Source organism: Cohnella kolymensis (assembly GCF_000829465.1).
Taxonomy (GTDB): Bacteria; Bacillota; Bacilli; order Paenibacillales; family Paenibacillaceae; genus Cohnella; species Cohnella kolymensis.
This window is the reverse complement of sequence record NZ_JXAL01000006.1, coordinates 115,343-173,013: the sequence shown is the minus strand read 5'-3', so window position 1 is coordinate 173,013 and position 57,671 is coordinate 115,343. Positions and strand designations below refer to the sequence as shown.

Sequence of the window (57,671 nt, the reverse complement as noted above, 5' to 3'; positions counted from 1 at the left end):
CACGCAGCGGATCGTTACCGCCGTATGCGCGTAAGTGGATACCTTGGCGCAGATGATCCATCGCATCGATGTGATCCATCCACTTGCTGTCGACGGCGCGCAGAACGACGACTTTCTCGAACTCGCGCATCGTTTCGCTGCCGAGGCCCTCTTCGCGCTCGTCGTAGTACTTTTCAATGCGCTCCATCAGCATTTCGATCATTTCTTCTTTTTCCTTGCCCCACAAGTCGTCTTTACTCAAGCGCTCTTCAGGCAAGAAATTCGTATGAGCGTAAGTCAGGAGGCCCTCGAAATCCCAATCCTCCGGCACATCGCTGTCCGAGCAATGGCTGTCGACGGCACGATTCACAACCGAACGAACCATGCCGAGCACGATTTCGCGGATGTTGTCGGAGGCCAGTATTTCGCGGCGATCTCCGTATATTTTCTCCCGCTGCAGGTTGATGACATCATCGTACTGCAAAACGATACGGCGAGTATCGAAGTTGCTGCCCTCGACACGCTTCTGGGCGGATTCGATCGCGCGGGTAATCATGCGGCTCTCGATCGGAGAATCCTCGTCGAAACCGAGACGCTCCATCATGCCCATGATATTGTCCGCGCCGAATCTGCGCATCAGTTCATCCTGCATGGACAGATAGAACTGCGAAGAACCCGGATCGCCTTGACGTCCGGAACGGCCGCGCAGCTGGTTATCGATACGCCGCGATTCATGGCGCTCGGTACCCATGATATGCAGCCCGCCGACATCGGCTACACCTTCGCCCAGAACGATATCGGTACCTCGGCCCGCCATATTGGTGGCGATCGTAACGGTTCCTTTTTGTCCTGCGTTGGCGATGATCGCCGCTTCTTCGGCATGATACTTCGCATTCAGAACCTGGTGCGGTACGCCTTTTTTCTTCAGCATATCCGCAACGCGCTCCGAATTCTCGATCGACACCGTACCGACAAGAACGGGCTGTCCGGTTTTGTGACGTTCTACAATCTCGTCCACAACGGCGCGATATTTGCCATTCTCGGATTTATAGACGACATCCGCCTTATCTTCACGAATCATCGGACGGTTGGTCGGCACCTGCACGACTTCCAATCCATAAATCCGCTTGAATTCTTCTTCCTCCGTCTTCGCCGTACCGGTCATGCCGGCCAGCTTGCGGTACATCCGGAAGTAGTTCTGGAACGTGATAGTGGCGAGCGTCATGCTCTCGTTCTGAACCTCGAGCTGCTCCTTCGCTTCGATCGCCTGATGCAGACCGTCGCTGTAACGGCGTCCTGCCATCAGCCGGCCGGTGAATTCGTCGACGATGAGGACTTCATCATCTTGAACCACATAATCTACGTCCCGTCTCATGATAAAGCGGGCACGAAGCGCTTGCTGCACATGGTGGTTAAGCGTAACATGCTCATGGGAGAACAAGTTGTCGATATTGAACGCACGCTCCGCCTTGGTGACCCCTTGCTCGGTCAAGGCAACGGTGCGCATTTTCACATCTATTGTAAAGTCTTCGGTATCCTTTAATTTGCTGACAAAACGGTCTGCAGCATAGTACAGCTCCGTCGATTTCTGCGCTTGGCCGGAAATGATCAGCGGTGTCCGCGCCTCGTCGATCAGGATGGAATCCACTTCATCGATGAGGGCATAGTTCAGCGACCGTTGTACCATTTGTTCCTTATAAAGGACCATGTTGTCGCGCAAGTAGTCGAAACCGAACTCGTTGTTGGTTCCATAAGTGATGTCGCACGCGTACGCCTGTTGTTTTTCCTCATGGGAAAGTCCATTCAGGTTACGGCCGACAGTCATGCCCAGGAACTCGTAAATTTGACCCATCTCGGCGCTGTCGCGTGTGACGAGGTAATCGTTGACCGTAACCACGTGTACGCCTTTGCCCTGCAAGGCATTCAGGTATACAGCGAGCGTTCCGACAAGCGTCTTCCCTTCCCCGGTCTTCATCTCGGGAATTTTGCCGTTATGAAGAACCATACCTCCGATTAGCTGCACGTCAAAATGACGCTTATTGAGCGTGCGCTTGGACGCTTCCCGTACGACGGCAAAAGCCTCAGGCAAAATATCATCCAAATCTTCGCCTTGATCCAGACGGGAACGGAACTCATCCGTCTTGGCACGAAGCTGTTCATCTGTTAATTGGGAGATCTTTGGCTCCAACGCGTTGATCTCTTCCACGGTTTTAGACAGCCGCTTGATTTCACGTTCGTTGGCATCCCCGAATATTTTTTTGACCAGACCTAACATATCGGTAGTACCCCTCTCTCCTGCGGGTATGACAGTATTCTTTCATTTTATCAGTTTGGGGAAAATGGGGCAAGGAAGGGGTATCGACGGACGCGCATGCTTGAACAAATCGCCAAAAAAAGCCCCGGCAATGAATGCCGAGGCTTTGCATATGTTATGTTCACACAGATTCTATCAACCCGTACTTTCCATCATTCCGGCGGTAAACGACGTTCATTTCCTTCGTGTCCGTGTTGGCAAATACATAAAAGTTGTGTCCGACCATATTCATTTGAAGAATCGCTTCTTCAACATCCATCGGCTTCATATTAAAACGCTTCGTCCGGACAAGTTCCAACTCGTCTTCTTCATCGTGGGTTAATGTACTGACGCTGTTGCCGTTGATGGCTTCTTCCTTAAATAATATGGATGTACCGGTCTGACGGAATTTGCGGTTCATTTTCGTCTTGTGTTTGCGAATTTGGCGTTCCAGTTTGTCCACCACAAAGTCGATGGATGCGTACATGTCGTCCCTTTTCTCCTCAGCTCGTAGTAGAGCCCCAGGAAGCGGGATCGTGACTTCGACGGCTTGTTGACCTTTTGTTACGCTTAGTGTGACGTGTACTTCTGATTCGGGAGGGGCTTCAAAATATCGTTCCAATCGACTTAACTTCTTCTCTACGTAATCACGAAGAGCTTCTGTTACTTCCATACGTTGGCCACGAATGGTGTATCTCATGGGCATTCCTCCTTTGCTGATTCCATGATACCACACCCGTGATGACGGTTTCAAAACATTCGGCTAATTATTTTGAATTTTTAGATAACTTGGCTCATAATGTGCAAAACATAAAAAAACCCCGGAATATCCGGGGTGGCGTGGCAGGCAAATCAAGCGTTGTTTTACTGTTCTCTGTATTATATTTCGACGCTAAAAGCGCCGGAATGATTACACTCTGTTAACGTTAGCTGCTTGCGGGCCTCTTGCGCCTTGAACGATGTCAAACTCTACAGTTTGGCCTTCTTCAAGAGCCTTGTAGCCGTCCATTTGAATTGCGGAGAAGTGAACGAACACATCGCCGCCTTCCTCAGTCTCGATGAATCCGTATCCTTTTTCCGCGTTGAACCATTTTACTTTACCTTGCATCTGTTAAACATTCCCTTCATATTCAAATGACGTAAGACATAGGCGATTTGGCCTGACCCACATCCCGAATATAACATTAGGGAAATAATGGTGTCAATGGTTTTTTGTAAGCGGATTCAGTAAGTGTCACTATATAAAAAAACTCGGATTTTTCCGAGGTTTTTCAAGTTCATTGATGCGTAATGAGTTTTTGTACGTACATTGGCTTTTCTTAATGTAATACCTTCCTAAAAATTTTCGTTAGATTGAGATTGTCTTATTGGCTTCTATCCACGAAAATTCCATCTGATTGTTGAAAGTTCGTATAAACCCTTCTTAGCTGGTTGGCTTGCTGAAGGTTGCTAAGCGGTTGGCGATATCTTTCACGCGCATCTACAAGGTGCATCTGAAACTGACGTTCCAAGTCCAGGCATTCTTGAACCAAGTCTACATGGAGAGAAACATTCGCTTCTGATTTAATATTATCAATTTGCTCCCTTAACTCCACTTGGCGTTGTTGTCCGATAATCAAAATTTCGGCAGATTGATCTTCGTTAAGATCCAATTCTGCCAACCGCCGCGTTACCGAGATCAATTCTTGCCATAACCCACGCAGTGATTCCGTTACAGAGGGAGTTGTTATACCTGCTTCTGCTTTGCCAGCTTGATTGCTTGCGCCCATGTATCCCGCAGCTCCTTCACCTGACCAATACAAAACTCAATATTTTCCGCCTTGTTTTTGATGTTGGCTTCCACCAAATGGCTTTTCATGAACAGGTAAAGAGATCCAAGCTGTTGGGCAACTTCGTAGCTTTGATCCAGGGACATTAACAATTCGTCCAATATGTCCAAGCTGCGAATAATATGATTATTTTTGCCCTCATAGTTCCCATGTTTCGTCTCTTCCAGAGATTGTCCGAGAAATTTGATAAGCCCGTTATACAACAGTAAGGTAAGCTCCTGCGGCGAAGCGGTATTCACCTGCATTTGCAAATAGACTTCTTGGGGTTTTACGCTCATATATTCCAGCCTACCTTTTCTCGTCAATTATAGCGCCAGCGGAACGATTGATTTCTTGAAACTTGGCGAGCATGTCCAAAATCTTCTCAGGTGGGATCTCCTTCAATACCTCTTTGGTTTCCGAGTTGATGATTTTGATCACCACTTGTCCGTCCTGCCTGTGAAAGTTGTATTCCACTTCTCTTGGAATGCCCGCCAGTTGACGGTTAATTTTCTCTAAAACATGTACCACCGCTTCGTCGGCAATGGATAACTCAAATTTCTGCTTTTTCATTAGCTCTACTGGGGGTGCTTTTGAGGAAAACGTACCAAGCTCCGCAATGGGGGCAGCGGGTGAATGATATGAAACTGTGCCCACAGACATCTGCTGGGTTGGCAGAAACGGATTTGAATTAGTTATCATTTAGTTGTTCCTCCCTAACCGAGTTGGGATGACAGCCATGACATTTGAGAGTTGCCCTTCTGGATAGCCTGGTCCATGGCTGTAAACTGATTATAATAGTAATTTTCTTTCCTGATTAACCTATCATTCATCTGCAAAATCTGGTCTTCCATTTTTTTTAACTGATTACCGATGCTTGTGGATGGATCGAGATATCCTCCGCCGGAACGTCCGGCAACCTTAGACAAATTCGTTATGCCGGTATCCAATTTTTCGAATAGAACTTGTGCCAAACCTTTCTGAGGCTCGGCCGTGGCGGCAGGCAGGGTGGGATCAGGTTGATTAGAGAAAAGTTTAATGACTCCAGTCGAGTCGTCCGAAAGCGCTTTGCGCAGTTTACCTTCGTCTATAACAAGCTTGCCGGCCTCATTTTGTTGTCCAGCCGAATACGGTGCTGTTGTAATTCCGATTTGGTACAGAGCATTGTAGCTGCTCTGGGTATTCTGGACTTGGCGCGTGGTCAATGATCGCAAGTCGGAACGTATAGCAGCCAACTGACTATCTCTGGACAACAACCCGCTTTGCGCCTTCGCTTGCCAATTCGCGATATCGTTGTCCTTCATCGCCGATTTCTGCTCATCAGTCAAAGGAGCGAAGTCGCGATATTTTTGCTCGTTGTATCGGGTATTCATCAGCCCAACCAAGTCATTATATTTAGTGACAAAATCCTTAATCTTCGCTACGGTCGCATCTATATCTGTCGTAATACCAATGGAGATCGGGCCGGTCGTAGTCCCATTTAAAGTATAGGTAACGCCATCCAATGTAAACTGATTGGTATTACGATAGGTGGTGACCCCATCAATGGTTACTTTCGCATCGGTACCCGGTGTTACAGAGCCGGATACATTAAAAATGGTGCTAAAATTACCGCCCGTTTCGTCAGTTACAATCACTTGGGATGTAGAGCCCGTAGATTTACTGGTGACAACAAGCTTGTCCGCCAAAGGATCATAGCTCATGTTAACACCTGCCGCAGAGCTGTTTACTCTGTTGATAATGCTTTGCAAACTATCCGTTGCATTGTAAGTGATGGTCACTCCGTTGACTGTAAAAGACGTTCCGGTTAGTGTGGCAGAGAGTTTATTCGATTGGGTATCTAGTCCTTGATTCGGATCGAATTTATACGTTTGCTGATCCTGAAAACCAAGAGCGACCAATCCGCCATTTGCGGCTACCGCAGTGACTTTTACCTGTGATAATGAGCCTTCAACGCCGTTGGGAGTAATAGACAATTGATTACCCGCGTCTAACCCGACTGTTAACCTTCCGTTTCCAAACGTCTGATTCAGTTGGGTTTGGAGCTCGGCTTGAAGGGATGCTTCATTATATGTTTGTAAAGCTAGTGTTATTGTCCGAGACGTGCCGTCAAAGGTCACGTTAAGCTGGTTATTGCTCGCATCGATAACGGTTGATGTGCTCAATGCTGTTCCCGCCATCAATCCATACTGGGCTGTCGGAGTGATCTGTCCTCCGACTAAACGGGCAGCAGATGCCAAAGAATCGACGATCATGCTGTGATTGACCGGATTGGCCGTGCCGGAAGCCGATACTGCTACTTTAGCCGGATCTGCTGAGGTGGCTTTCATCAGCGAGAATAGGGAGCCGTACCGGAAATCGTTCATCGCCGATCGAAGGGCAGCCATCTTCGCGTTAATCTCCCGATACTGATCAGTTTTCCAAGTCAGAAGTTGCTTCTTCTGATTGATCCTGTCCAGCGGAATCCGCTCAGCGTTCATCAAACCTTTGACCATACTTTCAATGTCCATCCCTGAACCCAGACCGGGTATACGCATCACCATATGATGACCTCCTTAGCCTATCACCGATATTCCTATATCCCTGTATATCGGAAGACAGTATCGATTTGTTTAATTTTTTTAAAATAAACTTCGCCCCTGAGAACAGAAAAAAGCCCACAGGAAAATCCTGTGAGCTTTTTCTTCAAACGGTAGCAAATAATTAACGAAGCAATTGCAGAACGCCTTGAGGAGCTTGGTTCGCTTGTGCCAACATAGCTGTAGCAGCTTGCTGCAGGATGTTGAATTTCGTGTAGCTCATCATTTCCTTGGCCATGTCGGTGTCGCGGATGCGCGATTCGGAAGCTTGCAAGTTTTCCGTTGTTGCACCCAAGTTATTGGAGATGTGCTCTAGTTGATTTTGAGTTGCCCCAAGCTCAGAACGTGCAGTGTTTACCGCTTTAATAGCTGTATCAACTGCAGTCATTTCTGCTCCCGCAGTAGCCGCAGTTAGAGCGGCACCCAACGTCCCTGCTATCGTGTCCAAATCAATCGTATCCAGGGCAACATTGACTTGCACAGCAGCAGCATCACCCGTTTGAATTTTTACAGCGGTAGCAGTGGTATCAAGCAAGGCAATTCCGTTAAACGTGGTGTTAGTAGCAATGTCAGTAATTGAGGCTTTCAACTTTTGATACTCATTGTCCATAGCTGTAATGTCGTCAGCGTTGTAAGTGCCACTATTAGCTTGGGTAGCCAATTCCTTCATACGAGTCAGCATGTCGGAAGCTTCATTCATTGCGCCTTCAGCGGTTTGAACCATTGAAACACCGTCTTGAGTATTGCGTTGTGCCTGGCTCAATGACTTGATTTGTGCACGCATTTTCTCGGAGATCGAGAGGCCTGCTGCATCGTCGGCTGCACGGTTGATGCGGAAGCCTGACGAAAGTTTTTCACTGGATTTACCTTGCTGGACATTGTTGAACGACAGGTTGCGGTGAGCGTTCATGGCGTTCAGGTTGTGGTTGATAATCATTGCTTAACTCCTCCTTGGATGTGTGACGGCTCACTTCCGTGTGAGCTCTCGATATATATATCGGCAGTGTTTTCCATTTTGTTATAGCTTGTCGAAATTATTTCGAATTATTAGAAGGTGCATCCATACCTTTGATCAGATCTTTTAAAGCTCCCAATTGAGTTGGGGTTGCTAGTGACTCTCTATTATTTTCGCGAATTGCATCCAACACTTCTTTTCGGTAAATCTTAATCTCCGAGGGTGCACGAATCCCGATTTTAACTTGTTCACCTTCGATCTCAGAAATAAATAATTCTATCTCATCATCGATGACGATGGATTGTCCCTTTTTACGTGTTAGTATGAGCATCCGGATTGCCACCTTTCTCATACTTTGCGGCGAAAATCGGAGTCTTTGTCTGGTAAGGAGTATCTGGAGGCAAGACGAGCTGACGTCCTGTAAATTTGCTTACATTAATTAAAAGCGGGGCCATGAGATTTACCGTTGAGCTCTCAAAAGGACGTGCAATTGACACGATTCCAAGTACAGCAACCTCTTGAGAATCTGCAACCTCCAGTTCCGACTTATCCCGATCCGACAATTCAAGTTCATAGTGCGGGAAGAACGTAAATGGATCGACCACCAAAAAACCTATTTCCTGTTGTTCTTGGCTTTGCAGGTAAGCAAATGGTGACTGATCATTCGAATCATCCACCGGCTGTATTCCAAAGACATTTAGTTCGGGAAAGCCGAGGATCGAGCCATTCATATTAATTGTTTTACCAATCAAAGACTGCCACATGCGATGTCCCCCCATAATCTGGCACAGATAAAAGAAAAATGAGCTATCGACGCGATCCCGCGTTGGTAGCTCTATGCGTAAAGATCGTAACTGCTAACCCACATTCGAATACTGTTCATTTGGTCCACATAGATTTTTACGTTACCGGGAGTGTAGTTAATCTCCGGCCTGGACGGTGTGTACTCTATACTTGGATGCTGAGCAGTAATCTCGATTTCCGCCGCATGAGGTATGTAGTTCAAGCTTATATTCATATAAGAAGCCGGCCCCGTCACCCGAAGACCCTCTGCATCATCTTCCATGGCATTCATTGCTAAATCCGCCACCGCATCATTCTTGTTAGTGATTTGAGCCATTCGGTCGCCTTTTTGTGCGATGCGTGCTATAGCTTGCATAGCCCGTTCATTTGCTTGCTCCGTGAGCATTTCACCTGTCTCTATCGGACCACCAAGCGCTAGTGCTTTTAATGCGGCAGATGAGTCAATTTGCAGTTCGCCTTTAGGCTGCCGAATTTGCAGATGTGCAGATGGCGAAGTGATATCCAATTGACCTGACGGCGATCGGATTTCCGATTGTCCCGGCCTGCTTTCCATCCCGATCCGCCCCATTGTTTGGTGAATCGACAAGCGGAGAAATTCCATTCTTCCACCGCTCTTTCGTCTGCTTAGTTTATTTTAAATAATCGACAAGGCTTGGCTGAATAATTCGGGCACCGACCGATAATGAAGCTTGATAGACGTTTTCATCTCGCTTCAGACGAATGGTGGCGTCAGCAATATCGGCGTCTTCCGTTTTTCCACTCAAGTTGTTTAATGTGATGTCGAGATCTTTGTTTCTGTTATCTAACATATCAATCCGGTTAGCACGTGCTCCCACTTCAGAACGGATTGATAAAAGTGCGTTATAACGGGAATCTACTTTGCTTAATAGTGCAGCAGCGGCAGCGCCGTCGTTCAAGTTGAACGCAGCTCGGATTTGCTTTACCACTGTAAACAGATTGTCGGTGTCCGTGCTCTTACCGAATACCTGGTTACCGGTCATGTTCGTACCGATCTCGATGCCGGGTGCCACCGGCAACTTAATCTGTTGGTCGTCGGTGTCGATGGTACCTGCCGTAACAGCATCATAAGGTGCGGTTTGTGTCAGTTGGCCATTAAAAGTGTATTTGCCGTTGATTTGATCATTACCAATAGTAATAAGGTGATCATATATCACGTCCAATTCACTTTTAATAGCTTGACGCGCCTCTGCAGGATTCGTACCATTTGCGCCTTGAATAGTTAATTCTTTGACCCGCTGCATCAAATCATTTACTTGACCTAGGACATTATCCACATGTTCCACCGATGATTGAGCAGCCGTTAAGTTACGTTGGTACTGATCGTTCATCGACAATTCGCTTCGATATCGAAGCGCATAAGTGATGCCAATGGGGTCGTCCGACGGCTTGTTGATTCTGCGGCCGGTGGTCAGTTCCGTTTGCGCTCCGCTCATCCGGTGCAAATTTTTGTTTAAGTTACGTACCATTTGATCGTGTATCATGCCCGGCGTAACACGAAGCGGCATGGACAATCACCTCACATCGTCTTTTTCAGATTAAACATTAACGACCTACATGTCCCATACCATTAATTACTCTATCTAATAAATCATCAAAAGTCGTCATCGCCCGAGCTGCGGCATTGTATGCATGTTGAAACTTAATCAAATTGGACATCTCTTCATCCAGTGAGACACCGCTCACCGACTGGCGCCGGCCATCGATATTGCTCAGCAGAGAGTTTTGATTACTGGCCTGACGCTGAGCATCCTCGGACTGAACCCCAAGTTGACCGATGATCGAGTTATAATAATCCGAAATCAACCCATTAGAAATCCCCGGAGTCGATCCATCAGGTGTGACAAATTGGATCTTAGTGTCCCTAAGTTTTGCCATTAGCATTGCCAATGTGTTATTGCCGGGCACTACCTGTTCCGGAGTTCCCGCCGTACGCATCGATGTCGCTATTGCGTCGGGAGAATTCTGTATAACAGGATTTAATTTAAACGTACTTGCTGTAATGGGGCCGCCATCCGAGGAGACGAAGAAATTATCCCCTGCTGTAGGTGGATTTTGAAGCGTATATCCCATCTTGTGTAGCTCATTCATGCCATTAACTTTAACTGTAAGCGGTGATGTCAGTGTTCGGTTAGCACCCGTATAGGTGACGCCATCAAGTGTCGTGCCTTCCGGCAAAACAGTTCCTTGCGGCAATGTAACTGTAAATGTACCGTTCGCAATACTGTTAGCTAGCGTGTCTAACTGCTGCTGGTAGCTTTTTACATAAACATCGCGGGACTTTAACATGCCATAAACTTCCCCGCTGGTTAAGTCTCCGCCGCTGCCTCCTGAGAAAGCCGACTCTAGAGCGGCCGCATCCACTGCTGTATACGTATCGTTATTTACAAGCTGAGTACCGCCCATGGATATATTGTAGCCTTGAGGCGTATTCGTCACGGAAATATTAATAATCTTGGATAATTGATCTGTCAACAAATCCCTTTGATCCATCAAATCGTTGGGAGAGTCGCCATAGCCGGAAATTCGAGCAATATCATGGTTTAAGTTAGCGATGCTGCTCAGATAAGAATTAATTTGGCCGGCTTTGACTCCAATGTTTGTATTCAGGTCATTGCTCATATCCGTCAGCTGTTTGCTGGTTAAGTTAAAAGTATCAGCGAGCGCAATGGCGTTTTCCCGCACTATCTTACGGCCTGTTACGTTTTCGGGATCTTTGGCCAAATCAGACCAAGAAGTCCAAAGCTTATCCATTACCGTACGAATACCGGTGTCACTCGGTTCATTAAAAATAGCTTCAAGTTTATCTAAAGTGTCCGCTTGAATGTTCCATTTGCCGGCATCTTGACTCTGATTACGGTATTGACTATCAAGGAATTGCTCGCGAACACGCGTTATCGATGTGAACTCCACTCCTGTGCCCAATTGTCCAGGAGCCGCTGAGTGACTCATTCCTACCGCTTCAATCGGACGGGTTGCTTGCATATTTACCAACTGTCGGGAATATCCCGGACTGTTGGCGTTGGAGATATTGTGACCTGTCGTTTGAATTGCTGCTTGTTGCGTGAATAAAGCTCTCTTTGCAGTTTCAAGCGAGTGGAAAGTAGACCTCAAAAAAACACATCCCCTTGTTTCAGTTGGTTAAGCCCGTGAATCGAACGTGCGACGGGGTGTTCCGGCTTTTGCTTTATGGATCGGCGAGTATGTAACATCGTCGTGCGGAGCAGTTAATAATTCAATTTGAAAGCCGATATAGTCTAGTGACTGCCGCACTAGCAGCTGATTTCTTTCATTCAATTCTTTCAATTGGCGTACTTGATCTCTCAAGCGCTCGGCGACGTCTAGCATCTCGGCCTTCAAATCCGCTCGGTACATGGCTTGAATAACGTCAACCAAAGTGGCTCCGGCTTTGGAGCTTAATCCCAACTCCGCCAGGCTTTCAGTTGTATATTTAGAAACATCTTTATTCAATCGTTCCAAAGTTCCGATCGCTTTTGTTTCCTTGCCGGTCACTGCGATCAGCTGCTCTACGCGATTCTCAATGACCAACTGCTGCTTCTCCTGGGCAAGCTGGAGCAATTCCTCATGTATATCAGATAAGCTTCTTAATGTATTCAGCAAATTCTGGATGCTCAAGCTTGCTCACCTCATTCCTTACTTGAACCCGGACCGAAGAAAGGCAGCAGCTTCTCAGCCAATTTACCCGCATCCACTTTATATGTTCCCGAAGCGACTTCTTTCTTCAATTGATCAATACGCTCCGCCCTATTAGGGTCTTCCGTGCGAGCAGCACCCAGAAGCTCCATCGCCTCTGCGGAAAATTGAACTTCGTCCTTGCGGCGTTTCGGGGAAGCCTGGTTGGTGCGGGGCTCCGAATGCTGTTGTTGTGTGCGATATGCTCCGATGCGCCCGGTATCATTTATCTTCACGTTATTCACCTCAATGGGAATTACCCGAATAAAAAACCGACAATCCTAATGAAAGTATTATCGGTTACAAAATGTATTTTGTTTATAGAACCTGAAATTCCAATTATTAGATTCGTTTAATCTGATAGGTTCCGGCAGGCTTGTTGTCATCCAACGAGGATTGCAGTTTCTCGGAATGCTCGGCGTTCTTGATGTCACGGGTGAGTCGGCCACGGCAAGGATCACACAAATTCCCGTCACGGATCAGGACGATTCCGCAAGATTCACAAGGATACGACATGTTAGGCGCGTTGGTGATCGTGATACGGCCTTCTCTGATCCATCGTGTGATCTGTTTCACCGAACTGCCAGTGTCATCCGACAGCTGCTGTATGGTTATGCCCCTATTCTTTCTTAAATGATCCGCACATTTCTGATACTCTTTCTCTATTTCTTGATAGCAATTGCCGCAGACGTCGCGAAAATTTTTAGCGAACAGCTTCCCGCAGCGGGGACAGTTCCCTAAATTCATCGACTTTCCCCCGTTCCAACAATAGTCCAGCTAATAACTATTATTGTACTAAAATTTTCCTAAACTTGCATGACAAATTTTCTGCCCGTCTCAAGCCGGAACGGAAGGTGCCGCAGGAAGCGGCGTATCCGAACGGACGCGTTGTGAGGCCTGCAATTGTAAGGGGACACTACCGAACACAAGCCACGCCCAACGGTTCGAGCGGCTAATGACGGTAACGACAATCCAGGAAATAACCAGCGCACTAACAAAACCGCCTGCGTACCACAAATGATGCACCCAAGTATCACCGTTTGCCGGCGGGAATTGACGATATACAAGCAGGATAAACGGATGAAGTAAATATACACCGAACGAAATGACACCCAGGTGACGCAAACCGCCAATCCACGTATTTTTCATCATTTTGCTCAAAAGGAAGGCGACCTGAATCAACACCAAAGGCGTGATCATCGTGTAAATATCCCAGAAAAGATCGTATACCGCGTTATGAAACAAAGTTTTGTCAGCCCGGGCTCTATAGTAAATCGTGACATAAGAAACTCCCGCAGCCAGCCATACGAGCCACATCGTCATCCACACGAGCACCCGGGAGGCCCTGATGTTTTCTTTTGCGATGATTAACCAAGACTTGATCCGATCAAAGTACATCCCGAGCCACGCGCCCAGAAAATACTGCCCCAGATAGGTCGGAGCCCAGCTGCCCCGATCGTAAACGATAAACTGAGTTTCTCTATTCCACAGAAAAAATCCCCACTGAAGCAAGACGCCTACAACAATAGCGGAAGCCGCCAACCATTTGAAACGCTGAAATAGATACAGGAGAACGGGAAACAGCACGTACAGTTGAATGTTGATGAACACGAAATACAGATGCTCATGGCCGGTTCCTGTTAGAAGCTTGTACTTAAGGGCGGACAGCATTGCCGGCCAATCCCAAACTTGCCCTTTGCTCCACCATCCCAATAGAAAATAGAAAGCAGTAAACAGCAAATACGGCACGATCACATACATCAACCGATTGCGGTAAAACTTCTTGAATTGCTTCATAGTCAAAGGCTGCGGATAATAATTATAAAATAAAACGAAGCTGCTCAGAAAAATGAAGGTTGTCGTCCCGATCTTGAAAAAGATATTAAAGAAGTTGTACAGACTAAAAAGATCAGAATTCAACATCTGAATTGTGGCATCGGAAGTAGAATGTACTAACAACACTCCGATGATGGCAAAACCCCGCACAAGATCAATTTCCGATAGTTTCGCGCGTTTTTCCATGATGCCTCCCCGCAAATGATAGACAAAATTCTAAGAACGCGCCCACAAGAGTCCATAGATTTCAGCAGGAGAATCAGGCGCCGAGGATTCTTTCAACACTCTGGCACATTCATTGATCGTGCTCCCTGTTGTGTAAACGTCGTCGATCAGAATGATTCTATGAACCGAATTGGGCAGATTGTCGGTAGAATCCACTGCGGATGTTGCCGCAAAATTGCCCATCATGTCATTTACCCGGCTTTGGCGGGTTTTTAAACTCTGTTTCTCGGTATGGCGTAATCTGGCAAGAAGCGGTCGGCAGCGGATACCGTACCATTGGGATAATTGAACGGCGAGGCGTTCCGCTTGATTAAACCCTCTTTCCTGCAGGCGTTCGGGGGCTAAAGGGACAGAGGTGATGGTGTGGAAAAAGGGGTATGTGTTGCGGGATCCGAGTTCGTCATTGAGGCGCTCATACGCGAAGGCGAGCATAGCAGCAAGAACGGGTTCCAGCTTCTCGTGCCCACGATATTTGTACAGCGCCAGCCAGTCTTTCATGAGGGAGTCATAACGCACGGAGCACCGGCTGCGATTGTAATACCGCACCTTTCTTCGGACGCAGTCTTGGCAGTCTTCCGCACGGCCGCACACTCGGCAAATGGGTGCAACGATCCATGGAATACCAACCAGACAAGACGCGCAAAGGGTTGACAGTACCCGCCTTGCTGCGGGATGGCGAACGGGAATGGGCGGTTTGCTCGAGGTTTGCGCGCTGCTGCGTCCACAAAGGGGACAAGGCACCGGAGTTGCAGAAAACCATTTACTGATTTGCGTTAGCATTGTTGGTGTTCACCCTTTTGGAGATCTAGAGTAAATAACCTTGTTTTCTAGCCAGTCGGTTCATGCTGCGGATTTGGCGGATCGCACCGCGCTGCGAGATCGTGAGGGAGTTTGAGGCAAAATACACGCGGCCATGCGGATCTTCGGCGGATCTACCCGCCCGGCCTGCCATCTGGACAAGCGAGGCGGAGTCGAACAGCGGGTTGTCGGCATCGAGGACGAACACATCGCTTTTAGGCACAGTGACGCCTCGTTCCAGTATCGTTGTAGTGACGAGCAACTGAATGGTTCTATTGCGAAAAAAGGTTACTTTGTCTGCGCGCTGCAGATCTTTGGATGAGGTCCCGTCTATGTGCTGTGGCTCTATGCCTAGCTGCGGGGAGCAATCGCGTAGCAAGTTTACCAGCGGCGCCACTTGGCGAACGTACGGTACGAACAAGAAGATTTGAGCCCCGCGCCGGATAGATTCTGTGATCGGTTTGGCGACGTGTGATGGCAGCTTGCGTTTGCTTAGCCAGCGGGTTGCAGGCGGCATAGCCATTCGCTTCGGTACGGGAAGAGGATGCTGATGGAACCTTACGGGAACCCTGGCGCAAGGCAGGCGGCCGCGCGCTGCTGCACGCTGCATAGCTGCCGGCGGGGTGGCGCTTAGAAATAAGGTGGACCCGAATTTTTTGCAGCATTTGTTCGCGGCGAATTGAAGCATGGGATCATTGTGGTAAGGAAAAGCGTCGAGCTCGTCAATAATGACAAGGTCGAATGCCTCTTGGAATCTGAGCAATTGGTGGGTTGTAGCGACTGTAAGGTCGCCACTCTCCCATCGCTCTTTGCTGCCGCCGTACAAGGTCGTCATTGTGCGGTTTGGAAAAGCTTTTGCCAGCCGCGGTGCCAATTCAAGCACAACGTCCCGGCGAGGCGTAGCCACGAGGGCTCGTCCTCCCTTGGATAAAACAGCGTCTAGCAACGGGAAAATCATCTCTGTCTTGCCGGCACCGGTGACGGCCCAGAGCAGGAAGTTTTGCGGTGTGGCAGATTCTGCGTGAGGGCGTGAGATAAACTGCAGTGCGGCTCCAGCTGCTGCACTCTGTGCGGGACTTAAGCCCCATCGCTGAATGAGGTCAGGAGTAGCGGCGGGGCCGGGTAAGCCCACTTGGGAGTGATCAGGCGCTCCGATTACGAGCAGTTCGCACTCGCGGCTGCGGCCCAAGGTAAGGCAAGCTTCACAATAGGCGCACATGTTTCCGCAAGCGGCGCAATATGTTCGCCGCATTTTGTCTTCATGGCTGCCGCAGCGCCGGCAGTGCAGCCGCTGTTTCGAGCGGCGGAGCAATCGCCACGGTTTTTGTGGTGCGGGTGCGACCGCAGTAGTGAGTTGAACTTTACCCTGTAGGGCTGCTAGCTGCAGCACTTCTAAACCATTGGTAGAATCAGGTAAATGCTGAGAGAGTAATTGCACAGCCTCTTCACGAAGCAGAGCACGACCGGCGAGATGCTGGCAAGCCAAGTCTACGGCCGCGGAGAGCTCCCTCCCCCTTTTATCCTCGACGACTGTTCCGCGTATACGCACGAAAACTCTATTTTCCCCGCTTCCTTCGTTGCGGAATGAACTGCAGCTTTAAGCTCCACGCTGACAGCTGACCCATCCCAATCTCTCTTCTCATTCAATCGGGTTCTCAATCTCGCACACGCAGACTCTGCGATTCCTAATGGCAACTGGTCACTTACACGAATCATCTCTTTCGCTGTGCCTGTCGGACTTGGCCAAAACTGTTTGTCCACCTCCCAAGCGATCGAGAAGAATGGCAGCCAACTTGTCCCTATTTTCACCGCGTAAAGCACTGCTCTCATCCCATCATCCTTCCAAACAAAAAACACACCCCTCAATCGCCGGTCCGGCGATCAAAGAGTGTGCTTCACTCACATTTAATTTGATTAACTATTAACCTGATTGTATGACAATTCCTGCCAGATGACAATGCTTTTTTACCCACCTTAAGCTCCACGCCTGCAGCGCGGTAACTTCGCCAAATCTTCCGCACACGCTAGTTGCACCCAAACCACTTGATCCCATACCGTTGTACGCCCACCCGCCGTGTTTAAATAGTGCTCCCAATGCTCCATGGATGAATCCGATGCATCCGCTTGTTTTGTCATGTAACCGATACCTGTATCCTCTCGTGCAAACCTTTTCAATATTTCCGCTGTTTCATCCGAGGAATTTTCTAATAACACCGTAATGCCGATTTCCGTCCCCGAACATCTGGAAAATTGCTGCAAAGCCCTGACATACCCTTCAATCTGCAACTGGTGGTTGCCTGCGACCAGCACATAGTGGCGGGGACGGTGAGCGCCGGTTGTTGCGCGTCGTACTGCCCAATGCACCAAAGCCGCGGCCGCTGTGTAAAAGCCGATTACCCAGAAAAACTCGGGAATCACGGCGGCCACCTCCTTTACCTTCCCGATGAGTGACGACTACGCGTGATGCAGGCATCCCTGGCGATCAGTCGCACTTGTGCTCACAATATATGCCGCGCAGGAGGCGGGAGTTCCGGCCAGAAGCCGTCCGGCATTCGTACACGCCTGCGGTTGACAATATATAGGCGATCCTAATATAATTAACGCAATTAGATATCGGTTGTGAAGCACACACCGCTCTTTCGCTTGGCCATGCGCCGGGTGATGGGCGGTTTTTGCTATTTTATCGGGAGGTGTCGGGGTATGGACTTTGAGACTGCATATGCCGCGTTTATTGAGAAACATGCGAAACTGCGTCGCGGAGAGAGGCTGCGGAGGTTGCTGAAAGGTCATGGTCACGGTGAAAAAATGGTGCTCGAAAAGATTTGGTGGCCGGCATTCCGTAACTTTGATAACTTACATCCGGAATACGAGGTGTATGATTTCAAGGATGGCCATCGCTATCTGGATCATGCTTTTATCTCCGGTAATGTGATGTTGGATCTGGAAGTAGACGGTTACGGCAGCCACCAGCAGAAAATGAGCCGGTCCGAGTTCTCCGATCACTTGATGAGGCAGAATCACCTGATACTCGACGGATGGAAGGTGATCCGCTTTTCCTATGACGATCTCCGCGAGCGCCCGCGCATGTGCCAGCAGATCCTGCAGCAATTCATGGGCCGGTGGGTGAACGATAAGAAAAACGGTGAAGTCTCCATACTCAGTTCGGAAGAACGAGATATTTTGCGGTTAGCGTTACGGCACAGAGGACTCGTTTATCCGCTTGAGGTTGCCACACAACTCGGGATAAGCGACAAGAAAGCGCGGCGCTTGTTGCATGGACTGCGGGAGAAAAGTTTGTTGGAGCCAGCCGGAGTGGGTACGCGTCGAATTAACTTTTACCGGTTGAGTGCCAATGTGAATGCCGAGTTGCTGGGCCTTTAGATTGTTACGCCCAAAATGTCCGTATCCTCTCTACTTTCTCTCGTGGCGCCCACGGATGCGGACAAAACGTCCGTATCACCGAGCTGTCTAAGGCTTTTGAGTAAAATTTACTCTCTGATACGCCCAAAATGTCCGTATCCGCTGTATTTCATCACACGATGGTGTCTGATACGGACAAATTGGGCGTTAGGAATAGCGGCGGATCCCCGTAAAGCCAAAAAATCGCGGCCCCGGAGGCTTGCAGGCCTCGGAACCGCGAATAATGATGTCATCCTATGTAGTTAGGCGTTACACAGTTACCCAGCCGAATTTGATAGAGTGGATTACCGCTTGGGTGCGGTCGTCGACTTCCATCTTCTGCAGGATGCTGCTGACGTGGTTTTTGACCGTTTTCTCGCTGATGAAGAGGTTCTCGCCGATGCTCTTGTTGCTCTTCCCTTCCGCCATCAGGCGAAGCACTTCGGCTTCCCGGCGCGTAAGCGGATTGTTGCCGCGCGGAATAAACTTGGTGACCGTCTCCTTGCTGGCAGCGGCACCGGAAGTGGCACCGATCTCGTCGAGATAAGTCATGCGCCTCAGCTGATTGATCAGCTTGCCCGTTACTTTAGGATGAATATAGGCATATCCCTCCGCAACCGTGCGAATGGCGTTGATCAGCGATTCCGCTTCCATATCCTTCAGCAGGTAGCCCGTTGCACCCTTGCGAAGCGTCTCGAAAACATAGCTTTCATCGTCGTGAATGGAGAGAATAATAATCTTGATATCCGGAAAAATATCGCGCAGCTTCTCGGTCGCCACCACACCGTTCTCGATCGGCATGTTGATGTCCAGAAGAACGACGTCCGGCTTATAGCGGTTGCAGAATTCCAGGACCTGAATGCCATCGCTGCACTCGCCGATGACTTCAAGATCCTTCTCCATATTAAGAATCCGCTTCAGCCCTTCACGAAAAAGCTGATGATCGTCGGCAAGGAGGACTTTAACTGGCCGAACCGCTTTGGTCTCCATGTGCGATTAACTCCTTTTCTGGCCCCGTCTTAAGTGGGACAAAAATATTGATTTTGGTTCCTTGTCCCGGTGCTGAATCGATGTCGATCTTGCCTTGAAGCAGCTTAACGCGTTCCGTCATACCCACGAGGCCGAATTGTGAATTGATCCGCGTCTTCGACTGGACGACATCCACATGGAAACCGGCTCCGTTGTCCTCAATGAGCAGATGGATACTGTCCTGCAGAAAATTCAATTCCGCAGAGACGAAAGTAGGATTGGCATGCTTCAAAGCGTTATTAAATGCTTCCTGCACGAGGCGGAACACGCCTGCTTCGAGCGCTGTGGGCAGACGTCTTTCCTTGCCCGTCGTCTCGAATGCAGAGCGAATCATGTTCTTCTCCTCGAAATCTTGCACAAACTTGCGTAGTGTCGGTACTAACCCCAAATCATCCAAAGCCATCGGCCGGAGGTTGAAAATAATTTTGCGAATTTCTTCCAATCCATACCGGATCTGGCCTTTAAGGTCAATGAGTTCGTTGCGAATCAACTGTAGATCGTTCGTGTCGAGCATCCGTTCCGCGATTTCCGTGCGCATGACCAGATTCGCAAGCGACTGCGCGGGACCGTCGTGGATCTCCCGGGCCATCCGCTTGCGCTCTTCCTCTTGGGCGAGAATGATCTTGAGACCGATCATCTGCTGGTTCTTCGCCGATTCAAGAATGCGGGTCACCTGATTCAAATCGCCGGACAAATACTCCAGAACGACGCTCATCTGGATGTTGAGTGTTTCCGCGCGCTCAATGGACACTTCCACGTTCTTGGCGCGCTTTTGCAGCTCACCGCGGCGTTCTTTCAAGTAATTCTCTTTTTCCCTGTACACCATCAGATCTGTCTGAATTTGAGTTGCTTTCTCGTAGGCAGTTTTAATATCTTGCTCGGTATAGCGGACGAAATCCTTGCTCACCTCGGATAGTCGAGCTCTCGCAAGCCGATACTCCCGTTCAAGCCGATCTACCTTATCAATCGTCTCGTTCGTTTCGGCCAGTACATCGTCCAGCTCTTGGCTAAGGGAGACGAGCTCCCGGCGTGCGGCTTCGCAAATTTCATAGATTTGAACTTTGCTATCCTCCATTACGCCGATTGCATTCTGGATTACCTGATCAATTTGCTCTACACGAAAATCCATAATACCTACTCCCTTACACTTAGGAGCCATGAAAATCTAGGTTGTTGCCCGAAATAGAGGGCTATTTCGGGGGACTAAGGCATGAATCCATCATATCATATTTGCAACTTAGATAGACTAGCGTTTAGGTCTTTTGATACAAAAATTAGTGAATTGTAATCGTTTTGGCGGCGCCGTTCCACTCTACTTTCTGGCCGAGCTGCTCCGAGATCAGACGTACAGGTACGAAGACACTGTTATTCTTGACGATCGGGGTGACGGCGACCGGCTGACGCACACCGTTCAGCGTCATATCCTTTTTACCTACCCACAATTCAAGCATCGTCTTGCCACGCAGGACGGTCACTCTTTTCGCTTTATTATCCCACTTGACTTCGGCTCCCAAGGTGTCCGCCACAAAACGCAACGGCAAGTAGTTGCTGTTGGTGCCAGGCTGCACGAAAGGAGCTGCGGGCAGTTTAGCCGACTGACCGTCTACTGTCGCTTGCGTCTTACCGACAGTCATGACGATCGTTGGATTAACGGTATCTATCACTCCCGCCGGGTATTGCAATGTCAGGTTGTCAAAAGCTACCTCACCCTGCAGCGCACGCTCGTCCTGATCTTGCTCCAGGTTTAGAACATACAGCCGAGTCAGCTTGGAAGGACCTTTCAAGCCTTGTGCGGCAAGATCTACACGGATGTTCTTCCAACCGGACCAGTTGATTTGACGGGCGATGTCCACCCAATGCGTTTTGCCGTTTCCATCTATAATTTCCGCTCTGAGATAATTCGCACTATTGTCTCCCAGAACATCAAGAGTCATAGAGCTAGGGTTTCCTTCTAAAGTCAATCCGTCCCCGTCATTCAGGTGCGCATACGCAAAACGGTTTCCGGATCCCGAAGTGAAGTCATACATCAAATCCAGCACTTTGGAATTTTCGCGTCCTGGAATTCCTGTAGTAATAGCAGCTGAGCCGACGGTCTCTGCAGCAGGCAAACCGGAGAAACTAACGTTGTATGTGGTATTTTCAAAGTTTTCTAGCGATGCCGCCGCACCCGGTGTGAGAACCGCCACCGTACCGAAGCCGTCGTATCTCGCGATTGCGTAACCGACCGACGCATTAGCTCCAACGCTGTCGATCGTCAGACTGCCGCCGCTCGCTCTTCCGGTAAATCCTACGAACTCCCATTTTACAGAAGCGGCCGGAACCGATAATTGACGTCCGTCCATGAGCTCCACTTTTACGGGAACCGAGATCGTGCTTCCTGCTTGCAATGCTGTTGTGCTTGGGTCGATAATCAGCCGCTTCACCTGTTTCTCGCCGATAACCTCAAGAGGTAAAGTGTCCTTGGCTGTGCCGGCTTTGACTGTGAGTGTCGCTTCGCCCGCGCGTGCAGGTTGGAATACGCCGTTGCTGAATGAGCCTAACGAATTATTAACGCTCCATATTGGCTTTAAGCCATTCGGATCTATCGGATTGTAGTAAGTATCGTAAGCTTTAAGAGAATAGGAGGTTTGCTGGCCGATAAATAATGTTTTGGCTCCGCTGGCCACAATGCCTTTGAGGCTGCCGGCAGGCGCATCGGTGTACACGCCGATTCCGTTGGAGACTTGGCGCTGAGTCGTGCCGTAAGAAGTCGGGTGGGCAAGCTCAACCTGGAATTCTCCCAGCGGACGAGTAACCATCGTGGTCGATCCGCCCCCGTCAAGGTTTACACCTTTCCAGATTCCTAGTTTCACCATCATCTGCTGCAGTTCTTTGAGCGACACACCTTCACGAGCGCCGTTCTCCTCAACCGTTAACAGATACACTTTTCTTCCATCTTTGGAGTAACCGACTGCCGTACGTGCGCGATCCGCATAACCGCTGACTCCATTGACATCGCGCGTAAAAGGAATCGCCGCACCGTTGTTGAGCAGCAGCGTATGACCGCCGACCATCATTTGGAAGGTGGAGGGATCATAGGACTTGCCTGTAGTCAAAGACTTAAGCTCATAATTGTAGTTGACCGTATCACCAACTTTGAGGTGACCGGTGATAAAATCAGCCGCTGACCGGTGTCCGCGAACAATATAACCGTTGTCCGGGATCGCCGTCTGAATCTGCGTGCCCACAGAGATTTCAGTTACAACGCCATTCACAACCAGCGCTTCAGTAGGGGTTGTGTCGCTCTTCGCCGGCCTTTCAGGCGCTGTCCATGCATTCGTATAAACATACAAAGCATCCACATGGCTAAATCCGCTGTTCGGCTCGGTGCGATAAGCCGATTTGTTGATGCCGCTTAGTGTGAACTTGTTGCCGTCGGCTGCCGTTACGCTGCCGGAGAAACTAAATTCATCGATCATCGGATTGCGGTCTTTCGTGACCGCGAAGGCGTACATCCCTTTCAGCTGGCTGGTGCTGACCACCAGCTCGCCGCTGTTGATCTGCGCGCCCATCGGGGCTCCTTCGTTGCCTGTGCCGAACACATCTCCATTGACGCCTGCGACGCCGCCGGTCTCTTTTACCATTTCCGTGACGGATTGGCCCGAAGTGACGCTGCCGCCCCGGCCGCTCAAAGCATTGAGTTGGATATACGGATTGTTGAGGTCAATTTCGAGGACATGAAGTACCTCTGTCGGTTTGGCAGAGTCGGAAGGCACCCAAGCATAAGTTACGTTGCGAGCGCCTGAGGTGACGATCGTTTCGTCTTTTTTGACGAGTTGGTATGTAACGGTTACTGCAGCTGCAACGTGCGAGGTCGGATAAAAAACAGCTGTGCTAAAAGGTGATGTAAACACCAGTGCTCCTGCGAGGACGGGTAGAATGAATTTTGAAGTTTTTTGGCGATTTTTGCGCATGTAATGTTCTCCTGTAGGATCTATTAGAATTTGTGGGAGACTATAAGCCTCCGTGGTCACTCTCTATTAGACTCTTTACTAGGCGAAAAGTTACACGCGATAAGCGAAAGCTATCAATTTTTGTGGGGTGATAAGGAGAAGTGGTAGGGTGCGCGCAAAAAAAGACGGCTTTGGGCGCCGCCTGCCTCATGCATATAAGTTACTTCAGTTGCTCCCGCTCCCGCTTGGTCATCTTGCTGCATACGAGATAATAGGATTGCTCCAGCATGACCAGGATTTCTTTGTCGGGGACGGTGCCGTCAAGAATAACTGTGTTCCAATGCTTCTTGTTCATATGGTAGCCCGGGAGAACCGAGCCAGGATATTGCTGGCGCAGCAGCCATGCTTCCTCTGGCTCAGCCTTGAGATTGACACTCTCATGCTCCGCATTTGTGCCAAGCAGCGCAAACATTCGCTTACCCGCAAACAACACCGGCAAGTGTGGATCGAACGGGTATTGCAGAGAGGTGCCTGGCAGGGATAGGCCCTTATCTATAAGTCGGGTGTGATTCATAGTGGTACTCCGCTCTTATTGATTTTCTAAATCCGACAGCAATTGATCCACGAATCGCTGGATCATGATAGCTGCTTCTGCGCGGCTGGTGTTGCTTTGCGGGTTAATTAGATTGCTCTTCGACCCTTGAATGAATCCGACCGTTACGCATACGGACATGCCTTGCTTTGCCCATCCGCTCACTTTGTTTCGATCTTTGAAACGAGTGAGAGCCGAATCTGATGCTGCTGCCGGCATTCCTGCATAATCCATGGCGCGAACGAGAATGGTTGCCATTTCTTCGCGGGTGATCGGCGCATTCGGCCGGAACTTCTGGTCCAAGCCGCCCTTAATGATGTTTGCCTTGCTGCTGCGCCAATGTAAGCGGCTGATGTGCCGGTAGGCGATATGTCCCTGAATTTCAGACCTTCTGCTCTGTCCCCATCCAGCCCCAGTGCCCGTACGATATATTCGGCGAAATCGGCTCTCGTAATGTTTTGTTTCGGTTCAAAGGTTGTTTTGGTGGCTCCGTCGACGATGAATTGCGATGCAAGGACGAGTACTGCATTTTGCGCCCAATGACTGGCCATGTCTTTAAAGTACACGCCGTGCCGAATCACTGCGTATTCACCATTACCCTTGCGATAAAAAGTAACAATAGCCCCTCCACCACCAAAATCAGAGAGTGTTGGAACATAGGAAATCTCCCCCGAAGCATCATCCAACCGGACGACAGTGAAAGGATCTCCCGTTTCCCCAGGCAGAGAGAAGGTACGCTTAACGTATTTCTCGTAGTTATCAATTTCACGCTCACGTCCATCTAATAAGAGCGTCGCATTGAAGTCCGCAGGCATTACAGCTACTGTGATCCCTTTGCCGGTGAGCGCATCTTTAATGCGAGAATTCGGAGCTTTCTCGATGCTAAGCTGCAGCATTGCCGTTACGGAGTTGCCGCCTGCCGACCAAATTTCTTTGTTGAAATCAATGGCATCCAGAGGCAGAGTGAACCCGTAGTTGCCGTAATCTAAGCGGAACGAAGCGTTAGCGTTTCTCTGTACCGCGTCCAGCAGGGAACGAACAGGAAGAGCCACAAGCGCTGCAGTATCGGTAGCCGGCACTTTAAAGCTGAGCTGCCCACTGATCGCATACGCGCCTGACAGCTTGTCCGCTGCAATCGAATAACGAGGCGCCGACCGGCCGGAAGCGGTATTCGCGGTTGCCGTGGTCGATGACTTAGCGTTAATAAACCGGAAGCCTCCTGATCCATCGGGTTCGAGATAATCCGGCAAATTGCCGTTCCCGGACGACTGATTGGTGACGATAGTTTCATTGATCGCATCTACCGTCTGATTAAGTGAATCTTTCAGTGCGATGCCATTCGTAAAATAACTGAGAGTGACGCGTTGATTCGCTGTCACCGGTGCTGTCAATTTCAAAGCAACCTGAGTTCCAGATACAACAACGTCAGTAACGGTGTTCGGCATGCCATCCGTTTTTACGGAAAATTGAGATTCATAGGGTAAAGACGAAGTGTTCAGAGCTATGCTATAGGTAATCGTCAAGTCGCTGCCATTGACCGTTGCATACGAGAATTTAGCTGCATTCAGCGCTCCCGCTACCACGCGATAGCTATAAATTGCAGCCGCTGGGTTACCCGCCAAATCCTTGATTCCTGTACTGCCAGGCAGATAAGAGATGACCACAACCGCATTAGCGGCAATCGCTTGCGACAAGCTCAGTTCTACGGTGTTATTATTTACTGCCACAGCGGAGATAAGTGCCGGACTATTATTCACTGTAACTGAAAAATTTGATTTTGAAGGCAGCGGGTTTGCTGCAATCCCCTCGTTGAATGTCAGTGTCGCCTTTGAACCGGACACGGCAGCTGTAGATAATACCGGGGCCAGCGTGTCGTTGATGTTCTGCACATAAAAGTCGGTGAAACCTGCTACCGCGTTGCCACCCAGATCGCGGAGAGGCGTTGAACCGGGAGTATAGTTGACGGCTACTGATTGTGCATTCGCTCCACTTGTAGACAATGTAATAACAACGCTGCTACCGTTTATGAGAATGCTACTGGCTCCCTGTGCTGAGCCGCCCAGTTTAACGTAAAACTGGGACGCCGCACTATTACTAACTGCAGCCAACTGTTTATTAAATGTCAGTGTCAATACATTACCGGATAACATACCACTCAAAGGTCGAGCGAGAGTCGTGTCACTGGTATTCGTTACATCTCTCGCGTTCAGCAATGCAGCTATATTTCCGGACAAATCCTGCAGCTTATGTGAAGGATCGGAATTCACGGTGTAAAATACTTTGACGGTTTGACCGACAGCAACGCCGGAGTGAAGTGTAAGCCTTACTGTATTTCCGATGATCGCTACTGCATTGACTTGTCTCGAGACACCATTAACCGTGACATTGTAATTCGCGGGATAGGGGATGAACGTCTCGTCTAAATCCTCATTGTATGTGAGTACGACCGCATTTCCGTCCATTGCTGCGCTACTAAGCACAGGAGCCGCCCGATCGGAACCGATGGTCTGAAACGTCCACCTATAGTCATTCAAAATACCCGGAAACGGGTTGCCTGCCAAATCCGTAATCGCGTCGTTCGGAATATTAACAACGTAAGTTGTTGCCGCTGTTAAACCTACGGGTGTGAATTGCACTGCGCCAACAGCGCTTCTATTTAACGCTGTGGTAACGACAGACGCACCGGGCGTCAAGGGAATTAACGTTGCTGAGCCGGTAACGATAATATCTTCGCTAAAATTCATTGTAAATATTGTTCCGCTCGTTTTGACGCTTGGATAACCCGTAGATGGAGTGGTGCTAACGAGCTCGGGCTGAACGGAATCTGATGACACAATAAAAGTCCAAGTAGAAAAATCGCTAGATGGAATCCCCAGATAGGCATTACCCGACATATCCGTGATCGCCAGGCTCCCGATTTGTACTGCGTACCTGGTGTTCTTAACAAAGCTTCCGCAACCTGAATAGGCAGAAGGAGTAATCGTAAGGGTATCCGTACCTCCCCCTACCATCGCATTCGATGTGACTGGAATAGAACAAAAGACCGATTGCGGAGAAGCGGTATGTCGGATCACGATTGTCCCGCTTCCAGGTTTAACTCGTTCATTAAACTTCATGACCAGAGAACCGTTAACAGAGGCCATGGTGCCTCCTGGAACCGGTATTAATGACGTGGAGCCTGAAAGGATGGGACGAGAAGTGTCCGTACCCGCTAAAGTGGTAAAATTCCAGGTTTCTGCATCGACAATTCCTTCGTAGAGATTACCGCCGGTATCTTTGAGTACACCAGGGTCCATCGTGATGTAATATTGTGTGTTGTTGAGTAACGTCCCGTTAAACTGAATATCGACAGTAGATGAGTTAACAGTAACTCGAGAAGCTTGCGTAGCCATATTGATGCTATCTACCGTTGAGTTGTCAGCCACTCTTTTTAAGTAAATGAAACCACTATTCCCTTTAACCATATTAACACCAAAAACCATTCGGGCCGTAAAAGCTGAATTTGGGTTTACGTTCGTATCATTGTCAGCGGGCTGCAGGCTCTGGGCTGTAATAGCGGATCCAGACACGGTAAAAGGAAATGTTGCAGGTATGTATGCATTGCCCACAGCGTCTACAAACGCAGTATTGTCTATTTGCATCTGGTAAGCTTTACCGGACACCAGTCGTGTTGGCGGCTGTATGGTTATGACCGTCTGGCTGCTGCCATTGACGAGACCGCTGCCAGTTACTGCAGAAGATAACACCGAAATGACTTGTGTGTCATTCGTATCCGTTCTGATCAATCGGATGCTGCCTGAGTTTGCAAATACTCTCTCGTTAAATGTGAGTTTTATAGGATCCGTAGACAAATTCGGTTGATCGAAAGTTGCCGTTGGTGCAATGTTATCACTTGGAATTACGGTGAAATTCCACTCAGTTGCACTGGTTATGCCTGCAAAACCGGTGCCTGCTGAGTTCAAGAAAGCATTTGGGCTAATTTCGACGTAGTAGCTTTTATCCGCGACAAGCGTACTCGCCGGTGGGTCAATTTGAATGGTATCGGGCTTGATCAGCGTTATTTTGGGGTCAACCACGTTGTATGTAAAAGCAACTTGATTATCATTCAGATTCTTAACCGTAATGTTGCCGCCTGTACCCTTTATAACATTCTCATCAAATGTCAACGTCAATTTCGCATTGGCCGGTACTCGATCATCATTGTCGCCGGGATACATGGATACCGCAACAGGACCTGTTGGTGCAGCAAATGACGCCGAAGTAAACCATAACTGTGCAAGTAAACTTAAAACAATGGCCATTGGTAGAACGCGTAGACGTTGCAAAGAAAGACCTCCCGAGAAACACATATGTACCTTCTATTTCGGCTTTATACGAGAAAAAATTTAGTGACATATTCATAAAAAAACTGCACCTTCAATTGTTAGGTAGTGTCTAACAATCGGGGTGCAGTTCAGGAGCAAAATAGCTTCGCGGGGTTACGCTAAATGAACTGCTTGCGCCGGTCGATCCGCCACTGCCTCATGCGAGCCATACTGAGCCGGATTTCGCCCAACGTCTGCTGTACAACGATCATCTCGTTGAGCCGCCGATCCCATACGGTTTGTTTTCGTGTAATCTCCCCATTCACGATTTTCTCGAATGACGCCAATTGCTCCTGTGTGGCTTTCTTTAACTGGCCGATGAAGGATTGGGTCTTCTCAGGAGCGATGTCCGCGTTGCATACCTCAGCCACCTGATCCCATACCTGAGTGGTGTTATTTACGAAGGTTGGTAAACCTCTGACTTTACCTCATCAACCGACTTCCCACCGAACAATTGTCCCAAAAACCCTCCGACCACTGCACCGATCGGCCCCAGCACGAACGCTCCCGCGATGGCCCCGACCGTAATGGCACCTCCGCTTATGCCGCCGTAATCGATGCTACCGAGCCCTGAGCCCATTCGGCCGCTTCCAGCCAGCTTCAATGTCGGCAGCCTGCGCAGCCAATCGGAGGTGTCCACCTCAACTTTGAACGGAAGACTGCGGTACAGGCCTTGAATGAAATCGCCCACATCCTGGGTCATCTGTCGGCCCATCCGCTCCAACTCGCGGTTTCGTGCTTGCTCGATCGTATGAAGGGCGCTTTGAAGCTGCGATTCGGCGCGGTTTTGTACCTTGTTTTTCAGTTCCCCCGCGGAAGAAATGCCTCGAAGCCAGACGGCGAATGCATCTGCGGAGTCGTTAAAAGTCTTGCCGATCGTTTCGTCCATGTTCCGGATAAATGTGCTCCTGTGCGCATACAGCACTTCTTGCAGCAGCTCTTCGATACGGTCTTCGTAGATGCTCATGTCTGCAGGAATCGCTTTCTCCAGCTCCGAGAGCTCCCGGTCGCCTTCTGCGATACGGTTAGTGATTGATTCTTCGACTGTTCTGAATACGCTCAACGAAGATTTGGCCGCAGCGTCGATGACCAGGTCCAACTGTTGATCGCGCGCTTCGCGGAACACCTTCTCCATGAGGGAACGCAGAGCTTCCGAATAACGTACGGCCTCTGCGGGCACTTGTTCTTTCGGCAAAGAACATACCGGGTACAGGAGAAGCTCTTCCACCCCGAATTGCTGTGACAGGTCGTCACGAACCCGGCCGACAGTGGCATCCAGCGAGTCTGCTCCGTCACAATCCAGCTCGTCATCGCCGAGAATCAGGTCAGCCTTGTTCAGCACAATGAACGATTTACCCGCTTCCTCGCGGATCATGCGGAGCGTGTCCATCTCCTTGCCCTTCAACGCCTGACGCGCGTCCATAATATACAGGCAAATATGCGCGCTCTTAAGCACCCTATCCGCTATGGCGGTTCGTCCGGTGCCGGCATTGAACCCCGGCGTATCAATAAGTACCGCGTTATGCGGAAGTCCGGCAAGCGGCCAATACACGGCGATTCGCTCCACCCATTGCAATGCGGCGGCACCAACCCGCGTATGATCCGCAACAAATTGCACGACCTGTTCCAGTCGGCCTTCCTGCAAGGTGGTACCGTCTGGCATCATCCAGGAAGCGGGCACCTCAAGCCGGCTGCGCACGGCAGCCGAACGGTCGAGCACCTCAATGCGAATCTGCTCTCCGAAACGCACCTCCGCAGGCACACCGGTCGCTTCTTCTTGGGTGGCGAAAAACAAGTTGGTGCCGAAAAGCGCATTCAGCAGTGTCGATTTCCCTGCACTGAATTCGCCCGTTACCGCGATCCGGATCTCCTGTGTATCCGACTCCGCCTCCTTGGAAGCCGCCACTTCGTCGAAGCTTCGCTGCAGCCCTTGGTGGAAAGCCTCCGTGCGGTCCAGAGTTCCGGCGGTAAGTTCAGTCGATGTAGATAACCGTTGCGCATGCCGGATGACTGCCTTCATCTCCTCCATCACATCCACCGCAGCGCCGGTCTTCTGCGAGGTCCACTCAGCTGCAATCTCTCTCCCGAGATCGTGGAGCCAGACGAAAGGATGCACATCGGGAACACCGGCTGATGCTTCCCGCAGATCGTCTATGTTTCGCAGCGCCCACGCCTCGTAGAATCGAAGAATTTGATCGCCGAATCTAAGATAGGGATCAAAGTAGGTACCGAGCAGATGCGCCTTCTTCCTGCGCCAGATATGCAGCCGTTTGAGCGCATCACGTTCGAAGCCGTCACGGATCAGCACCTCAGCTTCGATCAAAAGAAGGATAAATGCCAATCCATGCTCGTCGAGCCCGTGCAGCCAATCTTCCGATTTGTCGCGCAGCAGCTGATCCAATGCCGCCTTGTTCGGCCGCTTTTCACGCTCTGTGCGCAGCTCTGCGAACAGCCGTGCAACGCCGTACTTGGATATCTGTCCGGGGTGACTCAATTTCCATGCGGATGCGTCCGTATCTTCGTCGCCGATGAACACTTCTAAGCCCAAATAATCAATGGGCGGCAATTCTTTCTTTATGTATGAAGCACTCTTCAGGCTGTCGAAGGACTCTTGAAAAATGTCTTTCTCCAGCTGCAGACCGCCCATATCGTAAATTTGGGATATCCGCTCGAGGTAATCCGGGGTTTCGCCATGTTCGGTCAGTGACACAAAGAGACGGACGATCTGCTTGAGATGGGCTGCGACTTCAGGATCGGCTGCCGGATCCAACTTCGCTATGAAATCAGCCTCGAATGCTGTGCAGACCTGGCGAATGCTTGCCTCCGTCGATTTGTTCAGGTAATTGAACAGATTACCCACGAACGTGAAAGGCAGCCAATCCAGCCAATCGGCAGGATCCTTGCGGTTCATCCACATCGTTGCCGCCTGGCATACACGTCTGACGAACACGTCCATGTTCCCGCTGTGTTTGGCTTTTGCCGCCTGCGCAAGCTCATGCATGATTCGATCGTCATCATCGTCGAGTTGATCCGGATCGATTAAATCGCCGATTGCGCCGGGATGCCAGTCATACCAGATGAATTCGAACAGCAAAAGTTCCGGCACCACATACCACGCAAGACGAAGTTCGTGAGCCGCGTAGCTGATGGCTTTCGCCCTGCGTCCCCATGCTGCATAGGTTCTGGCGGTCATCACGTGCACTGTGGCGGATATTGGATCCAAATCCTTCAGCTGCCGCAGCTTCGATAGTGCCGATTCGAATCGCCCCTGGTAGATTAGCCGATACACTTCCGGCAAATCCTTCGCGACATACGGATGAGTGGTGCACACACGCTCCTTGAGTACGCAGTTGAGTACTTGCTCGAATCGGGTGCCAGCCGTAAGTGTGATTTCCAAGTCGATGTCATGGGATGGATCCGTATAATGATCAGGAGTACAAAAGCTGAGTTGAAATCCGCGCTCGCCGCTAATGGCAAAGTACCGGATGTGAGTATACGGAGCGGTATAATAGACAAGCGCTCCTTCGTTGCTCTTCGTGATTACCCCGCAGCGATAGTCGGAAGCAAAGAAGATCCCTTTGACGGAATCTTCACCGAACCATTGCTCGGATATAATCGTTGCATCTTCCACGAATCGGACGCACTCGTCGGGGATGGGGTGCAGTTTGATGAACTCTCGCAGTAACGGATGTGCCGTATCGGCACTTCCTTGACGAATGGGTTTCAAAGACATGGCGCAGCTCCGTTCAGATCAAGTTGGGAAATACGATTTGCCGGGATTCCCTGAGAGGGTCCCCATGGCCTTGCGAAAGCACATGATCCTGCCAGCTGCGCTGAACATCCGCGAGATTTGAGGTTCCGGTCGTATGAGCATCCGTAAAATCTTGACCTCCGAAAATGTTCTGCTGCGAGGTTCCCGTCTTGTGGTTATGGGCGTCATAATAGTCGAAGCCATGCATCGGATTCGCTTCACTATGGCCGGTCTTGCTGTTCGCGGCGTCAAAATGGTCCGTTCCCCCGAAGGCGTTCGGCTCGGAATGACCCGTTTTTTGCTGCGCGGAATTAAAATAATCATGTCCGTTAAAAGGATTATCTTCACTGTGTCCTAGCTTCTGGTTCTGTGCATTATAGTGGTCCTGCCCGCCGAAGATATTGCTCTCCGTATGGCCCAGCTTCTGGTTGGATGAGTTGTAGTAATCCCGGCCTCCGAAAATGTTCTGCTCGCTGTGCACCGTTCCGTCGTGTGACAAACCGGGACTGTCGTGCAGAAACAGATTATGAAGATAGTCGGACATCATTTTGTTCCTCCTTAACGGGATGTGACACTTGATGAGTTTCCAGTGTGGCGACGATCGCCTCCAAACGTTCGGCGACTGCCTGCGCCGCCTCTGCATCCAGCAGCACGGCTTCGGCGGCGGGCTTGTCCAGCCGGTCGGCGAGCCGCTCGGCGATACTATCGAATTGACCCCGGTGATAGTCGTCCAGGGCGGAAGTAAGCAGGGAGAACCATCCGTCTACCGCTTGCCTCGCCTCCTTCCGGTGCGCATTGACGATGTCGCCGATCAGATGCGGCAGACGTTCCCGAAACTCATCCTTTAGGCGCGCGTTTTGCCGTCCTTTAAGTTGGTGATTGATCACTCCGCCGGCGGCGGCTCCGATCAGCGCACCGACCCCCGGCAGAACAAGATGCCGACTAGAGCACCTGCGGTAACAGGGATCGTTTGTTTGATCATTTCATTCATTTGACCGGTTTCGGCGAGGGAAGAGGAACCAGCTTTCCAAGATGGAAGCGCAATGCCGGACTCCTGTAGAGCCAGTGTCAACGGAGTGCTGAAGTGCTTCGTATACTCCTCGGTTACATGCTGCCGGAAGCGGTCGAGAAAGGCTTGAATCTCCACCGCTTTTGCCTCGCAGTATTGTTTCATCATCCGTTCGACCAACAGGGGAAAGTCGGTTTCGATATAAGTTTCCATGCTGCCCTTGTGCGAGCGCGTTTGAAAGTCCAACTCGCTATGCAGGGTTTCAACCAACTTGGCGTATGACTTATCCAACATCGACTGAAGTGTGTCCCGACCCACCGTATCAATGCTGACAAGAAGCCTCTGGTACCTGTTCTCAAGCTGCAGTCGCAGCTGTTTGATCCGTTCTCTGAACCGCTCGAGCTGCTCGTCATTCATGCGGTGAATCGACCGAATGACATCCAGGTCCTGTCGTATGTAAGCTGCGGCCAAGCTTAACCTCCCGGCATGCCGTGCAGCTGCGGAACGACGCGACGCTTGTTTCAGCTCCATAAGCAGGCCGTTAATGGCATCGAGCTGCGCGAGCCCTTCCGGCGACCGGTCGAGCACCTGTTTCGATGAGTAAGGGTATACCCCGCTCTGGCGGCCCATCACCTGCCGGAGCCTGCCGGCCGCTCCCTCCAACGCTTCTTCCAACTCCTCCTCATCGAGCCTGTCGCTCTTTGAAAGAACGAACAGCATCTCATCCAGCTTGTGATGGAACACTTTGCCCGTGAGAAATTCCGCTTCCGACCGTGTCAGCGGTGCAGCCGCATCCAACAAGAAAACCGCGGCATCGCACTCCGGTAGAATGCGGTACGTCAGCTCGGCACGGCTCTCATTCAGGTCATTCACGCCCGGCGTATCGATCAACACGATACCTTCTTGCAGCAGTGGATGAGAGAGAACAAGGCGTATGAGTCGAACCGTATCCGCCGGTGCCGCCCCGCCGGCCGAAAACCCGGCCAGTACGTCTGAGGCGATCGGATGCACCGACACTCGGCCATCGTGGTATACCACCTCAATCCGTTCCTTCTCCCCGTATTCGATCAAGTGGAGTACCGCGGTGGCCGGCAGCATGTCGGCATGCAGGATCGGACGCCCGATCAGGGAGTTCACGAAGGTCGTCTTGCCCCGGTTGAATTCTCCCAATATCACAACGTGGAAGGTGTCCCGCTGCATTCCGTGCAGGGCGGCGGAGGTCAAGCGCTCAGCATCCCTTTGCCTGATTTGCCGGCTGAGCTCCAAAAGTTCTTCCGCAAGCGGCTTGAGTGGGTTCATGACGGTCTCCTTATGAGATATAGATTTTCCAGGATGTCTTTAAGCCGGTTGCCTAGCGCTCTAAGTTGATCGGCTCTCTCTTCCGTACTGCGGCGATCAAGCTTCACGCTATCCGTCTGCTCTTGCAAGAGGCGCCGGATAGCGTGCAGTCTGCTGCGGATGCGGTCTCTGAACCGGGCTTCCAGCGGTGCGATCTCGGTCTGCGCCATATGTTCCGCATGCTCCCGCGCGTGCTCGATCACCGAGCCAATCTGCGCCCGTAGTTGCTGGATGGCCTGCTCCTTGGCTTGCTCGTACGCTTTACGCTTTCGCTCCTCTTCGAACTTGCCGCCCATAATCAGGGACCCGACAATCGCCGCGGCTACTCCGATCGGTCCAAGCAGCGCGGCTCCGATGTAACCGAGCATGCCGCCTGCAGCCGCATAACCCAGCAGAATGCCCGGCGTATCCGAGGCATCTGCCGTATTTACACCCTGAATGCCGAGGTCCACCGAACGGTCACCTTGCCACGAATTGAGGGAACGATCTCCAAGAACTACCGGCAACGAATACTCGTCCGAAAACAGCGATCGGAATCGATCGGCAAGCGTTCGGCTCAACTCTCTTTTATAATCGGACAATTCCTGCGCCAACGCTTGCATTTGGTCACGAACACCGGAAGAGATGGAGGATTTCAGCCGCTGCAAATCCTCTTCGTTATCGCACAGTGCGGCTTGCTCTGCGAGGCGCTCGCGCAGAGCGCCGAAGCCGTCTTCGACCAGCTTGCGCAGCCGGCGCGCAAGTTCTATGGACTGCCCGTCCAAATAGACCGACACCGCCTCCAGCTGCTCTTCACGCTGTCTCGCCTCTTGCTCCAGCCGCAAGATTTGTCTGCCGAATTCTTCCCCGTTACCAGCCTGTACGCTAAGCTCGTCCCGAACGGCCCGCAGCCCATCGGCGGCTATCCCGATGGCGGCATCCGCGTGATCCGGCAGCCTTCCTTGTGTTGCATGACCAGAGAGAAACCGATACAGCTCCCTCTCGAACAACGCAAAGGAATCGCGCCACATGCTATTCTCGCTCTTGAATTTCGCACGGAGCGTTTCTTTGGAAGACACCGCATGCACCAGCGGATCTACGATGTCCGGCAACTCTTCACGCAGCAGGTTGAACACATGAGTCTTCAACCGTGCGGCTATTTCGCCGTCGGGCATAGGAGCCGACTCGTCCATTCGGTTAATCACGAACATGAGGCGGTGAATATCATTAGCCAATACCTTGTCCCGGATAAAAGCCCGCTCACTTCTCGAAAGCGGCTGATGTGCGTCCAACAGTACGATGCAGGCATCCGCCTGCCGCAAATACCGAAACGTAACATCTTCCCGCATATCTTCAAGATCGTTCACGCCGGGCGTGTCCACGATGGTACAGTTCCACTCTTCCATCGGACCGGGCAACGTGAGAACGACCTGACGGATTTCATTTGCCTGTTGATTGGCTACGGTTACCTTGTCTTCGAGAAATTTGTTGATCTTATCGGATGGCAGCGGCTGTTCTTCCCGTCTTCCGTCATGATAGATCATCTCCATCTTGCTCTCGGTGCCCGGTACGATCACATTAATCGTTGCTGTCGTCGGGTTAACCTTCGAAGGGAGCACCGGGGATCCCAGCAAAGCGTTGATAAAAGTCGATTTTCCTCTGCTGAATTCACCTACGACCAACAAATTCATCCGCTCTCTGTGCAGCCGCTGAATCGCCGCTTCAATCCGGTCTCCAAACCCGCTTGCTGTCAACAGAGATTTCAGTTCGGTAAACACGTTGTGCAATTGCTGCTTGTTTGCCAAAAAATCCAATCTATCCACCTCAATACCCATGACTTAACTCTTATTTCGACAACAAACCAAAAATTCCTTGCATGCGAACTGTCGGCATCGGTAATCTTGATATAACAACAAAAAAAATGGCGTTCAAATTGATTGACAATTTGAACGCCACTTCGTATTAAAATTCTTTTAATGCTGTTGCAAACAATCGTTATTCAAAAGCTCCCTGCTTCAACACGTCAACCTTGTCCAAACTCTCCCAAGGAAGATCAATGTCCGTACGCCCAAAGTGGCCGTAAGCGGCAGTTTGACGATAGATCGGACGACGCAGATCCAACATCTTGATGATGCCGGCCGGGCGAAGATCGAAGTTGTTTTTGATCAATTGGACAAGCTTCGATTCGTTTACTTTGCCGGTACCATATGTATCCACGTTGATGGATACAGGGCTTGCAACACCGATCGCATAGGCGAGTTGAATTTCGCATTTGTCGGCCAGGCCGGCAGCAACGATGTTCTTAGCTACGTAACGAGCTGCGTAAGCTGCAGAACGATCTACCTTGGTCGGATCCTTACCGGAGAATGCACCGCCTCCATGACGCGCGTAACCGCCGTAAGTATCAACGATAATTTTGCGGCCCGTCAAACCTGCATCACCTTGTGGGCCCCCGATAACGAAGCGTCCGGTCGGGTTAATGAAGAATTTCGTTTCGGCATCGATCAATTGTTCAGGTACGACCTTGGCGATCACATGCTCGCGGATGTCTCTTTGTATTTGCTCAAGTGTAATGTCTTCCGAGTGCTGCGTGGAAATGACGATGGTGTCAACACGTAGCGGCTTAGCGTTCTCGTATTCAACGGTAACTTGCGTTTTGCCGTCGGGGCGTAAGTAATCCAGTGTACCGTCTTTACGCACTTCGGACAGACGGCGGGATAAACGGTGAGCGAGAGCAATGGGCAAGGGCATGAATTCAGGTGTCTCGTTGCTGGCAAAGCCGAACATCAGCCCTTGGTCGCCTGCGCCGATATCCTCGTTCTCCTGCTTCATATCCTTACCGTCACGGCTCTCCAGAGCTGCGTTAACGCCCTGAGCAATGTCCGCAGATTGTTCGTTAAGAGAAGTAAGTACCGCCGATGTGCTGTAATCGAAGCCATACTTGGCGCGAGTATAACCAATTTCTTTAACCGTGCGCCGCACAATAGCAGGAATGTCCACATAATCAGCTTTACTTGTGATTTCGCCAATCACCAGTACAAGCCCTGTAGCCACTGATACTTCGCAAGCAACACGCGCGTAAGGATCCACTTCTAAGAATGCGTCCAGAACCGCATCCGATATTTGATCGCAAATTTTGTCCGGATGGCCTTCAGTGACCGATTCGGACGTGAAGAGATGCCGTCCTTGTATCGACATGATCCTCAACCTCCACATAAAAAAATGAACCTTTCCCAACTGGAAAAGGTTGTTAGACAGACCTTCGAATAATAATGATACCTAAATTGTCGAGGGGTGTCAACGCGCGAGCGCCTTGGCAGTACGGGTTATCGAAGGACTTGTGCCGTTTCTGCTTCCGCCTGAACAAGCAACCTTTTTACGATTCCGCCACCTAGTGCTCCGGTTTCTCTGGCCGTCAGAAAACCCATGTAAGGTCCACTTCTTCCAGAGCCGCCGCTACCACCCAACTCCCCCGCAAATTCAGCATCAAAACCAGCCTGTGCAATCGGCATACCCAGCTCTGCAGCGATCTCATACTTCATCAGATCCAGCATAGGCCGAGCCTCAGGTACAAGCTGCCTGCGTCTTCTTGGCATGTTGTGCTGACCTCCTTGATTGTGATGATCCTAGTATGTGCGGGAACACCCCAGTCAAGGCGTATTAGATTTTGGAAGGCCGGGGAAAATATGCTAAAAGCGCCAACAGACAAGAAGGGCAGTACAGGCTGCAAAAACAGCCTCTGCTCCCGGTTTAGCGATGTATTATGGCATGTAAATTGAGCATCATAAGTATGTCACTGAATTTGATAATTTCCACGAACCAAAACAATTAATCCAAATTTTTGTTTAGGATCTGCCTGTACCCCTCGCCCGCCTCGCGGGAAGAGAATCAGGTGGTTGGTACCGACCGGCTTACCTGGGGCGATGTCTAGGCCATCTGTCATGTCCGACAGACCGTTTGCATCTGTGCTGTAGGCCACAGCTTTTCCCGATCGAACGATCAGCTCACCGCCGTCTTGCACAACAATCTTTTTCCCAAGAGGAACAGTCACAACCTGAAGTTTGCTGGATTCTCCGGCACCAGCGCCACCACCTACCGGGCCAACCCCTGTAGCTTCAGCAATTTTTCGATCAACGTAACTTTTCGTCACAATAGGATCATCTGTTGACCCAGGGGGACTATTCGTATCTGCTTCCACAACATTGTTAACTCCAACCGTAGCTATTACAATAACCAATGAAATAAGACCAATCCAAGATAGCCGCCTTTTGATCGATTCCAATCTCTTCACTCCTTGTCTCATATATATGCTAAATTATTTGACGCAGTTAACTATTAAAAGTTTCAAGTGAATTGACAGCAAAGAAAAAAAAGACCGCTATTGCCGTTTCCGCGGTCGAACAAAGGTGTGGCAGCAAGCACTGATGACCGCCACATGTCAGAACATAAAGAAGATCGCCAATATCCTGGCTAAGCGGGCAGGGTAACAGGCAATCTTCTTTTTTTTCTCGGTAATATATGAAGTTCATTCAGGTGAAGGCCGTGGAGCTCTTTGGCATCCGCGAAACTTCGCTCAACTGTCCGGTACCGCAACCGGTAAAGATATTTGCCTGACCTGCTTCTTTGCTTGACCCACTCTTTGCTGACATGCCATACATGACGGGTTATTACTTTTTGCTTGTTCTTAGATCGGGTACACTCTCGCAACAATGGGCAATTCGCGCAGTGATTTGGATCCGACTTGTACTGCCTGTATCCCTGATGGTCAGTGGTGCTATATTTCAGTTCATGCTTTTGAGGACATATATACACATTCTTTTCAGCGTCGTATTTAAATCGCCACTTTCCAATTAAGCCTCTTACAGGCGTGAATGCCCTGCCGCCAATGACCGAATAAATCTTCTTGTCCTGCAGCTTCTTACATATGTACGAGGTGAAATATCCGGCGTCTAGCGCAACAGCTTCCAGTGTGTTTTCAAATCCGAACTTCTGCACGATATGCTCAAGCCGATCTACATAGGGAACAGAGTCATGGACGTTGCCGGCAGTGATGTGTACATCGGTAATAATGTTGTACTTGTGGTCGACTGTCCTGTGATCGAGGTAGAAAAATCCCTCCGGTTTACCGTCTCGTACCATATATCCACTTTCAGGATCAGTGGTGCTGATCTTTGTTTCTTTCGGTTCTTCCACCTCCTTCCGGGGCTTCAGGGCTTTTTTCCATTGGCCTCACGATCTGCTCGAACCGCTTCATCCAGTTCATTTATGTAGGTTTTGGTGCTCTTCGTGACTTCCTCTTTAACAAACTTTTGCTTATTGGCATTGGCTTTCAAATGAGTGGAATCGGTGATGAGAACCCGACCGGCGACCAGACGATGTTTGATGGCCAGCAAGACGACTTGGTCAAATACTTCTTGAAACACGTCGCCATCTCCAAGACGCTGCCGGAAATAGCTAAGCGTGCTATGATCCGGCACACTGTCAGTTAGTCCAAGACCAAGAAACCAGCGATAGGCATTGTTAGAATGGACTTCTAATTCCAATTGCCTTTCGGAGCGAATCCCAAACAGATACCCAATAAACAGCATCTTAAAAAGCATGATCGGATCCGCAGAAGGGCGACCATTATCTTCACAGTAGTAAGGATGGACAAGGTCTAGAATAAAGGAAAAATCGATATGTTTTTGTATTTTCCGTAGTGGATGGTTGGGTAAAACAAGATCCTCGATGCATACAAGCTCATATTGATTCTGCACGTTAGGATTAGAACGCAGCATAATAACACCGCCTTTAAAATATAGCTATATTATACCAAATTAACGCGGTGAATTGATAAAGAAAAAAACATAAAAAAAATAGCCTGTTGAAGTTTTTCAACAGGCTGAGACCGCCTTGGCGGTCTTCTTTCCTTAATCAACAGAGAGTGGTGGCGGTACGTAACCGTACGTTTGTGTGCTAATTAACCGTTTGTGTCCTTGAAATAAATCATAAACATTCAATCTGAAAGAACCACCTAGTTTATTACTGAATATTGAACCGTTGAGAGAATAGTTTATCGTATGGCTGCCTTCGCTGAGTTCATCAATGCCGATCTCTCTATCAAAGCTAACACCAGTGGCATCATCGACAATTTGCAAGAGCACTTTATGATCAAAAGCTCCTGTCTCCAGTGATGAATCTCTTGTTAGCCGATACGAAAAATCCATTTGCACTGAGCTGCTACCGGTAAGAGTCCCACGTCCATTAAAAATTGCAATGCTATAAGGGAGTATATCTACCCCACCTTCACGCGGTAAATCGAAAAGCGCTGCATTCACATATGCATTAGATTCTTCCTTAGGCAACGATAGTTTGCTGTCCGTGACTCCCTGTCCAACTAGCAACTTAAGCTTTGTGGTATCGATGTAATTTGGCAGTTTAGCCACAAGGAAACCAAACTTTTACCTCTAGCTGTTGTCGGAATATCTTGTTGTGAAACGCTAGCTTTATAATAGTCACCATTTCCGGTAGTAAAGAATCCCACAATCTGCGGTAAATTAGTATTTCTAGCCTCTAAATTATTCAATTCCATTTCAGCATAAAAGATTGTTGTTCCTGATCCAGAATAACTCTTAGTACTTCTAACTCTAAACATAGCTTGTTTGCCCTTAGTAGATGATTTGAACTCTGCATTTAAGGATACCGCGGGAAACTCGATCTGATGATGCCCCTGCATGAATTGTGCAACTTCCGTAATACTTTCCCCTACTTTTTCTTGTAGCCCTGCTTGTAAAACAGAGTATTCACTGTAGTAAGGAATCTTTGTTACAAGGTAGCCATCAATCTCAGTGTTAGGTGCCATAAGATATACGCTGTCCGGTTGAATATATTTAGTGTCGGTATCTGCTGCTGTTATTCCATCAATGGTTATATACCCTTGTAATTTTGGAACCGGGACCGAACGAGTATAATTAGGATTTTTTAGTTTAAAATGAATCGCCAGTACGTCTGTATCTGCCCAAGGCAATCTTTGAATTGAATCCATTGTCACTTGGTAAGTACCACTTGCAGTGTCCATAAACATTGATTTGCCGGGATTATTTTCTACTAAATTACCTAACTTAAAAATACCAACCGGAAAACCGACTGCATTTGTCGCCGTGTCACTACCAGCAGAAGCGTCTTGCTGTTGAAGCATGATTAATTGTGCATCTTGTGTTCCTATCGTGGCAGGCACTGTTGTTTTCAAACTGAATGTTTTTTCCTGCATTGGGTTAAGTGATATAGAACTGTCTTTATCCTGTGAACTTAACGGAAATGTGTAGCCGTTGGTCACCAACTTGAAGTCATACTTCGGCAGAGGAATGGCACTTGTATCCCTATTGATTAAACTTACAATGACACTAACTCCCTGGCTATCATTATCCAATGCCGTTGCGAATTTGACTCTCGCACCGACTTTTTTGTTGTTTACGCTGATTATTTTTTCTTGATTAACCGGTATTGTGTTTAAGCTTGAAGTTGAAGTCGGAAGCTGAAAAGTTGCAATACCTAGTTCAACTTTCGCCGTTTCATCCTCTTGATTTATTTGTAACATCCAACTTGTTATGCCACTAACATCAGGCACACTAGTCCCCAGCGAGATTACACGTTTTTGTGAAGGCAGCAGAGAAACATCTTGACTTAAATCTGCACTAAGTGGATATGTAAGTCCTGTGTTACTTTTCAAATAAAATTTCAATTTAGGACTGGTTAGGGTTCTCTTTCCCAAGCTTTGTAATTGTAAAGATATACTGAAAAGATCTTCTGAGCTCATTTTTGCAGAGCTAAAATCACTTATATTTAACTTGATGGGTGTGTCTGATAGAAAGACCGTTTTATACATATTCGTTTTTACGGCTGGATTGAAAGCTTTAGTGACTGACAGTTCACCAAGTTTTCTCATGTATCCTACAGAAGAGAAATCCCATTTCACCAATTCAAATTTTATATCACTTAACTTCACGTTCTTATCTAATTTCGAGAAAAATCTAATGGTTTGAGATGTTTTAGATGATATTTTAGACTTTGTTTTATCAGCCGTTGATATGACACTTGAATAAGTTGCACCGGTAGATTTTGACCTAACGCTAACCCAGTAGTCAATTAAATTTATCGGGGTCCTTTCACCATTGTAGATCTGAATAGTATATGTAAGAATGTTATGTTCCTCTAATATATCCATGTTAATGTCAGTTATTTGTGCGAAGCTTTGTTTGGATAGGGCAATTTTATTCTTAAGCGGAAAAACATAATTAAGATTCACTGTAGGCTGCACAAGTTTTGTTTTTTTGTAAATTATTCGTTTCAGAAGCATTAACTAATGAAGCATTAGATATCAGCATTATAGCAGCCACTGAAGCCTGAACGAACTTCCTCATTAACTATTCCCCTAACATTCAGATTTATATAATTAGACGTTATAAAGGTATCAAAAGTTTCAGATGGCTGAATATTACTTCCAGTTATTTCAGTTAAGAAGATAAATTTATACGAAGTTTTACGCATAGCTTTCCTCACCGTTTAGTTCGGACCTTCCTTTTTGCGGCTCCGTTCTTCTTTATAAATGCCTGACGAAGTTACTGCGCAGGCTCCGCACCCCTTCTCACATAAGAACTTCATCTATCTACTCACGACCACCCAAGTTTAATGATTAGTTATCGTCGGGTTTTATTTTGTCATGTTTAGGAGAGTCGTCCGACTAGCCCTGCATTCATATGGGATCGGGTAATTTGGCCCGAACATTTGACTCCGGCATCCTTCTGATTCCTCGTCGGGACGGACACCTCGCCCTTGGACGTACGCGCTCACTAGCCCCCGTTTGAGACACTCACCCTAAAAATAACGCCTATGCTGGGCGTATACAAAAAGCTCTGCAGAGATTATCTCTGCAGAGCTTTCGTGTTTAAACAACTTTTTCGAGCACTTTTAATTAGTTCGTAGCGTAGATCACAACGCTAATTGGACCAGCTGCTCCCAAATCATTTGGAGTAGTCGCAACATCTTTAATGTTGCTAACGCTTGTCGCAGTCAGAGTTACCGGTTTAGTAACATCAAGGTCAGTCGATGCGATTGTGAATACAACCTTGGTTTTGTCAGCACCATCATATGCTGGAGCTGTCAATAACAGGTTAGTAGCGGACGTTGTACCGTCAGCTTGTTTTCCTGCCAATACCAATTTAGTGTTATCAAATGCAGCATAAGTAACTTCTTCAGAGAATTGAACAGTAAGTTTCAATGAAGCGTCACTTGCATCACCAGTTAAATATGCACCAGCGATTGTAGGAGCAGTAACGTCAACTACATTAAGTTCGGCACTTGCAAAAGGAATTGTGGAACCTGCAACAGTTTTGATGTTAGAAGCCGTTACCACAATTTTGCCACCTTCTTTAAGAGCGGTAGCTTTAGCATCAGCAGCAACTGCACTAAAGTCGATCTGCACGAGGTCATAACCACGGTCAGTAGTTTCGCCTCCGCTAACAGTTCCATCCATGTCAGCATCAAAGCTGTCAATGAATTTAACTACAGTGCCTGATGGCAATGCAGCGCCGTTCAGTGTGTAGTTAGCAGGGTTGTTTGCTGCACCATCTTTGAAGTTACCAGTCGCAACACTAATACCATTTACAACATCTGTTTGGTTGAATTTAACTGCGACCGCTTGAGTAGCAGAAGTCAAATCAAGAGTTCCATCAACGTTTTTGTCAGCAACAATTGCTGCAGTGACTTGTGGAGCGACCACATCGTTGTAAGTGAACGAGATAACTTTAGCAATGTTTTTGTTGCCAGAGGTATCAGTAACACTATCAACAATGTTTGCTAATTTAAACGTACCATTGTAAGTCAAAGCTGCAGTATCAAGGTATACCCTGTTGCTAGCATCTGTAGCACTAACAGCTGTACCAGCAGAGTTTTCAACAGAAGTAATTGCAATTACAGTGTTATCACTATCAGTCAGAGCAAAATCTGTAGTTGCGATGCCAGATACAGGCTCAGAGAAAGTAACCTCAAGTCTGTTATTAGTAGATGGCATCAAACGAACTGTTGTCATTTCTGGTTTAACGGATTCCTTAAGCAGTGTTACATTGGAAGTTTTAGCTTCCACAGTATTGCCTGCGACATCATTGAACCCTTTCACAGAAACTTTAAGTTCTACAGATGTTTTGTCAGGAGCAATAGGAGCACCCATCAGTGTAACGCGGAAAGATTTCTTATCGGATTGACGAACAGGCAAGCCGCTTTGGAACAGAGTAGCGTCGGTTACAGCGTTTTTAACAACAACTGCATCAACAGGAACTGTGTTTTGCATTTCTTCGTTGAACACAATATCAAATTGCGTTGGGTTTACAGGTACAAGAGTGTATACCGGTTTTATCTGGTCGCGAACAACTGTAAAGGAAGCCTTAAGTGGTTGAGTTGCATAGTTTCCAGCCAGATCACGCAAGCCGTTAATAACCGCTTCGTAAGTTTTTCCAGCTTCAAACTTAGTTGCCGATGAAGGCAAAGTGAAAGTATAAGTCTTGTTATCTAAAGAAAATGGAGCAACGATAACATCGCCAACTTTTACCGTATCCAAGTATGCAAACTCGCTGAAAGTAACTTCAAATGCGTTTGTTTCAGCATCTTTAGTCAGAGATTTAATCTCTGCTACAGATGGCGCAACAGTATCATTCACTTTAACTGTTACAGAGAACGGAGCGAATGGAGTACCGTCTGCAGCCTTTACACCTGAGAAATCTACGGTAACATAGCTGTTTTGTGCCAGGTTAGAAGCTAATGCAAGACTAACTGTTTTCTCATCTGCACTCAATACTGGAGTGTCAGCGATCACAGAGCCACCAACAGGAGTTACTGTGAATGTTGCAGTGTCAATGTCAACAGCCTTGTTGAACTTGACTTCAACTTCTTTCAAATTGACAGCATTTACGCTCTCAACTTTTAGAGCTTGGAAAACATAAGTCACTTTGACTTTGTAAGTTTTACCCTCGTGAGTAACAGTGATTTCTGTTTCCTTGTTGGCTTCGAGAGCAGTAGGAAGAGTTACTTTTTCCACTTTGTTATCAGAGAAAGTTACTTCAACGTTTTTCTCGTCGAGAACTTTAATACCTGTAACTTTAGGGCCTTGAAGAAGTTCATAAGCATTGTACGCGATGTCGATTGTTTGACCGCGTGTAGCATCTGATTTGTAATCAGTGCGAGCGGAGATCAAACCTTCGTCAATAGCAGCTTGGATGTAAGGACCAGCCCAAGCGGACGAACCAGTTACTTTTGCGCCATCAACTGGCTTCTTACCAGCAAGAATAACTGCAACTTTGATAACGGACTCAACCGTTACGTTTGCGCGTGGCGAGAATTTACCGCCGCCGGTACCGTTAACCAAACCTGCTTTAGCAGCAGCTTCGATTGCACCGTACCACCATTGGTTTTTCTTAACATCGGAGAATGTTTCGCCGACAGTAGCAGGAGTAAGACCTGCCATAGCAGCAGCGATAGTTGCGAATTGTGCACGAGTCAACTTGGCATCCAATTGAGCGTCGCCAGTAGTCGTACCTTTCAGAATACCTTTTTGAATGAGTACGTCGTATTTGTCTTTAGCAGACAAATCAGCTGCGGATGCCATGGATGCGAACATTCCGAATACCAAGGCCATCACGAGCAAAAGGGATAAACTTTTTTTCATAACCTTTATTTCTCCTCCTCGAGAAACTATCTGTTTTGTTTGTGTAGAAGAATTGTAGCTCGAATCTCTCATAGGTGTTTCACCCCCTTCCTTGAGTAGAGCATTGTCTATAATGTATGTCTGCTGGCATGCCTATCGTTGGTAGATCATGTCGCAGAAACTCGTAAACTAGGGAAGAAAATCGAAATAGAGCACAAAATTGGCAGGGAAAAATCTGCCACTTTCCCCATTATACATGAGGTGGTAATCCAGCGTAAAGAGATTTTAACAGAGCGAATAGAAGATTAGTGCTCCGGTCCCTCTCACAAGACTCATCATGTTAAACGCACCACAATGAAAAAAGTTGCGGATTGATTAAAAATTCTTACTTTTTTTCGAGCTAATACCCATTTCTAGACCATTTGAAACTATGTAAGGTCTAAAGCTTCTCTAGTATAGCTCGGACAATGTCGTTCGTCATTCATCAACTTTTACCATTAAAGCCAAGAACCGAACAATTAGGGAGCTGATTGGTCAGCCCCCTAATTATTAACCAAATTATCCTACTTAGCTTAGATTTTTCGGAAATATTTTTGTTTTCTTTTGCAGCAGTGCGACTGCGATTTTACCGGCTTCGGCACGGGTCATGTTTCCTCTAGGATTGAAGTTCAGCACTGCTTTGTTCTGGCCTGTTGCTGTAGCTGCAGATCCAGTCATGATCTTCGCTTTATTAACCGCATCGACCGATGGACGCGCGTAATAGTGTATGCTGCCGGAGTCCGCAAATGTCTTCGCCAGGCTGGCCTCGAGCTTGCTGTCGTTCACTGCAATCTTTAACTCCAGTGCCCGTGCGATCATAACCGCCGCTTCTTGTCGAGACAAGCGCATATCTGCCCCGAAGAATCCTTCACTCAGTCCGGTTACGATACCGGCTCGCGCAGCGGTTTCAATGTGTTCATAGTCCCATGTATCCGATGCGGTTCCTGGAGAAATATCGAAGAACGTCTGCACGCCTTCTGAATTGATCGGGATGTTCAGGGATTTAACAAGCAGCGTTGCAAATTCTCCACGTGTGGTCAAATCATTTGCCCCGAATTCATCTCCGCGGATACTTTTCATGATTCCTTTGGAATAGAGGCCGTTCAAGATATTCCGAGCCCACCCGTGATTCGTTACATCGTTGAAGCTTTTTCTGAGTTTAACAACCATGTAGTAACCAAAATCATCAAAAGGAACGGTGATGGTACGGCTCTTCGTGTTCACCTCTCCGCCGATGTTCTCCCAGACCCCTTTGTCTGTGTAGCGGAAGACAGTTACCGTATGTCCGACCTCTTCGACTACATTGGAGTCATAGGTTAGAGTTAATTTACCGCGGTTCGAAGGGATAACCTTCCGCTCAGCTGCAAATTCTGTGAAATTGCCTTCATTGGAGTATGGAGCCAAACCGTTTGTTGCGGGCTTATAGCCAATTTGGCCTCGTTCCCCGAATTCACCCGCGCCGCCGCTAATCCAGAATACTTCAGAAATCCGGGTGAAGTTGAATGTGTTGCTGTTGTTGCCGAATCGCAAGGTCAGGTAATCCGGAATCAGGATCGAATCTAAGCCCTGGTATGTTCTTGCATCTTTATCGACACCTAGGATATTGCCGTAATCGTTTCTTTTCTCGACTATGCCGTCTACAGGATCGGCGATACCGAAGAGAATCATGGTGTCGTTATAAAGCTTGCTTGTTCTCCTGCTGTTCAAATTCGGGTATGCGGATTTCAGCACCGTGCCTTTTGGAAAAGTAAGCTGGAGCTTCTTGTTGAAGATCGCATATTTCGGCCCTAATTTCTCCATATACTGAGAATCTACTTGTACAGAGGCGGTGTAGAATACATTCACGGTGTCATTCAGCGTATTACCCGCAGTTTTGATCTGGATTTTAATGGCGGTGAGTTTATCGGGCTTAAGACCAACGTAATCGTAAACGAAACGATCGTTCAAGTCAGCCCGTTTCACAGCCGGCTTCCCGCCGATCAAAACTTCCGTCGCTCCTTCTGCTTCAATATCGAAACGTACGAAGTTCTTATTAACCACGATTTGATTGCCCACGGTCGGTTGAGGCGAAAGTATCCGGTATGGCGACAGTTCGCGTGTAATCTCTAAACTCTGGTTGGATACGGCACCTGTGCTGTTGATCAACTCTAGATTATAGATATGAGATCCGGGAGCCGCGAACGAAATTTCACGCACACGGAAGATGAATTCCGTCTGATCTCCGGCGAAATCGTAAGTATATGTCTCATCATCGCCGTCGCCGTTAAAGTCAAAATCGAAGGTTCCAGTTGTGGGTAGATTTGCAGTTGTCGGGAGATTCATTCTGTGCATCGTCTGTGAGCCCAGCTTCAAATTCATAAACGATGCTCCGCCCCCACGGAGAACAAGATCATACTGGGTCTCGCTGGTAATATATTTGCCGTCCTTCGGCAAGAATTCCGGTGTAAGAGCAAAGATCTTGGCCATCTTAGAAGTCGGATAGTTTGTCTGACTCAGAATAGCCGAATCGAAAGGTTCACGTGTAGCCGCGCTAAGTGTAGGATGGAAACGCGTAATTGTCGACACATTGGTATCGATAATATAAATCCGTATTTCTTTGATTATTTCCTGTGAGTTCCCCGTTCCGTTCTGATTAATGCCTTTGAAAACGATACGGTTCTCCCCGAATACGAGCGGGCTGGTGCCGCCAACGGTTAAAGGCAAATTAAAAGTCGGAGTGCTCGTTGTTACACTTAATGCCGGTGTGGTCACTGCGATTCCGTTAATGAAATATTGCGCAGATCCAGTCGCAATGTTCTGGAATCCGATGTACTGACCTGTAATTGTGATTGTGTTCGTAACGTTGGAATCAAATGAATAAGTTTGACCATCATATAAGTTTTCGACATAAATGTAGCTTTTGGATACAAACGTAATGTCCGCATTGTACGTGGAAGACGAGGTTCCCAGCTTGAACTGTACCTTCTGTTGTCCGTTAGCGAAATCTTTGACCTTGTAAACCTTTTGATTAGCAGGTGTGCCAGCTGGAGTCACATCAGTTAAATCGATTACGGAACTGGCTAATGGCAAATAAACCGCGGATAAATTAGTTGTAGTGCCGATAGATTGGTCTGCCTCTACCAATATATAAAAAATAGAGCTGCTTACCTCTGCGCCGTTAAGAGGCTCTTTCAACGCTGTACCCACACTGGAAGTGCCATCATAGCCAGGCAGGTAATGCATTTTTGTGATTACCGTGTCGCCCGGCAAGTACATGAATTTTCCGTTAAAGGTTGAGGTAAAGGTTTTGGTATTATCTGTATAACTCACCGTCAAACTTACACTTTGAGTTTTATCGTAAACTCCAGAGACACTTTTAAACTGAAAAGTATTTGGTGTTGTAAAAGTAACAAGTCGGTACTTGGGTGTGACTCCGTCGCTGCCCGGAATAATCGTCTCTGATGTCACACTTGCAGCAGGAATAACTGTACTAGCGCCCCCGTTTAAAGTATAACTAGCATTATCGCCAAAATCAGGTGATAATTCGTCGCTGGGGACAAGCATTTGGACGGTTAATTTGCCTTCAGGAGTTGCTGTTGAATTCGTCAGTTGTGGAATGGCATTCACCAGCTGATGAGTACCACCGCCTGTCTGCACCAATTGAACGTCGGTATACGGGTTATTCGGATCGAAATAATACAACTGACGTGAAATATTGGCTGTATTCGTTCCGTTGGTTATGGTGATTGTCAGGGTGTTGAGACCCGCGAGTAATTTTAATGAAGGCGAGAAAAACGTTCCATCTTCCAGCACGGAAGCTATGATTTGTGAACCGCCGTTCACACCAACGGTTACTTTGTTCGCATTTTTTGCAACACCTTGAAGCGTTATGTCTTGGGAAGGCACTACAGCCTGCGTGCCCTCATTTAGGTTAATCGTACCGGAGGCGCTAGTAACTTGCATGCTCTGCACATATGGAACTTGGTCGTAGAGCACATAGAAAACATCAGAACGATTGATGCTGCCCTGCTTGCCTGAGAAGGTAATTCTATTCATCCCACTGAACAGAGTAAGGCCGCTGGCCGAAAAGCGGTTCATGGAACCCGGCTCTTCCACTACCGTTCCAGTGGTAAAGTGAGTACTGTCGGGTGTCCAACTGCCATCTGACTGCAGATTAAGCTGCTCGATCTTAACAGCCATGCTGTCTTTGGAAACATAGGAGTATGTACCGTTAATGGTTAGAGTTCCATTGTTCGTTGTATAAGCCGTAGTGCGAGTCAAATAGTCAGGTGACGTTTTATTATCAAGAACTAATTTCGCAGTATTACGAATGCCCGAACTGTCGGGGATGAAGTAGGTTGCCGGATTGCCTGCCGCATTGGCCTTGGGTGTAAATCCTGCGGGAATCAGGGTGCCGATCAATGCAACCAGCATGAGCCACACCAGCGGCCGTTTCATATGACGCATCTGAGAATCTCTCCTTTGTCGTACATCAGTGACTTACTATGTTAAATACACACGTGATTAATCTATCGGCAAAATGAAAGATGCTTTTTAGATGCCGCAAGTCCTATTTGAGCGTACATAGCAAAAAATCCCCATTTCTCTCAAAAGGAGAAATGGGGATCGTTATAAGATTAATATAATGGCTGAATACTATTTACTGCGAGTTTGAGTCTCGGTTTTCATCCGCATTCTTGCTAGGAAGTCCAGCACCGGACGGCGTGTTTGATCCACGATGCCGATGAGCTCAGCGCCGATTTGGAGCAGGAATACGAGTGCGGCGATTACGATGAAAGTAATCCAGTTGCCCCAGCCCGAATTCGTAAGCGTGGACTGGATTACGGCACAAGTGCCGAAGAAAGCGGCGATGCCGTAAATAATAAGCACGGTCTTGCGGTGGCTGAAGCCTAGCTGCTGCAGGCAGTGGTGCAGATGACCCTTGTCCGGTGCGAAGATCGGTTTCTTGTGAATCCAACGACGCACGATGGCGAAAAAAGTGTCGGACAACGGAACGCCGATGATCAGCAGCGGAGTGACGAGTGAGACCACAGTAATCTGTTTGAACCCCAGCATGGACAACATCGCCAAGGCGAATCCGAGGAATAAGGAGCCCGAGTCTCCCATAAATATTTTCGCAGGATGAAAGTTGAAGAACAGGAACCCGAGAATACTTCCTAGCAGAATCGCAGATAGGAAGATAACCGTCTCGTTGCCCATCAGAATAGCCATTACGAGAATGGTTCCGATGGCGATGCCGGAAACCCCGGCGGCCAATCCATCCAGACCGTCTATCAAGTTAATTGCGTTGGTTACACCGACGATCCAGAAAATCGTCAGAGGAATACTGAGCCATTCACCCAACGGCTGCATAGCGGAACCGAAAGGGATATTGAGCAGATTGATCTTCACATCAAAGCCGAACACGACGATACACGCCGCGGCAATTTGCACGAGTAATTTCAGCTTGGCGGGCAAGTCGAACTTGTCGTCCAGAGCACCAAGCAATACGATCAGCGTTCCTCCGGTAAGAAGTGCGCTTATCAGATTGCGATCATACGCGCTAAGCATGCCGTCCGGCAGCCATGGCAAGATCAATAAGAGTCCGATTGTGAATGAAGCGTAAATTGCCACTCCGCCGAGGCGAGGCATGATCCGGGTATGAACTTTGCGTTGGTTTGGCACGTCAACGACACCGAATCGGACGGCCATCTTCTTCACTAACGGCGTCAAAATAAGCGCAAGCGCTATTGCCGCTATGAATCCCGACAATCCTATTCCAAGCATCCAGCCAGTAGCCACTTCACAACTCCCCTTTTTGTATGACGGAATGAATTATACTCCGTGCACGCCGAATACAACAAGGTATTAATTATGTCGTATTCGGCCGTTTTTGGTGATTTTCATGACTCACATTAAATTTTCATCAAGGATTGGTTGGTTTCAGTACTTTCTCTCCGTCTTTGAGCACTTTCATGGCAAATCGGGGCAGAACCAACATCCTTCCGAAGCGCGAGGGTTCCTGAAGCAGCCGGTAGAACCACTCGATACCCAATTTGCGAAAAAGTGCCGGTGCCCGCTTGAGCTTGCCTGAAATGACGTCAAAGCTGCCCCCTACTCCCATCATAACAGGAACGCCCAACACTTCTTGGTACTTCGCGATCCACGGTTCTTGATTGTTCATGGCACGGGCCACGAAGAGCAGATCGGGGTTGGCCGCGCGGACGGCGGACACCACCGCGCCGTCTTCCCTATCAGAGAAGTAACCGTCACGATGCCCGACGAAACGCACGCCGGGGTACTTTTCGGCCAATTTGGCATGTGCGGTGTCGATGATTTCCGCGGAAGCGCCCAGCAAATACACGCTCCAGCTCCGTTTTTCTCCTTCTTTCAGTAATTCATGAAGGAGATCAAAGCCTGCGACGCGCTCCTTGACCGGCTGGCCCACTTTGCGGGCTGCCCATACGACGCCTGAACCGTCAGGCACGACTAGGTCGGCGGTCGCAAGAGCCCGATGAAAAGCGGGATTCTCCAAGCCGGCCATCAGCATGATGGGATTGCCCGTGACGACACGATGCGGGCGGCGGGATTCGATCGCTTCGGTTAGATAAGCTACAGTTTCCTTCATATCCATCCGGGAAAAAGGCACGCCGTACAAGGACACCGTCGGATACGGCCGCGGATTGGGGTTCACCAAAAGTCACACCCTCCAAGCTTATATTGTTAAATACGAATTGACTGGATAATTTGTTGCGCAGGCCTTATTGCTTCTTGCTTGAGCCTGGTAATGGCTGAATCCGTCGACTCATGCCACTGGTCCGGATGATTCAGGAGATGCACCGCGTCCTCGGCGAAAAAGTGTGGATCGATAGACTCAGTCGTGCCGGCGGGGCGCTGCCCGAGCCGGTGCAGGAACTGGTCGATCTTGGGATCGTACGAGATGCCGAGAAGCGGGACCCTGCGGTTGGCTGCATAGATAAGCGAATGCAGCCGCATGCCGATGAGCAGCGCGCATCGGCTCACTTCCCGCAGCATCAGCTGCGGGTCCTCGTGCGACGGGGCCAGCTCCGCTAGGCCCGCTGCCGCACCCAGCCGTTCCATCACATAGCGCGACGCATCCTCGTCGCTGCCTTGATGGAACGGCAGGAAGCGCAGCCGGACGCGATGCCGTCCGGCCAGCGCTTCAAGCGCTGCCGCCGTGCGGTCCAAGTCCGCGCGGTCGCTGCGCCAGAACCTGACGGACACGCCCACCACGGGCGGCGTGTCCTCCCCAGCCGCCGGCGGCGCCACATCCGCCGCGCCGCCGAGCGGCAAGCCCATGACCGGATCGGGCACAACGTCGATCCGGTCCGCACCCACACCATATCGGCGCAGCAGTTGCGCCGATTCATCGTCGCGCACGGACAAATACGCCGCGCGCCTAAATGCCCTGCTGATGAACGGCTGGAACAGCTTGCGGTTCACCGGTCCTATGCCCTGGGCATAGACAAAAGTGGGTTTCCCTGCCCAGCGGGCCATCTCCATAATGCCAAGATAATAAGGAATAGAGCCGAGTCCTGTCGCATCCTGCAGAAGACTGCCGCCTCCGCTGATCAAGCCGTCACTGCTGCTAAGCGCCTGCCGTACTTCCGCCAGTTTCATGCGGTGCACAGCCTCAACGCCGTACTGCCGCGCCGTCCACTCCGGATCTGCGGAGAGAACGACAGGCTCCACCGTTACGCCGGTTTGTAAAGCAGACTCCTCTAACGCGGTGAGAATACTTTTGAGTACCGCCTCATCCCCGCTGTTGCGAAAACCATAGTAGCCGGAAATTACCAGCCGGCGAGCTTTATTTTCACTCCCGGCGGCATTGTTTAAACCTGTCTTCTCACCCATCGATTGCGGACTCCTTCACCGATTTGCCAAACGGCAATAATACCAAGGCCGATCAACGCGCCGATACCGAGACCGAGCAGAACCCGGATGATCGAAAGCACGAGCGGCGTATGAATATGCGCGAACGTATCCACCATGGACAGCTGCGCGATCGTTCCGGCAATAAGCAGAACCATGGCCCAGCGATACCGAAGCGCCAGGAATATACCCGCCAAAAATAACGGATGACCGAGGAACGCTTCTTTGGTACGGGGACGCACGCCGAAAGTATTTTCCAGCAGAGCGCGGAACTTGAGCTCCAGTCCGGATACCGAGCCGGCGTTGCCGGTTCTTGTCATATAGTACATACCAGCCGCGCCTAGCACGCCGAGTGCCACAATCCACAACACCGTAAGCGGCATCGCCAGAATGCGCCGCGCATTGCCGACCACGGTATTGCCCGAGCCGTACAAGAAAACGTATAAAGCAACGAGCCCGATCGGAGCAGCATGAAGCAAGCTGACACCGCGGAATTGCTGCAAAACAAGGCTGTACGAAATGTGATTCAGCAGCGCCACCACCAAAGGGATGGCCGCAAGAGAGAGCACGGTTGTCCGGATGAACAGAATGACCGCGCCGCCCAACCGTTTGGAGGCGGAGATCGGCTGATCCCCCGCGCCTTCGCGGAGCTCCCTGAGCCGCTTGATGAGCAGCACGACGGATGCCGTAGGAGCGGCTATCGCTGCCAGCAATGCAAGCATTTGAATCATCAGTGTCGAGTTCAGCACATACAGTCCCGCTCCGCCGATTGCACCCAGCACAAAAGCAGGCGCCAGCAGTGACGGTACGAACAATCCGAAAGCGAGTGCGATAAGCGCAATTGCTCCAAGTGCCGTCAAGCCGCGCAATAACAGCTCATAAGGAGCATGGTGAGGCTGGAACGCTTGCGGCGCACCCGGCGTGAAGCCGAAATCAGCAAGCTCGGCAGTTACGCCTCTCGTATCTCCCTCACCTTGCAAAACGTAAACAATCGTATCGAGCGGATGCACAACCTGCCCTTTGCTGACATCGCGAACCGTCATGGCATTCAAATACAGAATACGGATGTTGCGGTCTTTCACCGCGAGAACAAGCCGGTCCGCCAGCTGTTCCTTGCGGATCGTCATGATTTCCGCGTCTCCGACCGGATGAGCGCGAACGGCATTATAGTCCAGCAGATTTGCCAGCCTGTCGATGCCCTTCTGCGGGACCTTCAAATTTTCAAAAATACCGATTCCGATATTGTGCTTGTTCAGCAGTTGGGCGAAAGCGGCCACACCTTGCGGCCCTTCTTCAAAACCGGTGACGGCCTCGCCGTCGAACACGATTTGTTTCACTCCGAGCTCCTGGAACGACCGCAGCCATTTGTCCAGTTCAACTGTGTCCAAAGGATCGAACCGATCCGATAGCCGCGGTATGATGAGGAACCCTTGCTCCTTCAGCTCCTGCATGGCTGCAGGATTAGGCTGCATCGGGCGGATCATCGCATCATCGTAGCCGAGTCCGAGTATGACGCCGGAGCGGCCTTTGAAAGACCAGTCCGTAACATCAGCGCCATGGTTGCGGAACGCCCAGTCGATGACGGGACGCAATTGTTTCTCATGTTCGGGATTCGTAAAAAGGACATAAGTGCGGTTGTCCCCGGGATCTGCGACCCGCTGCTCCAGCAGAGCCGCTTGCGAGGCGTTATAGACGGCAACTTCACCTGCCCAGGCCAGCTCCTCCAGCGTGCCCTCGAACACGATCATGCTGTTAACACCCGCATCCTTAAGACGCTTCAGCTGCTCTTGCACGAAAGCTTGCGGATTCGTCTGGGATGCTCCTACCTGCAGCAGATCGCGGTAATCCATTGCGATCGCAACTTGATTCGCCGAGGATTCCGTCTGGACTCTTGCATACATTACCGGCAAAGATGCCACGATACCGACCAGCACGACCCACCAAAGCCACCGCGCCAATCGCGTATTCCATTTATTCAGCCACTCCGGCACAACTGTCACTCCTTCAATTCTTTTCGTCAAATTTCGCGGGCTTTGCGCAAAAGGAGCGGCGGTCCAACGACCGCCGCCGCTTTTCTGTTTATGAGAGCGAGTCGACTCGTGCCATGACCGCTGAAATCAAGCGTTTCAGCGCGGCCTCCGCTTCATCCAGTCCCGTGCCCCGCACCGCAAAATATACTTTAATTTTCGGCTCCGTACCCGAAGGCCGGAGGCAGAACCACGATCCGTCGCCTAGAATGAACTTCAGCACATTCTCGGAAGGGAGACCATCCAGTCCGCCGGCATAGTCGAGCATGCGCTCTACCGGTTTTCCCGCAATCTCTCCCGGCGGGTTGGAACGCCAATCTTCCATAATAGCCGCGATCTGTTCCACGCCGTTCTTGCCCTTGAGCGTGCGCGATTCCAGCTTTTCCAAATACGTCCCATACTTCTCGTAGAGCTCCAACAGTACCTGGTACAGCGTTTTACCTTGAGACTTGTAATAAGCGGCGGCTTCGCAAATGAGCAAAGCGGCGACAACCGCATCCTTATCGCGCGCGTACATTCCGGTAAGGTAGCCGTAGCTTTCCTCGTACCCGAACATGAAGGTGTGGGAGCCGGTCGCTTGGAATTCGGACATTTTTTCGCCGATATACTTGAAGCCGGTCAAAGTGTTGAACACTTCGCAGCCGTATGATGCGGCGATATCCGCTCCCATCTCGCTCGTCACGATGGTTTTGATTACTGCGGCATTCTCTGGTAGCTTGCCCTGGGCTTTCCTGTTCGATAGCAAATAATTGACCATCAAAGCCCCCGACTGGTTGCCGGTCAGCACCACATAGCGGCCTTCATCGTTCTTCACGACGGCACCCATGCGGTCGCAATCCGGGTCGGTGCCCACGATGATATCGGCTCCGACCTCATCCGCCAGCTCGATCGCCAGCGTGAACGCCTCATGTTCTTCGGGATTCGGAGACTTGACCGTCGGGAACATCGCGTTCGGCTGCTCCTGTTCCGGCACCACATGAACGTTGGTGAATCCTGTTTGTGCAAGTACACGTTGAATCGGTATATTCCCCGCACCGTGAAGAGGCGTGAATACGACCGACAGGTCTTTACCTGCTTGGCCTTTCAGTATCTCAGGTTGAACCGTCTGCTCCACAACCGCATCGATGTAGCGCTGATCGTCTTCATCGCCGAGCCAGTTCAGCAAACCTTGCCGCTCAGCCTCAGATTGTGTGAGCCGCTTGACCGCATCGAACGACTGCACCTCGCGAATGTTCGCGATGACCTGCTCCGCTTCATGGGGAACCAATTGGCCGCCCTCGGCGTTGTAAACCTTATAGCCGTTATATTCTGGAGGGTTATGGCTCGCTGTAATGACGATGCCGCCCGTTGCTTTCAGATCCTTAACTGCAAAAGACAACTGAGGAGTAGGACGAAGGGAACGGAACAGATGTGTCTTGATTCCATTAGCAGCCAGCACACACGCCGCTTCTAACGCGAAAACATCCGAATTGCTGCGCGAATCGTGCGCGATGACAACAGATGGAGATGATGACTGGCCCAGCAAATAATTCGCAAAACCCTGTGTGGCTCTGCCGATCACATAACGGTTCATCCGGTTCGTGCCGGCGCCCATCACTCCGCGCAGACCGCCCGTTCCGAACTCAAGCTCCCGATAAAACCGATCCTCGATCTCTGCCTCTTCCCCTTTGATAGCGAG

At 49.4% G+C, this 57,671-nt stretch carries 47 protein-coding genes and 1 pseudogene (2 of these 48 running past the window's edge); 2 read left to right on the top strand and 46 right to left on the bottom strand.

Annotated features, from left to right (window positions below; genetic code table 11):
• The 18 genes from secA to SD71_RS06735 form a co-directional block, all read right to left on the bottom strand.
• On the bottom strand, window positions 1-2,254 hold the 5' portion of the coding sequence (secA, locus tag SD71_RS06820) for a preprotein translocase subunit SecA (RefSeq protein WP_041061326.1). The gene continues 257 nt to the left of window position 1, outside the view; 2,254 of the gene's 2,511 nt are visible here — the first part of the coding sequence; the start codon lies at window positions 2,252-2,254; its stop codon lies beyond the left edge, outside the window.
• Between the two features lie 160 nt (window positions 2,255-2,414).
• Window positions 2,415-2,972 carry a ribosome hibernation-promoting factor, HPF/YfiA family gene (gene hpf / locus SD71_RS06815; RefSeq protein ID WP_041061323.1) on the bottom strand — a complete coding sequence of 186 codons (558 nt, stop codon included), beginning with the start codon at window positions 2,970-2,972 and terminating at the stop codon, window positions 2,415-2,417.
• 210 nt (window positions 2,973-3,182) lie between these two features.
• Window positions 3,183-3,380, bottom strand: a complete 198-nt coding sequence (locus SD71_RS06810; RefSeq protein WP_041061320.1) for a cold shock domain-containing protein — start codon at window positions 3,378-3,380, stop codon at window positions 3,183-3,185.
• A 256-nt stretch (window positions 3,381-3,636) separates the two neighbouring features.
• A complete protein-coding gene (locus SD71_RS06805; RefSeq protein WP_041061317.1) occupies window positions 3,637-4,041 on the bottom strand; it encodes a hypothetical protein in 405 nt (134 codons plus the stop codon).
• Window positions 3,999-4,379 carry a flagellar export chaperone FliS gene (gene fliS / locus SD71_RS06800; protein ID WP_041061314.1) on the bottom strand — a complete coding sequence of 127 codons (381 nt, stop codon included), beginning with the start codon at window positions 4,377-4,379 and terminating at the stop codon, window positions 3,999-4,001. The genes SD71_RS06805 and fliS overlap by 43 nt, the downstream gene beginning before the upstream one ends.
• Window positions 4,380-4,389: 10 nt before the next feature.
• Window positions 4,390-4,782 carry a flagellar protein FlaG gene (locus tag SD71_RS06795; RefSeq protein ID WP_052476042.1) on the bottom strand — a complete coding sequence of 131 codons (393 nt, stop codon included), beginning with the start codon at window positions 4,780-4,782 and terminating at the stop codon, window positions 4,390-4,392.
• Window positions 4,783-4,796: 14 nt separating this feature from the next.
• Entirely contained in the window at window positions 4,797-6,623 is a 1,827-nt protein-coding gene (gene fliD / locus SD71_RS06790; protein ID WP_041061311.1) for a flagellar filament capping protein FliD, read from the bottom strand.
• A gap of 160 nt (window positions 6,624-6,783) precedes the next feature.
• Window positions 6,784-7,596: a flagellin N-terminal helical domain-containing protein gene (locus SD71_RS06785; protein WP_041061309.1), complete on the bottom strand. Its 813-nt coding sequence runs from the start codon at window positions 7,594-7,596 to the stop codon at window positions 6,784-6,786.
• A 97-nt stretch (window positions 7,597-7,693) separates the two neighbouring features.
• On the bottom strand, window positions 7,694-7,945 hold the full coding sequence (gene csrA / locus SD71_RS06780; protein WP_041061306.1) for a carbon storage regulator CsrA: 252 nt from the start codon (window positions 7,943-7,945) through the stop codon (window positions 7,694-7,696).
• Complete coding sequence (gene fliW / locus SD71_RS06775; RefSeq protein WP_041061304.1) at window positions 7,926-8,378, bottom strand: flagellar assembly protein FliW; 453 nt, start codon at window positions 8,376-8,378, stop codon at window positions 7,926-7,928. Before fliW ends, csrA begins: the two co-directional genes overlap by 20 nt.
• A 71-nt stretch (window positions 8,379-8,449) precedes the next feature.
• On the bottom strand, window positions 8,450-9,019 hold the full coding sequence (locus SD71_RS06770) for a DUF6470 family protein (RefSeq protein WP_041061300.1): 570 nt from the start codon (window positions 9,017-9,019) through the stop codon (window positions 8,450-8,452).
• Between the two features lie 28 nt (window positions 9,020-9,047).
• The gene (flgL, locus tag SD71_RS06765) at window positions 9,048-9,944 is read right to left on the bottom strand and encodes a flagellar hook-associated protein FlgL (protein ID WP_041061299.1); all 897 of its coding nucleotides are present in this window, start codon (window positions 9,942-9,944) and stop codon (window positions 9,048-9,050) included.
• Between the two features lie 37 nt (window positions 9,945-9,981).
• Window positions 9,982-11,550, bottom strand: coding sequence for a flagellar hook-associated protein FlgK (gene flgK, locus SD71_RS06760; protein ID WP_041061291.1), 1,569 nt, complete (start codon window positions 11,548-11,550; stop codon window positions 9,982-9,984).
• A gap of 27 nt (window positions 11,551-11,577) precedes the next feature.
• Complete coding sequence (locus tag SD71_RS06755; protein ID WP_041061287.1) at window positions 11,578-12,072, bottom strand: flagellar protein FlgN; 495 nt, start codon at window positions 12,070-12,072, stop codon at window positions 11,578-11,580.
• Window positions 12,073-12,083: 11 nt separating this feature from the next.
• Window positions 12,084-12,365: a flagellar biosynthesis anti-sigma factor FlgM gene (gene flgM, locus SD71_RS06750; RefSeq protein ID WP_041061285.1), complete on the bottom strand. Its 282-nt coding sequence runs from the start codon at window positions 12,363-12,365 to the stop codon at window positions 12,084-12,086.
• Window positions 12,366-12,471: 106 nt separating this feature from the next.
• Window positions 12,472-12,876, bottom strand: a complete 405-nt coding sequence (locus tag SD71_RS06745) for a TIGR03826 family flagellar region protein (protein WP_041061284.1) — start codon at window positions 12,874-12,876, stop codon at window positions 12,472-12,474.
• Between the two features lie 90 nt (window positions 12,877-12,966).
• Window positions 12,967-14,151, bottom strand: a complete 1,185-nt coding sequence (locus tag SD71_RS06740) for an acyltransferase (RefSeq protein WP_041061281.1) — start codon at window positions 14,149-14,151, stop codon at window positions 12,967-12,969.
• 30 nt (window positions 14,152-14,181) lie between these two features.
• The gene (locus tag SD71_RS06735) at window positions 14,182-14,706 is read right to left on the bottom strand and encodes a ComF family protein (protein WP_052476041.1); all 525 of its coding nucleotides are present in this window, start codon (window positions 14,704-14,706) and stop codon (window positions 14,182-14,184) included.
• A 98-nt stretch (window positions 14,707-14,804) separates the two neighbouring features.
• Between SD71_RS06735 and SD71_RS23890 the strand changes: the two genes are divergently transcribed.
• Window positions 14,805-14,957 carry a hypothetical protein gene (locus tag SD71_RS23890; RefSeq protein ID WP_161793350.1) on the top strand — a complete coding sequence of 51 codons (153 nt, stop codon included), beginning with the start codon at window positions 14,805-14,807 and terminating at the stop codon, window positions 14,955-14,957.
• A 38-nt stretch (window positions 14,958-14,995) separates the two neighbouring features.
• On the opposite strand, the gene SD71_RS06730 is transcribed toward SD71_RS23890, so the two are convergent.
• From SD71_RS06730 to SD71_RS22065, 3 genes are all read right to left on the bottom strand, one after another.
• Window positions 14,996-16,537: a DEAD/DEAH box helicase gene (locus SD71_RS06730; RefSeq protein WP_082034099.1), complete on the bottom strand. Its 1,542-nt coding sequence runs from the start codon at window positions 16,535-16,537 to the stop codon at window positions 14,996-14,998.
• Entirely contained in the window at window positions 16,477-16,818 is a 342-nt protein-coding gene (locus SD71_RS23495) for a hypothetical protein (RefSeq protein WP_041061277.1), read from the bottom strand. The genes SD71_RS06730 and SD71_RS23495 overlap by 61 nt, the downstream gene beginning before the upstream one ends.
• Before the next feature lie 144 nt (window positions 16,819-16,962).
• On the bottom strand, window positions 16,963-17,406 hold the full coding sequence (locus tag SD71_RS22065; protein WP_052476039.1) for a hypothetical protein: 444 nt from the start codon (window positions 17,404-17,406) through the stop codon (window positions 16,963-16,965).
• Window positions 17,407-17,688: 282 nt separating this feature from the next.
• Here SD71_RS22065 and SD71_RS06715 point away from each other — a divergent pair, with 282 nt between their 5' ends.
• A complete protein-coding gene (locus SD71_RS06715; RefSeq protein ID WP_041061275.1) occupies window positions 17,689-18,369 on the top strand; it encodes a hypothetical protein in 681 nt (226 codons plus the stop codon).
• 288 nt (window positions 18,370-18,657) lie between these two features.
• Here the strand turns inward: SD71_RS06715 and SD71_RS06710 are convergent, their stop codons facing one another.
• The 25 genes and pseudogenes from SD71_RS06710 to SD71_RS06600 all read right to left on the bottom strand — a co-directional run.
• The gene (locus SD71_RS06710; RefSeq protein WP_041061272.1) at window positions 18,658-19,377 is read right to left on the bottom strand and encodes a response regulator; all 720 of its coding nucleotides are present in this window, start codon (window positions 19,375-19,377) and stop codon (window positions 18,658-18,660) included.
• On the bottom strand, window positions 19,349-20,545 hold the full coding sequence (locus SD71_RS06705) for a sensor histidine kinase (RefSeq protein ID WP_052476038.1): 1,197 nt from the start codon (window positions 20,543-20,545) through the stop codon (window positions 19,349-19,351). Before SD71_RS06705 ends, SD71_RS06710 begins: the two co-directional genes overlap by 29 nt.
• 145 nt (window positions 20,546-20,690) lie before the next feature.
• Window positions 20,691-23,369, bottom strand: a complete 2,679-nt coding sequence (locus SD71_RS06700; RefSeq protein WP_041061270.1) for a phosphodiester glycosidase family protein — start codon at window positions 23,367-23,369, stop codon at window positions 20,691-20,693.
• A 199-nt stretch (window positions 23,370-23,568) separates the two neighbouring features.
• Entirely contained in the window at window positions 23,569-23,922 is a 354-nt protein-coding gene (locus SD71_RS06695) for an MmcQ/YjbR family DNA-binding protein (protein WP_041061268.1), read from the bottom strand.
• A 15-nt stretch (window positions 23,923-23,937) separates the two neighbouring features.
• The gene (locus tag SD71_RS24755) at window positions 23,938-24,105 is read right to left on the bottom strand and encodes an S-layer homology domain-containing protein (protein ID WP_235427019.1); all 168 of its coding nucleotides are present in this window, start codon (window positions 24,103-24,105) and stop codon (window positions 23,938-23,940) included.
• A 281-nt stretch (window positions 24,106-24,386) separates the two neighbouring features.
• A pseudogene (locus SD71_RS24750) lies at window positions 24,387-28,241 on the bottom strand (Ig-like domain-containing protein); the annotation flags it as partial.
• Window positions 28,242-28,423: 182 nt separating this feature from the next.
• On the bottom strand, window positions 28,424-28,675 hold the full coding sequence (locus SD71_RS06685) for a hypothetical protein (RefSeq protein ID WP_041061264.1): 252 nt from the start codon (window positions 28,673-28,675) through the stop codon (window positions 28,424-28,426).
• A gap of 26 nt (window positions 28,676-28,701) precedes the next feature.
• The gene (locus SD71_RS06680; RefSeq protein WP_041061263.1) at window positions 28,702-32,037 is read right to left on the bottom strand and encodes a dynamin family protein; all 3,336 of its coding nucleotides are present in this window, start codon (window positions 32,035-32,037) and stop codon (window positions 28,702-28,704) included.
• A gap of 13 nt (window positions 32,038-32,050) precedes the next feature.
• Window positions 32,051-32,602 (bottom strand): hypothetical protein, encoded by a 552-nt coding sequence (locus SD71_RS06675; RefSeq protein ID WP_152619367.1) that lies wholly within the window; start codon window positions 32,600-32,602, stop codon window positions 32,051-32,053.
• Window positions 32,580-32,942, bottom strand: coding sequence for a hypothetical protein (locus tag SD71_RS06670; RefSeq protein ID WP_041061257.1), 363 nt, complete (start codon window positions 32,940-32,942; stop codon window positions 32,580-32,582). The genes SD71_RS06675 and SD71_RS06670 overlap by 23 nt, the downstream gene beginning before the upstream one ends.
• Window positions 32,943-32,962: 20 nt before the next feature.
• Window positions 32,963-34,363, bottom strand: a complete 1,401-nt coding sequence (locus SD71_RS06665; protein ID WP_041061254.1) for a dynamin family protein — start codon at window positions 34,361-34,363, stop codon at window positions 32,963-32,965.
• The gene (locus SD71_RS06660; protein WP_041061251.1) at window positions 34,360-36,216 is read right to left on the bottom strand and encodes a dynamin family protein; all 1,857 of its coding nucleotides are present in this window, start codon (window positions 36,214-36,216) and stop codon (window positions 34,360-34,362) included. Before SD71_RS06660 ends, SD71_RS06665 begins: the two co-directional genes overlap by 4 nt.
• 160 nt (window positions 36,217-36,376) lie before the next feature.
• Window positions 36,377-37,579 (bottom strand): methionine adenosyltransferase, encoded by a 1,203-nt coding sequence (gene metK / locus SD71_RS06655; protein ID WP_041061249.1) that lies wholly within the window; start codon window positions 37,577-37,579, stop codon window positions 36,377-36,379.
• Window positions 37,580-37,707: 128 nt separating this feature from the next.
• Complete coding sequence (locus tag SD71_RS06650; RefSeq protein ID WP_041061246.1) at window positions 37,708-37,977, bottom strand: alpha/beta-type small acid-soluble spore protein; 270 nt, start codon at window positions 37,975-37,977, stop codon at window positions 37,708-37,710.
• 197 nt (window positions 37,978-38,174) lie between these two features.
• Window positions 38,175-38,663, bottom strand: coding sequence for a hypothetical protein (locus tag SD71_RS06645; RefSeq protein WP_052476037.1), 489 nt, complete (start codon window positions 38,661-38,663; stop codon window positions 38,175-38,177).
• Window positions 38,664-38,851: 188 nt separating this feature from the next.
• Window positions 38,852-40,158 (bottom strand): IS1182 family transposase gene (locus tag SD71_RS24745; protein WP_407637524.1). Its coding sequence is split into 2 segments (ribosomal slippage): window positions 38,852-39,589 and window positions 39,592-40,158, totalling 1,305 coding nucleotides; the frame shifts between segments, so codons are not numbered across the junction.
• Between the two features lie 132 nt (window positions 40,159-40,290).
• Complete coding sequence (locus tag SD71_RS23490) at window positions 40,291-40,725, bottom strand: hypothetical protein (RefSeq protein ID WP_152619366.1); 435 nt, start codon at window positions 40,723-40,725, stop codon at window positions 40,291-40,293.
• 32 nt (window positions 40,726-40,757) lie between these two features.
• Window positions 40,758-42,665 (bottom strand): hypothetical protein, encoded by a 1,908-nt coding sequence (locus tag SD71_RS06635; RefSeq protein WP_152619365.1) that lies wholly within the window; start codon window positions 42,663-42,665, stop codon window positions 40,758-40,760.
• Between the two features lie 666 nt (window positions 42,666-43,331).
• Complete coding sequence (locus tag SD71_RS06630; protein WP_082034095.1) at window positions 43,332-46,148, bottom strand: S-layer homology domain-containing protein; 2,817 nt, start codon at window positions 46,146-46,148, stop codon at window positions 43,332-43,334.
• Between the two features lie 474 nt (window positions 46,149-46,622).
• Window positions 46,623-50,540 (bottom strand): S-layer homology domain-containing protein, encoded by a 3,918-nt coding sequence (locus tag SD71_RS06625; protein ID WP_041061237.1) that lies wholly within the window; start codon window positions 50,538-50,540, stop codon window positions 46,623-46,625.
• Between the two features lie 189 nt (window positions 50,541-50,729).
• Entirely contained in the window at window positions 50,730-51,860 is a 1,131-nt protein-coding gene (locus SD71_RS06620) for an MraY family glycosyltransferase (protein WP_041061443.1), read from the bottom strand.
• Window positions 51,861-51,999: 139 nt separating this feature from the next.
• Complete coding sequence (locus tag SD71_RS06615; RefSeq protein ID WP_082034107.1) at window positions 52,000-52,707, bottom strand: WecB/TagA/CpsF family glycosyltransferase; 708 nt, start codon at window positions 52,705-52,707, stop codon at window positions 52,000-52,002.
• An 89-nt stretch (window positions 52,708-52,796) separates the two neighbouring features.
• Entirely contained in the window at window positions 52,797-53,948 is a 1,152-nt protein-coding gene (gene csaB / locus SD71_RS06610; RefSeq protein ID WP_052476036.1) for a polysaccharide pyruvyl transferase CsaB, read from the bottom strand.
• A complete protein-coding gene (locus tag SD71_RS06605) occupies window positions 53,927-55,867 on the bottom strand; it encodes a DUF5693 family protein (protein WP_407637527.1) in 1,941 nt (646 codons plus the stop codon). Before SD71_RS06605 ends, csaB begins: the two co-directional genes overlap by 22 nt.
• 178 nt (window positions 55,868-56,045) lie before the next feature.
• Window positions 56,046-57,671 carry the 3' portion of a phospho-sugar mutase gene (locus SD71_RS06600; RefSeq protein WP_041061227.1) on the bottom strand. 84 nt of this gene lie beyond the right edge of the window, so the window shows 1,626 of its 1,710 coding nt (coding positions 85-1,710); its start codon lies beyond the right edge, outside the window — the gene reads right to left on this strand; its stop codon occupies window positions 56,046-56,048.

Bases quoted from the DNA above. Each gene is read 5' to 3' on its own strand.
- SD71_RS06680 (WP_041061263.1), bottom strand. From the start codon at position 32,037: ATGTCTTTGAAACCCATTCGTCAAGGAAGTGCCGATACGGCACATCCG.
- SD71_RS06795 (WP_052476042.1), bottom strand. From the start codon at position 4,782: ATGATAACTAATTCAAATCCGTTTCTGCCAACCCAGCAGATGTCTGTG.
- SD71_RS06705 (WP_052476038.1), bottom strand. From the start codon at position 20,545: ATGGATTTTCGTGTAGAGCAAATTGATCAGGTAATCCAGAATGCAATC.
- csrA (WP_041061306.1), bottom strand. From the start codon at position 7,945: ATGCTCATACTAACACGTAAAAAGGGACAATCCATCGTCATCGATGAT.
- SD71_RS06630 (WP_082034095.1), bottom strand. From the start codon at position 46,148: ATGAGAGATTCGAGCTACAATTCTTCTACACAAACAAAACAGATAGTT.
- SD71_RS06805 (WP_041061317.1), bottom strand. From the start codon at position 4,041: ATGGGCGCAAGCAATCAAGCTGGCAAAGCAGAAGCAGGTATAACAACT.
- SD71_RS06745 (WP_041061284.1), bottom strand. From the start codon at position 12,876: ATGAATTTAGGGAACTGTCCCCGCTGCGGGAAGCTGTTCGCTAAAAAT.
- fliS (WP_041061314.1), bottom strand. From the start codon at position 4,379: ATGAGCGTAAAACCCCAAGAAGTCTATTTGCAAATGCAGGTGAATACC.
- flgL (WP_041061299.1), bottom strand. From the start codon at position 9,944: ATGCCGCTTCGTGTTACGCCGGGCATGATACACGATCAAATGGTACGT.
- SD71_RS06665 (WP_041061254.1), bottom strand. From the start codon at position 34,363: ATGAACCCACTCAAGCCGCTTGCGGAAGAACTTTTGGAGCTCAGCCGG.
- hpf (WP_041061323.1), bottom strand. From the start codon at position 2,972: ATGAGATACACCATTCGTGGCCAACGTATGGAAGTAACAGAAGCTCTT.
- SD71_RS06625 (WP_041061237.1), bottom strand. From the start codon at position 50,540: ATGCGTCATATGAAACGGCCGCTGGTGTGGCTCATGCTGGTTGCATTG.
- SD71_RS23890 (WP_161793350.1), top strand. From the start codon at position 14,805: ATGGAATACCAACCAGACAAGACGCGCAAAGGGTTGACAGTACCCGCC.
- SD71_RS06660 (WP_041061251.1), bottom strand. From the start codon at position 36,216: ATGGGTATTGAGGTGGATAGATTGGATTTTTTGGCAAACAAGCAGCAA.
- SD71_RS06740 (WP_041061281.1), bottom strand. From the start codon at position 14,151: ATGGAAAAACGCGCGAAACTATCGGAAATTGATCTTGTGCGGGGTTTT.
- SD71_RS06695 (WP_041061268.1), bottom strand. From the start codon at position 23,922: ATGAATCACACCCGACTTATAGATAAGGGCCTATCCCTGCCAGGCACC.
- SD71_RS06770 (WP_041061300.1), bottom strand. From the start codon at position 9,019: ATGGAATTTCTCCGCTTGTCGATTCACCAAACAATGGGGCGGATCGGG.
- SD71_RS06620 (WP_041061443.1), bottom strand. From the start codon at position 51,860: ATGCTTGGAATAGGATTGTCGGGATTCATAGCGGCAATAGCGCTTGCG.
- SD71_RS06615 (WP_082034107.1), bottom strand. From the start codon at position 52,707: ATGGATATGAAGGAAACTGTAGCTTATCTAACCGAAGCGATCGAATCC.
- fliW (WP_041061304.1), bottom strand. From the start codon at position 8,378: ATGTGGCAGTCTTTGATTGGTAAAACAATTAATATGAATGGCTCGATC.
- SD71_RS06710 (WP_041061272.1), bottom strand. From the start codon at position 19,377: ATGGAGACCAAAGCGGTTCGGCCAGTTAAAGTCCTCCTTGCCGACGAT.
- fliD (WP_041061311.1), bottom strand. From the start codon at position 6,623: ATGGTGATGCGTATACCCGGTCTGGGTTCAGGGATGGACATTGAAAGT.
- SD71_RS06650 (WP_041061246.1), bottom strand. From the start codon at position 37,977: ATGCCAAGAAGACGCAGGCAGCTTGTACCTGAGGCTCGGCCTATGCTG.
- SD71_RS06605 (WP_407637527.1), bottom strand. From the start codon at position 55,867: ATGTATGCAAGAGTCCAGACGGAATCCTCGGCGAATCAAGTTGCGATC.
- metK (WP_041061249.1), bottom strand. From the start codon at position 37,579: ATGTCGATACAAGGACGGCATCTCTTCACGTCCGAATCGGTCACTGAA.
- SD71_RS23495 (WP_041061277.1), bottom strand. From the start codon at position 16,818: ATGAGAGCAGTGCTTTACGCGGTGAAAATAGGGACAAGTTGGCTGCCA.
- SD71_RS06675 (WP_152619367.1), bottom strand. From the start codon at position 32,602: ATGATGTCCGACTATCTTCATAATCTGTTTCTGCACGACAGTCCCGGT.
- SD71_RS06810 (WP_041061320.1), bottom strand. From the start codon at position 3,380: ATGCAAGGTAAAGTAAAATGGTTCAACGCGGAAAAAGGATACGGATTC.
- SD71_RS06785 (WP_041061309.1), bottom strand. From the start codon at position 7,596: ATGATTATCAACCACAACCTGAACGCCATGAACGCTCACCGCAACCTG.
- SD71_RS06700 (WP_041061270.1), bottom strand. From the start codon at position 23,369: ATGCGCAAAAATCGCCAAAAAACTTCAAAATTCATTCTACCCGTCCTC.
- csaB (WP_052476036.1), bottom strand. From the start codon at position 53,948: ATGGGTGAGAAGACAGGTTTAAACAATGCCGCCGGGAGTGAAAATAAA.
- SD71_RS06715 (WP_041061275.1), top strand. From the start codon at position 17,689: ATGGACTTTGAGACTGCATATGCCGCGTTTATTGAGAAACATGCGAAA.